Source organism: Stenotrophomonas sp. Steno-C18 (assembly GCF_056393195.1).
On record NZ_JBWJOX010000002.1, the window covers coordinates 451,825 to 508,348 of the forward strand.

Annotated in this window: 55 protein-coding genes (2 of these 55 running past the window's edge); 27 read left to right on the forward strand and 28 right to left on the reverse strand. The window is 67.3% G+C overall.

Features of this window, described 5'->3' with window-relative positions; all coding sequences use genetic code 11:
* Together hmpA and AC06FE_RS06640 are read left to right on the forward strand one after the other, a co-directional pair.
* On the forward strand, nt 1-1,049 hold the 3' portion of the coding sequence (gene hmpA, locus AC06FE_RS06635) for an NO-inducible flavohemoprotein (protein WP_132863720.1). It extends 133 nt beyond the left edge of the window; only the last 1,049 of its 1,182 coding nucleotides appear in the window; its start codon lies off the left edge, out of view; it ends in the stop codon at nt 1,047-1,049.
* Between the two features lie 136 nt (nt 1,050-1,185).
* Nucleotides 1,186-1,566, forward strand: a complete 381-nt coding sequence (locus AC06FE_RS06640; protein WP_446540865.1) for a DUF1761 domain-containing protein — start codon at nt 1,186-1,188, stop codon at nt 1,564-1,566.
* Between the two features lie 82 nt (nt 1,567-1,648).
* On the opposite strand, the gene AC06FE_RS06645 is transcribed toward AC06FE_RS06640, so the two are convergent.
* The 4 genes from AC06FE_RS06645 to aroE all read right to left on the reverse strand — a co-directional run bounded on the left by AC06FE_RS06645 (nt 1,649) and on the right by aroE (nt 5,540).
* Complete coding sequence (locus AC06FE_RS06645) at nt 1,649-2,062, reverse strand: hypothetical protein (protein WP_478072580.1); 414 nt, start codon at nt 2,060-2,062, stop codon at nt 1,649-1,651.
* 89 nt (nt 2,063-2,151) lie between these two features.
* On the reverse strand, nt 2,152-4,251 hold the full coding sequence (gene dinG, locus AC06FE_RS06650; RefSeq protein WP_478072581.1) for an ATP-dependent DNA helicase DinG: 2,100 nt from the start codon (nt 4,249-4,251) through the stop codon (nt 2,152-2,154).
* A gap of 75 nt (nt 4,252-4,326) precedes the next feature.
* Nucleotides 4,327-4,683: a hypothetical protein gene (locus AC06FE_RS06655; protein ID WP_192287015.1), complete on the reverse strand. Its 357-nt coding sequence runs from the start codon at nt 4,681-4,683 to the stop codon at nt 4,327-4,329.
* A gap of 8 nt (nt 4,684-4,691) precedes the next feature.
* Nucleotides 4,692-5,540, reverse strand: a complete 849-nt coding sequence (gene aroE, locus AC06FE_RS06660; RefSeq protein WP_478072582.1) for a shikimate dehydrogenase — start codon at nt 5,538-5,540, stop codon at nt 4,692-4,694.
* A 53-nt stretch (nt 5,541-5,593) separates the two neighbouring features.
* Between aroE and AC06FE_RS06665 the strand changes: the two genes are divergently transcribed.
* Complete coding sequence (locus AC06FE_RS06665) at nt 5,594-6,472, forward strand: TolB family protein (protein ID WP_478072583.1); 879 nt, start codon at nt 5,594-5,596, stop codon at nt 6,470-6,472.
* Between the two features lie 189 nt (nt 6,473-6,661).
* Here the strand turns inward: AC06FE_RS06665 and AC06FE_RS06670 are convergent, their stop codons facing one another.
* From AC06FE_RS06670 to AC06FE_RS06685, 4 genes are all read right to left on the reverse strand, one after another.
* Entirely contained in the window at nt 6,662-6,937 is a 276-nt protein-coding gene (locus tag AC06FE_RS06670) for an SHOCT domain-containing protein (RefSeq protein ID WP_478072584.1), read from the reverse strand.
* 1 nt (nt 6,938) lies between these two features.
* Entirely contained in the window at nt 6,939-7,928 is a 990-nt protein-coding gene (hemB, locus tag AC06FE_RS06675) for a porphobilinogen synthase (RefSeq protein WP_192287018.1), read from the reverse strand.
* 31 nt (nt 7,929-7,959) lie between these two features.
* Nucleotides 7,960-8,874 (reverse strand): bestrophin family protein, encoded by a 915-nt coding sequence (locus AC06FE_RS06680; RefSeq protein ID WP_478072585.1) that lies wholly within the window; start codon nt 8,872-8,874, stop codon nt 7,960-7,962.
* 108 nt (nt 8,875-8,982) lie between these two features.
* Nucleotides 8,983-9,231 (reverse strand): hypothetical protein, encoded by a 249-nt coding sequence (locus AC06FE_RS06685; protein WP_132863745.1) that lies wholly within the window; start codon nt 9,229-9,231, stop codon nt 8,983-8,985.
* Between the two features lie 143 nt (nt 9,232-9,374).
* Between AC06FE_RS06685 and AC06FE_RS06690 the strand changes: the two genes are divergently transcribed.
* On the forward strand, nt 9,375-9,797 hold the full coding sequence (locus tag AC06FE_RS06690) for a hypothetical protein (protein ID WP_478072586.1): 423 nt from the start codon (nt 9,375-9,377) through the stop codon (nt 9,795-9,797).
* A gap of 137 nt (nt 9,798-9,934) precedes the next feature.
* Here the strand turns inward: AC06FE_RS06690 and AC06FE_RS06695 are convergent, their stop codons facing one another.
* The 3 genes from AC06FE_RS06695 to AC06FE_RS06705 all read right to left on the reverse strand — a co-directional run bounded on the left by AC06FE_RS06695 (nt 9,935) and on the right by AC06FE_RS06705 (nt 14,625).
* Nucleotides 9,935-11,725 (reverse strand): DUF885 domain-containing protein, encoded by a 1,791-nt coding sequence (locus AC06FE_RS06695; RefSeq protein ID WP_478072587.1) that lies wholly within the window; start codon nt 11,723-11,725, stop codon nt 9,935-9,937.
* A 163-nt stretch (nt 11,726-11,888) separates the two neighbouring features.
* On the reverse strand, nt 11,889-12,377 hold the full coding sequence (locus AC06FE_RS06700) for a cytochrome c oxidase assembly factor Coa1 family protein (protein WP_192287022.1): 489 nt from the start codon (nt 12,375-12,377) through the stop codon (nt 11,889-11,891).
* Between the two features lie 19 nt (nt 12,378-12,396).
* Nucleotides 12,397-14,625 (reverse strand): S9 family peptidase, encoded by a 2,229-nt coding sequence (locus AC06FE_RS06705; protein ID WP_478072589.1) that lies wholly within the window; start codon nt 14,623-14,625, stop codon nt 12,397-12,399.
* 102 nt (nt 14,626-14,727) lie between these two features.
* Between AC06FE_RS06705 and AC06FE_RS06710 the strand changes: the two genes are divergently transcribed.
* Nucleotides 14,728-16,035 carry a WD40 repeat domain-containing protein gene (locus AC06FE_RS06710; protein WP_192287024.1) on the forward strand — a complete coding sequence of 436 codons (1,308 nt, stop codon included), beginning with the start codon at nt 14,728-14,730 and terminating at the stop codon, nt 16,033-16,035.
* 49 nt (nt 16,036-16,084) lie between these two features.
* Here the strand turns inward: AC06FE_RS06710 and AC06FE_RS06715 are convergent, their stop codons facing one another.
* Nucleotides 16,085-16,774: a glutathione binding-like protein gene (locus tag AC06FE_RS06715; RefSeq protein WP_132863753.1), complete on the reverse strand. Its 690-nt coding sequence runs from the start codon at nt 16,772-16,774 to the stop codon at nt 16,085-16,087.
* Nucleotides 16,775-16,882: 108 nt separating this feature from the next.
* Here AC06FE_RS06715 and AC06FE_RS06720 point away from each other — a divergent pair, with 108 nt between their 5' ends.
* Nucleotides 16,883-17,467: a TIGR00645 family protein gene (locus AC06FE_RS06720; protein WP_478072590.1), complete on the forward strand. Its 585-nt coding sequence runs from the start codon at nt 16,883-16,885 to the stop codon at nt 17,465-17,467.
* A gap of 189 nt (nt 17,468-17,656) precedes the next feature.
* On the forward strand, nt 17,657-18,676 hold the full coding sequence (locus AC06FE_RS06725) for an energy transducer TonB (RefSeq protein WP_192287026.1): 1,020 nt from the start codon (nt 17,657-17,659) through the stop codon (nt 18,674-18,676).
* Nucleotides 18,677-18,931: 255 nt separating this feature from the next.
* Here AC06FE_RS06725 and AC06FE_RS06730 read toward each other — a convergent pair whose 3' ends face one another.
* The 11 genes from AC06FE_RS06730 to AC06FE_RS06780 all read right to left on the reverse strand — a co-directional run bounded on the left by AC06FE_RS06730 (nt 18,932) and on the right by AC06FE_RS06780 (nt 31,167).
* On the reverse strand, nt 18,932-20,125 hold the full coding sequence (locus AC06FE_RS06730) for an ABC transporter permease (RefSeq protein WP_478072591.1): 1,194 nt from the start codon (nt 20,123-20,125) through the stop codon (nt 18,932-18,934).
* On the reverse strand, nt 20,122-20,877 hold the full coding sequence (locus AC06FE_RS06735; RefSeq protein ID WP_478072592.1) for an ABC transporter ATP-binding protein: 756 nt from the start codon (nt 20,875-20,877) through the stop codon (nt 20,122-20,124). The genes AC06FE_RS06730 and AC06FE_RS06735 overlap by 4 nt, the downstream gene beginning before the upstream one ends.
* Before the next feature lie 30 nt (nt 20,878-20,907).
* Entirely contained in the window at nt 20,908-22,398 is a 1,491-nt protein-coding gene (locus tag AC06FE_RS06740; RefSeq protein WP_478072674.1) for an alpha/beta hydrolase, read from the reverse strand.
* A gap of 71 nt (nt 22,399-22,469) precedes the next feature.
* Entirely contained in the window at nt 22,470-22,667 is a 198-nt protein-coding gene (locus tag AC06FE_RS06745) for a helix-turn-helix transcriptional regulator (protein WP_132863762.1), read from the reverse strand.
* A gap of 7 nt (nt 22,668-22,674) precedes the next feature.
* Nucleotides 22,675-23,259, reverse strand: a complete 585-nt coding sequence (locus AC06FE_RS06750; protein ID WP_192287029.1) for a hypothetical protein — start codon at nt 23,257-23,259, stop codon at nt 22,675-22,677.
* Nucleotides 23,260-23,413: 154 nt separating this feature from the next.
* The gene (locus AC06FE_RS06755; protein WP_192287030.1) at nt 23,414-24,091 is read right to left on the reverse strand and encodes a response regulator; all 678 of its coding nucleotides are present in this window, start codon (nt 24,089-24,091) and stop codon (nt 23,414-23,416) included.
* Between the two features lie 304 nt (nt 24,092-24,395).
* Nucleotides 24,396-25,085, reverse strand: coding sequence for a LuxR C-terminal-related transcriptional regulator (locus tag AC06FE_RS06760; RefSeq protein ID WP_207911791.1), 690 nt, complete (start codon nt 25,083-25,085; stop codon nt 24,396-24,398).
* A gap of 178 nt (nt 25,086-25,263) precedes the next feature.
* Nucleotides 25,264-27,888 (reverse strand): fimbria/pilus outer membrane usher protein, encoded by a 2,625-nt coding sequence (locus AC06FE_RS06765; protein WP_478072593.1) that lies wholly within the window; start codon nt 27,886-27,888, stop codon nt 25,264-25,266.
* A 146-nt stretch (nt 27,889-28,034) separates the two neighbouring features.
* Entirely contained in the window at nt 28,035-28,784 is a 750-nt protein-coding gene (locus AC06FE_RS06770) for a fimbrial biogenesis chaperone (RefSeq protein ID WP_478072594.1), read from the reverse strand.
* A 108-nt stretch (nt 28,785-28,892) separates the two neighbouring features.
* Nucleotides 28,893-29,429 (reverse strand): fimbrial protein, encoded by a 537-nt coding sequence (locus AC06FE_RS06775; protein WP_478072595.1) that lies wholly within the window; start codon nt 29,427-29,429, stop codon nt 28,893-28,895.
* A 502-nt stretch (nt 29,430-29,931) separates the two neighbouring features.
* Complete coding sequence (locus AC06FE_RS06780; protein WP_478072596.1) at nt 29,932-31,167, reverse strand: EAL domain-containing response regulator; 1,236 nt, start codon at nt 31,165-31,167, stop codon at nt 29,932-29,934.
* 177 nt (nt 31,168-31,344) lie between these two features.
* On the opposite strand from AC06FE_RS06780, the gene AC06FE_RS06785 reads away from it, so the two are divergent.
* Nucleotides 31,345-34,341: a hybrid sensor histidine kinase/response regulator gene (locus AC06FE_RS06785; RefSeq protein WP_478072597.1), complete on the forward strand. Its 2,997-nt coding sequence runs from the start codon at nt 31,345-31,347 to the stop codon at nt 34,339-34,341.
* A 26-nt stretch (nt 34,342-34,367) separates the two neighbouring features.
* On the opposite strand, the gene AC06FE_RS06790 is transcribed toward AC06FE_RS06785, so the two are convergent.
* The 4 genes from AC06FE_RS06790 to AC06FE_RS06805 all read right to left on the reverse strand — a co-directional run bounded on the left by AC06FE_RS06790 (nt 34,368) and on the right by AC06FE_RS06805 (nt 38,859).
* Complete coding sequence (locus AC06FE_RS06790) at nt 34,368-35,366, reverse strand: fimbrial protein (RefSeq protein ID WP_478072598.1); 999 nt, start codon at nt 35,364-35,366, stop codon at nt 34,368-34,370.
* A 672-nt stretch (nt 35,367-36,038) separates the two neighbouring features.
* Nucleotides 36,039-36,341, reverse strand: coding sequence for a monooxygenase (locus AC06FE_RS06795; protein ID WP_478072599.1), 303 nt, complete (start codon nt 36,339-36,341; stop codon nt 36,039-36,041).
* Nucleotides 36,342-36,436: 95 nt separating this feature from the next.
* Entirely contained in the window at nt 36,437-37,456 is a 1,020-nt protein-coding gene (locus AC06FE_RS06800) for a fimbrial protein (protein ID WP_478072600.1), read from the reverse strand.
* Between the two features lie 653 nt (nt 37,457-38,109).
* Nucleotides 38,110-38,859, reverse strand: a complete 750-nt coding sequence (locus tag AC06FE_RS06805) for a ferredoxin--NADP reductase (RefSeq protein ID WP_132863781.1) — start codon at nt 38,857-38,859, stop codon at nt 38,110-38,112.
* A gap of 98 nt (nt 38,860-38,957) precedes the next feature.
* On the opposite strand from AC06FE_RS06805, the gene AC06FE_RS06810 reads away from it, so the two are divergent.
* The 18 genes from AC06FE_RS06810 (at nt 38,958) to panE (ending at nt 55,141) form a co-directional block, all read left to right on the forward strand.
* Nucleotides 38,958-39,908 (forward strand): ABC transporter ATP-binding protein, encoded by a 951-nt coding sequence (locus tag AC06FE_RS06810; protein WP_478072601.1) that lies wholly within the window; start codon nt 38,958-38,960, stop codon nt 39,906-39,908.
* Entirely contained in the window at nt 39,905-40,711 is an 807-nt protein-coding gene (locus AC06FE_RS06815) for an ABC transporter permease (RefSeq protein ID WP_313253548.1), read from the forward strand. The genes AC06FE_RS06810 and AC06FE_RS06815 overlap by 4 nt, the downstream gene beginning before the upstream one ends.
* A gap of 392 nt (nt 40,712-41,103) precedes the next feature.
* A complete protein-coding gene (locus AC06FE_RS06820; RefSeq protein ID WP_478072602.1) occupies nt 41,104-42,132 on the forward strand; it encodes an OmpA family protein in 1,029 nt (342 codons plus the stop codon).
* Between the two features lie 242 nt (nt 42,133-42,374).
* A complete protein-coding gene (locus tag AC06FE_RS06825; RefSeq protein ID WP_263863699.1) occupies nt 42,375-42,593 on the forward strand; it encodes a pilus assembly protein in 219 nt (72 codons plus the stop codon).
* Nucleotides 42,594-42,763: 170 nt separating this feature from the next.
* Nucleotides 42,764-44,269 carry a pilus assembly protein TadG-related protein gene (locus AC06FE_RS06830; protein ID WP_478072603.1) on the forward strand — a complete coding sequence of 502 codons (1,506 nt, stop codon included), beginning with the start codon at nt 42,764-42,766 and terminating at the stop codon, nt 44,267-44,269.
* The gene (locus AC06FE_RS06835) at nt 44,266-45,054 is read left to right on the forward strand and encodes a hypothetical protein (RefSeq protein ID WP_478072604.1); all 789 of its coding nucleotides are present in this window, start codon (nt 44,266-44,268) and stop codon (nt 45,052-45,054) included. Before AC06FE_RS06830 ends, AC06FE_RS06835 begins: the two co-directional genes overlap by 4 nt.
* Nucleotides 45,051-45,848: a TadE/TadG family type IV pilus assembly protein gene (locus AC06FE_RS06840; protein ID WP_323437768.1), complete on the forward strand. Its 798-nt coding sequence runs from the start codon at nt 45,051-45,053 to the stop codon at nt 45,846-45,848. The genes AC06FE_RS06835 and AC06FE_RS06840 overlap by 4 nt, the downstream gene beginning before the upstream one ends.
* A complete protein-coding gene (locus AC06FE_RS06845) occupies nt 45,832-46,500 on the forward strand; it encodes a hypothetical protein (protein ID WP_478072605.1) in 669 nt (222 codons plus the stop codon). The genes AC06FE_RS06840 and AC06FE_RS06845 overlap by 17 nt, the downstream gene beginning before the upstream one ends.
* A gap of 7 nt (nt 46,501-46,507) precedes the next feature.
* Nucleotides 46,508-46,693 carry a hypothetical protein gene (locus AC06FE_RS06850; RefSeq protein ID WP_192287046.1) on the forward strand — a complete coding sequence of 62 codons (186 nt, stop codon included), beginning with the start codon at nt 46,508-46,510 and terminating at the stop codon, nt 46,691-46,693.
* Nucleotides 46,690-47,478: a Flp pilus assembly protein CpaB gene (gene cpaB / locus AC06FE_RS06855; RefSeq protein WP_192287047.1), complete on the forward strand. Its 789-nt coding sequence runs from the start codon at nt 46,690-46,692 to the stop codon at nt 47,476-47,478. Before AC06FE_RS06850 ends, cpaB begins: the two co-directional genes overlap by 4 nt.
* A gap of 93 nt (nt 47,479-47,571) precedes the next feature.
* The gene (locus tag AC06FE_RS06860; RefSeq protein WP_478072606.1) at nt 47,572-49,002 is read left to right on the forward strand and encodes a type II and III secretion system protein family protein; all 1,431 of its coding nucleotides are present in this window, start codon (nt 47,572-47,574) and stop codon (nt 49,000-49,002) included.
* Nucleotides 49,003-49,010: 8 nt separating this feature from the next.
* A complete protein-coding gene (locus AC06FE_RS06865; protein WP_478072607.1) occupies nt 49,011-50,714 on the forward strand; it encodes an ATPase, T2SS/T4P/T4SS family in 1,704 nt (567 codons plus the stop codon).
* Nucleotides 50,711-51,562 carry a type II secretion system F family protein gene (locus AC06FE_RS06870; RefSeq protein WP_192287050.1) on the forward strand — a complete coding sequence of 284 codons (852 nt, stop codon included), beginning with the start codon at nt 50,711-50,713 and terminating at the stop codon, nt 51,560-51,562. The genes AC06FE_RS06865 and AC06FE_RS06870 overlap by 4 nt, the downstream gene beginning before the upstream one ends.
* 5 nt (nt 51,563-51,567) lie before the next feature.
* Nucleotides 51,568-52,449: a type II secretion system F family protein gene (locus tag AC06FE_RS06875; protein ID WP_478072608.1), complete on the forward strand. Its 882-nt coding sequence runs from the start codon at nt 51,568-51,570 to the stop codon at nt 52,447-52,449.
* On the forward strand, nt 52,446-52,835 hold the full coding sequence (locus tag AC06FE_RS06880; protein WP_478072609.1) for a DUF192 domain-containing protein: 390 nt from the start codon (nt 52,446-52,448) through the stop codon (nt 52,833-52,835). Before AC06FE_RS06875 ends, AC06FE_RS06880 begins: the two co-directional genes overlap by 4 nt.
* Nucleotides 52,832-53,509, forward strand: a complete 678-nt coding sequence (locus tag AC06FE_RS06885) for a TadE/TadG family type IV pilus assembly protein (protein ID WP_192287053.1) — start codon at nt 52,832-52,834, stop codon at nt 53,507-53,509. Before AC06FE_RS06880 ends, AC06FE_RS06885 begins: the two co-directional genes overlap by 4 nt.
* A complete protein-coding gene (locus AC06FE_RS06890; protein ID WP_478072611.1) occupies nt 53,499-54,125 on the forward strand; it encodes a hypothetical protein in 627 nt (208 codons plus the stop codon). The genes AC06FE_RS06885 and AC06FE_RS06890 overlap by 11 nt, the downstream gene beginning before the upstream one ends.
* Before the next feature lie 77 nt (nt 54,126-54,202).
* On the forward strand, nt 54,203-55,141 hold the full coding sequence (gene panE, locus AC06FE_RS06895; RefSeq protein WP_478072612.1) for a 2-dehydropantoate 2-reductase: 939 nt from the start codon (nt 54,203-54,205) through the stop codon (nt 55,139-55,141).
* Between the two features lie 9 nt (nt 55,142-55,150).
* Here the strand turns inward: panE and AC06FE_RS06900 are convergent, their stop codons facing one another.
* Nucleotides 55,151-55,942: a TatD family hydrolase gene (locus AC06FE_RS06900; protein ID WP_192287056.1), complete on the reverse strand. Its 792-nt coding sequence runs from the start codon at nt 55,940-55,942 to the stop codon at nt 55,151-55,153.
* Nucleotides 55,943-56,198: 256 nt separating this feature from the next.
* Here AC06FE_RS06900 and hrpB point away from each other — a divergent pair, with 256 nt between their 5' ends.
* Nucleotides 56,199-56,524, forward strand: partial view of an ATP-dependent helicase HrpB gene (gene hrpB, locus AC06FE_RS06905; protein WP_478072613.1) — the beginning only. 2,191 nt of this gene lie beyond the right edge of the window; 326 of the gene's 2,517 nt are visible here — the first part of the coding sequence; it begins with the start codon at nt 56,199-56,201; its stop codon lies beyond the right edge, outside the window.

A 56,524-nucleotide genomic window follows, 5' to 3' on the forward strand; every position in this document is an offset into this window, starting at 1 on the left:
AGGCCCACCAGTCCAGCGGCGACCAGCCGCGTGCGCTGGCCAACTCGGTGCTGATGTACGCCAAGCACATCGACCGGCTGGAGGCGCTGGGCCCGCTGGTCGGCCAGATCGTGGCCAAGCATGTCGCCCTGCAGGTGCTGCCCGAGCACTACCCGATCGTCGGCCACTACCTGCTGCGTTCGATCCGCGAGGTGCTGGGGCCGGAGATCGCCACCGACGAGATCATCGATGCCTGGGGCACCGCCTACCAGATGCTGGCCGACCTGCTGATCGGCGCCGAGGAGTCGGTGTACGCGGCCAACGAGCAGGCACCGGGCGGCTGGCGCGGCGGGCGCATGTTCCAGGTGGTCGACAAGGTCCGCGAAAGCGCCGAGATCACTTCCTTCCACCTGCAGCCGGTCGACGGCGGCGCGGTGGTGGACTTCCAGCCCGGCCAGTACATCGGCATGCGCCTGCAGATCGATGGCCAGGAAGTGCGCCGCAACTACTCGCTGTCGGCCGTGCCCAATGGCCGCAGCTACCGCATCAGCGTCAAGCGCGAGGACGGCGGCAAGGTGTCCAACCACCTGCACGACAACGTGCAGCTCGGCGACGCGCTGGAGCTGTTCGCCCCGGCCGGCGACTTCACGCTGGTGGCCGGTGACCGCCCGATCGCCCTGATCAGCGGTGGCGTGGGCATCACCCCGACCCTGCCGATGCTGGAGCAGGCGCTGGCCAGCGGCCGCCCGGTGCACTTCATCCATTGCGCGCGCAACGGCCAGGTGCATGCATTCCGCCAGTTCATCGCCGACATGCAGAAGCAGCACCCGCAGCTGCGCAGCTACACCTGCTACAGCGAGGCGCTGCCGGGCGATGCCGCCGATGCCGAAGGCCTGCTCAGCCGCGAACTGCTGCAGCAGTGGCTGCCGGCCGAAGGCAACGTGGACGCGTACTTCCTGGGCCCGAAGCCGTTCATGGCCCAGGTGAAGAAGCTGCTGCGCGACGTGGGCGTGCCGGACGCACAGAGCCGCTACGAGTTCTTCGGGCCGGCGGCGGCGTTGGAGGCCTGATCCCGGCCACCGCCAGGAGACAGGAAAGGCCGGTGGCATGCCACCGGCCTTTTTTTTCCCGCGGACCGCCTGCAGCCCCGCTGTTGGCGCGCGCATGCGGATACGATGCGGGCATCGTCCGGGGAGGGGGAATCGCATGAACGTTTACGCCGTAGTGTTGGCCGCCGTGTCCAGCTTCGTGCTGGGAGGCTTGTGGTACTCACCGGCGCTGTTCGGCCGTGCATGGAACCGGGAGAACGGTGGCGACGTGCCGCAAGGACACCCGGCCAAGGTGTTCGGCGTGAGCTTCGTGTTCTCGCTGGTGGCCGCGTTCGCATTCGCGTGGTGGCTGGGCCCGGCACCGCCGCTGCCGCACGCCGTGCTGAGCGGCCTGGTGGTGGGCTTCGGGATGGTCGCGGCGAGTTTCGGCATCAACTACCAGTTCGCCCAGCGCAGTACCGCGCTGTGGCTGATCGACGGCGGCTACCACACGGTGCAGTTCGTGCTGTTCGGCCTGGTCCTGGGCCTGTGGCACTGAGCAGGGCCAAGGTTGTTGCGGTTGCGCCCGTCTGCTCGCCTTGGCCACGCCGTGGCAGCGGCGTGTCCAAGCAGGAAACCGATCAGCCCAGTCGCGCCTGCAGCCAACGCTCGACCACGACTACCGTCCCCAGCTTCGCCGGCACCTGCAGCGCCAGCACGCGTGCCAGCGCATCGGCATGACGGATGAAGGCCTGCCTGGCCACGCGCTGCGCCTGCTGCACCGTCGATTGCTGCCGACGCAACTGCACGATCTGCAGTGACGGGCGTCCGGGCGGTGCGAACTTCTGGTAGCGACGCAGCTCGTCGGCGACCAGGCCCACGTCCACGCCGCACTTGGCCAGTGCCTGTCCGGCCTGCAGCACCTGCTCCAGCGCACGACCGGATTCGGTCAGCCCCTCGGCGTCGAACAGCGCCAATGACGCCAGCGCAGGGGCGTGTTGCTGGAGGCGTTGCAGCTGGGTTTCCCAGGGGAAGGTCGCGGTGAAGTCGGGCATGGGATGGACAGGGATGGAGAAGGAGCGTACGAGGCGGGTGTGCCAACCCTCTCCCGCTTGCGGGAGAGGGGCTTTTCATCTTTCGGCGGCTAGCCGATCACCCGCTTGAACGGCGGCAGCGCGTCGATGATGCGCTTGCCATAACGCCGCGTCAGCAGCCGCGAGTCGAGGATGACCACCCGCCCGGTGTCGGTCGAGGTGCGGATCAGGCGGCCGGCGAACTGCGTCAGCGTGCGCAGCGCGTGCGGGATAGCGATCAGGTTGAACGAGTTCAGGCCACGGCTTTCGAACCACTCGCTCAGGGTCGAGGTCTGCGGATCGGTCGGCACCGCGAACGGCACCTGGGTGATCACCACCGTGGTGCAGGCCTCGCCCGGCAGGTCCAGGCCTTCGCCGAACGAGTTCAGGCCGAACAGCACCGACCCCTCGCCCGCGGCCGTGCGCCGGAGGTGCTCGTCGATCATCTTCTGCTTGGCGCTCTCGCCCTGCACCAGCACCTTCCTGCGCAACGACGCCGGCATCAGCTCGGCCACCTTTTCCATCTTCCAGCGCGAGGTGAACAGCACGATGCTGCCCTTGTCCCAATCCAGTTCGGCGGCCAGGTACCTGGCCACTTCCTTGGGATGGCGCTCGCGGTCGTCCGGCGTCACCGGGAACTTCGGCACGACCAGCTCGGCCTGGTTGGGCAGGTCGAACGGCGAAGCCAGCGACACCATCTCCGCGTCCTCGGGAATGCCGTTGTCGATGGCCAGCGACTGGAAATCACCGCCACCGGTGAGCGTGGCCGAGGTCATCACCACCGAATCCACTTCGTCCCACAGCAGCTTGCGCAGCACCATCGCCGCCGACACCGGCGAGCAATGCAACTGGTAGTCGCCCTCGCGCGACAGGGTCACCCAGCGCGCGATCGGCGGCTGGCCTTCCTTGTCCTCGCGGCGCCAGCCTGCCCACAGGTTGTACTGCTGCTCGATCATCTCCAGCGCCATGCCGAGGTTGCGCTGCAGGCGTTCATGGCCGGCATCGTCGGGCTTGCCCTTGGCCACCAGCGCGGTGGCGGCGGTGGCCCAGTTGAGCAGGGTGCGGGTTTCGTCGGCCAGTTCCTCGATGGGCTGCTTCCACGCCTCCGGCAGGCGGCCGTTGGCGGCGCGCCACATCGGCTCGCGCTCATCGGGCTGCGGGATCCAGACATGGGCGATCTCGTCGCGGAAGCCCTTGAGCAGCTTGCTGACCCGGGTGGCGGTCTCGATGGCCTCGTTGGGCAGCAGGTTGCCGATCTTGTCCTTGTCCACCGCGCGGTAGGCGCCGGCGATCAGGATCTGCAGGCGGCCGGTGCGCTTGGCCATGTCGTCCAGCGGCAGGAACGCCGCGCCCTGGTCGATGGCAACGTTGCCGATGTGGTGGCCTTCGTCCAGCACCAGCAGCATGTCAGCGGGCGGGGCGATCAACGGCTGGCCGCTGTCGCTCTCGCCGATGGACAGCGCCGACAGCAGCAAGGCGTGGTTGGTCACCACGATCTGCGCGTCGCGCACCTCGTTGCGTGCGCGCAGCACCGGGCATTGCGCCGAATAGGCACAGCGCCGGCCGGCGCAGGCCGAGGCCGGCGTGGTGATGCGCATGCGCAAGGTGGGGGTGACGGTTTCCGGCGCGTTGTCCAGGTCGCCGTTCCAGCGGCCCTCGATGAAGGCCTTGGTCAGCTTCTCGGCCACGTCCATCTCGATCGGCGCCAGCGGCCGGTCGTAGAGCGGCACGTCGTCGCCGAACATGCCTTCCTGCACGCCCTCGCCCTGCGCCTCGGCGGCATTGCGGGTGCACAGGTAACGGGTGCGGCCCTTGGCCAGCGCCACCGTGGCCTGCAGGCCGGTGGCCTTGAGGAAACTGGGGATGTCGCGCTCGACCAGCTGCGACTGCAGCGCCACCGTGCCGGTGCTGATGACCAGCTTCTTCCTGCTGGCCAGCGCGATCGGCACGCCGGCGGTGAGATAGCCCAGGCTCTTGCCGACGCCGGTGGGCGCTTCGACCACGCCGACGTTGCCGGTGGCCAGCGCGCGCGAGACCACGCCGATCATCTGGCTCTGCGAGCGGCGCGTGCTGAAGCCGGGGGTATTGGCCTGCAGCTTGGCGTAGGCGTCGCGGATGCCGGCTTTCAGGTCTTCGGTCAGCGTCCGGGGTGCTTCTACTTTTTCCGTCACGCCAACCTGCCACCTGCTCCGTTCAAGGCAGGCATTTTCCCATACCCGCCCGCATTCACCGAATGCGCCGCCGGCTCAGGGTTTGCCGCCCGCGGCAGGACGCCGCAACGCCTGCGCCACGCCCCATGCCAGCAGGATGAAGCCGGCCGCCTCCAGCAGCGAAAGCCCGATGTGGACGACGCTGAGCAGCGTATTCAGCCCGCTCAGCGCGCCGTAGTTGCCCTGCGCCAGGAACAGCAATGGCAGCACCGCCAACCCACCGCCCACCAGGGTGCACAGCAGCAGCACCGACAAGCCCCACAGCGCCATCTGGCGTGGCCGGCTCGACGGGGTATCGAACACCATCATCACCGCCACGCCCAGCGCGATGATGATCGGCAGCCGGTAACCAATGGAAACCAGCAGCGTGGACAACAGCTCGGTACTGTTCATCGCGCCACTCAGTCCGCGGTGACCAGCAGCGCGTCGCCCGCGCGCAGCTCGGCGTAGATCGCATCGGTCTCCGGACGCATGCCGTGCCATTGCTGGAAGCTCTCGGCGGCCTGCTCGACCAGCATGCCCAGGCCATCGAAGCTGTTGCGGCAACCGGCCGCACGCGCCCAGGCCAGGAACGGAATGGAGGCCTCGCCGTAGTTCAGGTCGACCGCGGTGGTCATGCTGTTGACCAGCGACAGCGGCAGGCTGAAGCCACTCTCGTTGCCGCGCGCGGCCGAGGTGGCGTTGATGATCAGTTCGAAGTCGCCCTGTTCGCGCAACTGCTCCCAGTAGGCGGAGATGGCGCGGCCGGGTTCGCTCATCGCATCGACCAGCGCATCGGCACGCTCCGGCGAGCGGTTGACCACGATCAGCTCGAGGATGCCGGCATCCAGCAGCGCCGGCGCCACGCCGCGCGCGGCGCCACCGGCACCGAGCAGCAGCACGCGGCGACCACGCAGGTCCAGGCCGTGGCGGCCGGTGAGGTCACGCACCAGGCCGATGCCGTCGGTGTTGTCACCGTGCCAGCGCTCGCCCTTGCGCAACAGCGTGTTGACCGCGCCGGCGCGCTGCGCGCGCGAAGTGGTGGTGGTGCACAGGGCGAAGGCGGCTTCCTTGTGCGGCAGGGTCACGTTGGCGCCCACGCCACCGTCGGCGGCAAAGGCTTCCAACGCGGCCGGGAACTGTTCCGGCGCGGCCTCGATGGCGCGGTAGTCCACCGCGATGCCATGGGCCTTGCCGAACGCGGTCTGGATGCGCGGTGATTGCGAGTGGGCGATGGGCTGACCAAATACGGCGTAGCGGGGCGCGCTCATGGGTTTCCTCTGCATGACCTAGACTGGACGCGACCTTCACCTGCGGAACCCGGATGCGGACCCGACCACTGCTGCTCGCGCTGACTGCGAGTCTACTCTGTACCCCGGCAGCCTCGGCGCTTTCCGAGTTCGGCATCGAGGGCATGGGGATGGTCTCCACCCGCGCCGACGAATTGCGCGCCACGCTCAGCGCCGACGGGCAGCGCATCGTCTGGGCCAGCAACCGCGACGGCGGCGCCGGCGGCTGGGACCTGTGGCAGGCCACGCTGCAGGACAAGCGCTGGGTGGACCCACGGCCACTGTCGCTCAACAGCGCGGCCGACGAAGTGGATCCGTTCCTCAGCACGGACGGCCGCTGGCTGTACTTCGCCTCCAACCGCACCGGTGGCCAGGGCGGGTTCGACCTGTACCGTGCGCCGCTCGCGGCCGACGGCCACATCGGTGCACCACAACGGCTGGACGGGCCGGTCAACGGCCGCCAGGACGAACGCTCCCCCGCCCTGGCCGACGACGGGCGGTTGCTGTTCGCCAGCAACCGTACCGGCGGTGTGGGCGGCTGGGACCTGTGGACGGCGGCCCGCGCCGGCGACGGCTTCGCCGCACCGACCCCGATGGCCGGCATCAACAGCGCCGCCGATGAAGTCGATGGCAGCTGGCTGGGCGGTGGCCGCGCGGTGGTGTTCGCCCGTGCCACGGCGGGCGGCGGCGCGCAGACCTGGGTCGCGCAGTGCCAACAGGCGGCCTGGGGCACGGCCACGCTGCTGGGGCTGTCGTTCAACAGCCAGGACGGCGATACCCGCGGGGCCGTGCTTGATGCCAACAAGCCCGCCGAGCTGGTGCTCAGCGGCAAGGCGCGGGCACCGCGGGCCGGCGGGCTGGATCTCTACCGGATGAAGGCGCCGGTGGTGGATGGCAGCGACGACTGCCGCTAGCCAAGCGCGAAGAGCACCCCTCCCCGGCCCTCCCCTTGGCTGCGCCAAAGGGAGGGGGTGATTCACGCAGGTCGGTCAGGTCATCGCGAAACCGTGCTCCTGCCCCCTCCCTTTGGCGCAGCCAAGGGGAGGGCTGGGGAGGGGTGCCTGACACCACGCGCGGGAAGGAAGCTTCCGCGCGAAAACCGCTCAGCCCTTCAGCAACTCGGCGCGCCGCTTCTCGTACTCGGCCTCGCCGATCTGGCCACGCTCCTTGAGCTGGCTCAACGCGCGCAGGCGGGCATCGGCCTCGGGCTGCAATGCGGCTTCACGCTGCAGCCGCTCGGCGGCCGAGTGCAGCTCGGCCGGGCGACGGCGCGCACGCACGATCGCCACGATCACCGCCAGGGTCACCGCCGCGAATAGGCCCACCCCGGCCAGCCACACCACCCAGTGGTACACCTGCACGCCTGCACTCGGTTCCATCTCAATCCTCCTTCAACCAGCGCGCGATCTGCGGCGCGTAGTAGGTCAACACGCCATCGGCACCGGCGCGCTTGAAGCCGATCATCGTCTCCATCACGCACGCGCGCTCGTCCAGCCAGCCGTTGAGCGCGGCGGCCTTGAGCATCGCGTACTCACCGCTGACGTGGTACGCGAAGGTCGGCACGCCGAACTCCTGCTTCACCCGGCGCACGATATCCAGGTACGGCATGCCCGGCTTGACCATGACCATGTCCGCGCCTTCCTCCAGGTCCAGCGCGATCTCGCGCATGGCCTCGTCGCTGTTGGCCGGGTCCATCTGGTAGGTCTTCTTGTCGGCCTTGCCCAGGTTGCCGGAGCTGCCCACCGCATCGCGGAACGGGCCATAGAAGGCCGAGGCGTACTTGGCCGAATAGGCCATGATCCGGCAGTTGATGTGGCCGGCGGCGTCCAGCGCGCGGCGGATGGCGCCGATGCGGCCGTCCATCATGTCCGACGGCGAGACGATGTCCACGCCCGCCTGCGCATGCGAGACCGATTGCTTCACCAGCGCCTCGACGGTGATGTCGTTGAGCACGTAGCCGCGCTCGTCGATGATGCCGTCCTGGCCGTGGGTGGTGTACGGGTCCAGCGCCACGTCGGTCATCACCCCCAGCTCGGGGAAGCGCTGCTTCAGCGCGCGCACGGCGCGCTGGGCCAGGCCGTCCTCGTTCCAGGCCTCGGCCGCGTCCAGCGACTTGCGCGAGGGGTCGATCACCGGGAACAGGTCGATCACCGGCACGCCCAGCTCCAGCGCCTGCTCGGCCTCGCGCAGCAACTCGTCGATGGACATGCGGTCCACGCCCGGCATCGAGCCGACCGGCGCGCGGCCGTCCAGCTCGTGCACGAACACCGGCCAGATCAGGTCGTCGGTGGTCAGCGTGTGCTCGCGCATCAGGCGGCGCGAAAACGCGTCATGGCGCATGCGGCGCGGACGGTAGAGGGGGTGGCCCATCGCGGTACTCCTTGGTTCCAATGGCAATGATTCAGTGCAGCAGGTAGCCCTGCGGCTGCAGGGGCTCGGGCAACGGCCGATGGCCGAGCGCGTCCAGCACGTCGATCTCGATGGTACGCACCATCGCATCGAGCGGCAGGTCGTTGGGCTCCAGGCCGAACGGCTCTTCCATTTCCTCGCCCAGCTGGTCCAGGCCGAAAAAGGCATAGGCCAGCAGCATCGACACCACCGGCGTGGCCCAGCCCAGCGCACCGGCTAGGCCGAACGGCAGCAGCACGCAGAACAGCCACGCGCAGCGGTGCAGCAGCAGGGTGTAGGCAAACGGCAACGGGGTGCCGGCGATGCGCTCGCAGGCGGCCTGGACGCTGGACATGGCATGCAGGCGTGTTTCGAACTGCGCGTACAGGTACGGGTCCAGCTGGCCGGCGTGCAGCGGCACCGCCAGTTCGCGCCCCAACTGCGCCAGCACGCCGTCGGGGAGGTTGCGGCGTTCCAGCACCGGGGCCTGGTCCGGGGCCAGCCACGGTGCGGTCGCCGCGGCCTCGTCGCCGCCGCGCAGGCGGGCGGCCAGGGCATGGGCGAAACCGATCAGCAGGTGCGAGGCGCGCGCCTGCAGCGCCGGCTGGTGGGCCAGCAGCGCGGCCGCCTCGCGCGCGAAGCTGCGCGACTCGATGACCAGCTGGCCCCATTGCTTGCGGCCCTCCCACCAGCGCTCGTGGCAGGCGCTGTTGCGGAAACTCAGGAAGATCGACAGCACCAGGCCAAGCAGGGTGAACGGCACCACGGTGACGCCGTCACGGCCGAATGGGTGCCAGTACCGCTCGAATGCCGCCACGGCCACCGCCAAAGCGCCGATGGCCAGCACCTTGGGCGCGATGGCCGGCACGATCGAGCCGCGCAGGATGTACAGCAGCTGCCAGCCGTGGGGGCGGGGTCGGATGATCATCGGGGGATTACGCCTGTCGCTGGCCCTGACGGCCGGGAAACACCCCGGCCAACCCCGTTATTTTACGCCCCCCGCCCGGCCATGGCCGTTCCCCCGGTCGGCGGGGCTTCAGATGATGCCGCCGCCGATGCTCAGCCGGATCACGCCGACGATGATGACGATGGCGTTGAGCACCAGGCCGGTCTTGGCGCGGCCACGCTTGGTGGCGTGGGTGAACAGCAGGCCGATGGCGGCGATGATCGCGCCCACCGCGGCGAACGGGATCAGGAACCAGTTCCCCCAGCCCAGCAGCGGGATGAAGGCCAGCACCATCCACAGCAATGCCGCGATACCCCAGATAAGGCTGATCAGTCCCATGTCCTTTCCTCCATCAGAAACTCACTGCAAGATAGCCCGGAAATGCCCGTGTTCAAGTGGCCGCCGTCGCGGCAACCAGTTCGCGGCCGATTCAGTCACGGCCGTGGATCATCCGCAAACACCGATCACCGGGGAGTGAAGCCATGAAATTCCCGCTCGCCATCGCATTGGGCCTGGCCCTGGCCACCGGCGGCTGCGCCAGCACGTCCAAGGTCATGCTCGGCCAGGCACGCGCGCCGGTGGATCCGGCCACGGTACAGATCTATTCAACCCCCCCAGCCGGCGCGGTCGAGATCGCCCAGCTGGAGTCCTCCAGCGCGGTCGGCTTCGGCACCCAGGGCCAGACCGACGCGGCCATCGCCCGCCTCAAGCGCGAGGCCGCCGCGCTGGGCGCCAACGGCGTGATCCTGATGGGCGTGGGCGCCGGCGGCTCGCCGGTGGGCATGTCGGTCGGCGCCGGCAGCTACGGCCGGCACAGCGCCGGTGGCCTGAGCGTGGGCATCCCCACCCAGCAGAAGCGCGCTGCCGGCGTGGCGATCTGGGTGCCGCCGGGCGCCGGCAAGTAAGCCAGCGCCGGTAGGAGCGCCTTCAGGCGCGAAGCCGGGGAACGTCGAGCACACGCGATACCTGCAATTGCACACGGCATCAGCTTCGCGGTCCAGGCCGCTCCTACAAAAAAAGGGCGCCTTGCGGCGCCCTTTTTTCACTTCCGGCGCTGGGCCGGAATGAAGACCTCGTTGACCGCCGTGGCCAGCTGGTCCGGCGGCAACAGGCCCTGGTCGAGCAGGAAGTTGTTGAACGCCAGCCGGTCGAACTTGTCGCCCAACGCCAGCTCGGTCTGCATGCGCAGCTCCAGGATGCGGGTATAGCCATAGAAGTAGCTGCAGGCCTGGCCCGGCGAACGCACGGTGTAGCGGTCCAGTTCCTGGGTGGCCATCGCCTCGGACAGGCCCACGCCCTCGACCAGCACCCGGCGGGCCTGTTCGCGGTCGGTCTGGCCGAGGTTGAGCATCGGGTCGAGCATGGCGCGGGCCGCACGCAGCAGGCGGAACTGCAGCGCGATCATCTGCCCGTCCAGCGGTTCGAACGGCACCATCTCCGCTTCGGCGTACAACGCCCAGCCCTCGACGTTGACCGAGTTGAACGCGAACAACGTGCGCGCCAGCGAGATGCCCCGCTCGACCATCGCCGCGAACTGCAGGTCGTGGCCGGGGCGGCCTTCATGCGCGCTCAGCGTCCACGCCGCCGAGCCGAAGTTGAAGTCGTCGTACTGCGCCTTCGCGCCGGTGGCCGGGTTGCCCAGCGGCAACACGAAGGTGCCCTGCTGCCCGGTGTTGCCGACCAGCGGCGCCGGCAGGTAATGCGGGGCAGGCGAGGCTGCGCTCTCCGCTTCGCTGCCCAGCCGCATCTGCAGCGGGCGCCGTGGCACGTCGACGATGCCCTGCTTGCGGATGATCGGGTCGATCGCATCGATGACGCCACGGTAGTGCGATTCGAGCTGGTCGTTGCCGATGGTGTCCTGCTTCAGCGCGCGGATCACCGCCGCATAGTCGTTCGGGTCGGCGACCTTCAGGCCCTTATCCTTGGCCACCAGCGGTGCCAGCTGGCGCATCGCCGCACGGGTCTCCATGTATTCCAGCTGGGCACGGCGCACCAGCAGCGCCGGGTCGATGTCCACGCCCACTTCCTTGAGCTGGAAGGCATACAGCTCGGCCGGCAGGCGGTTGTCGGTGCGTGCCTGCGGCAGCACGTCCTTCTGCGTCCAGGCGATGTAGTCCTTCATCTGCGTGGACAGTTCGGCCAGCGCCGCATCGGCGCCTTCGATCTTGTACTTGGCGAACAGCTTGCCGATGCCGTCGATGTAGGTATCGACGTTGGCGATGGCCTGCTCGACCTCGATCTTCGTCGGTTGCAGCAGGTTCGGCGTACCGCTCTTCTCGGCGTAGCGCTGGCGCGCCAGGGTGGCCAGCGGCTGCGTGCCCGGTGCCTGCCCGACGTAGGCCTTCAGGCGGTCCAGTGCCTTGGCGCGACGCTCGGCCGGCACCTGGTCGGAGAGCAGCCCGTTGAGGCCGCTGAAGACGGCCTGCGGCACGTCCGCCCACGGCATCAGGTGCTGCTCGTTGAGCGTGCTGCCCTGGATGTTGCGCTCGGCCGTGGCGATCATGATCTCCAGGTCCTGGCGCACGTTGGGGTCACGCTCGAGCTGGAGCTTCTCGCGCAGCTGCTCGCGTGCACTGCCCAGTGCCTGGCGGTAGCGCGCGGCATTGTCCGGCCCCAGGTCCACCGCCTTGTCGTCGTAACCCGGCACGCCGAAGAAGCTGGCCATTTCCGGCTGAAACGGCGCCTGTGCCTGCAGCAGGATCTGCGCCAATTCGTTGCTGTGGGTGACCCAGGCCGGGGCGGCCGGGGCGGCCTTGGCGGCAGGCGCCGGGGCGGCGGTGGCAGTCAGCGGCGCGGCGAGCGCCAGGGCAACGGCAAGAACGAGCGGCTTCATCGGGCGACTCCGGAAAGGATGCCGGTGACGCTACGCAGTCAGGGCGCGAGCGGCAAGGGTGGGAAGTCAGGCCCGTCCCGGCCCTCCCCTTGCCCGAGGCAACGGGAAGCAGCGATTCACGCGCTTGCAGCAGGTCCACACGCCGTGGGCCTGCGCGCGCCGATCACAGGCAATGCGACATCAGTGCACAAGCTTTCTCGTCCTCGGTACGCAGGTCCAGCGGTACATGCTGGCCGGGCAGGTGCACCTGCAGCTTGTCGAAGGTCCAATGCTGGCGACGATACGCATCCACGTTGATCCGCCCCTTGCCGTGCGGACCGGAGATGCGGATCACCATCGACGCATTGGTCATTCCACCAGACCCGCCGATGCTGCCGAACGGGAACGGCTCGGCCTTGATCGGCTCCCCCAGCGCCTGTTGTACCTGCCGGTGCTGTGCGGCGCGGGCAATGGCCTGCCTGTAGGGCTCGCTGGCCTCCAGCGGTGCGGCCATCTGGCGCAGGCCCAACCAGTTGAGCAACAACCAGCTCGCCACGATCAGCACCGCCGCCAGCGGCAGCGCCCATTTCAGGTTGCGCTGCAGCCAGTTGCGCGGCGGCTTGCCGGGTGCACGTGATGCACCTGGCAAGGGGGGCGGGGACAAGGTCGGCATGCCCGCCTCTCGCCGCCGCTCAGGGCTTGAGGCAGCGTGCCAGGAAGCCCTCGGCGATGCGGTAGCGGTGCAGTGCGTTGGCACCGGACAGGCCATGCTTGGCACCCGGGTAGGTCATCAGTTCGAACGGCTGGCCACGCTTCTGCAGCGCGCTCATCAGGCTGGTCGAATTGGTGAACAGCACGTTGTCGTCGGCCATGCCGTGGATCAGCAGCAGCGGCGAGGTCAACCCGTCGATGTGGGTGAGCACGCGGCCCTCGGTATAGCCGGCCGGGTTGGCGGCCGGCAGGTTCATGTAACGCTCGGTGTAGTGCGTGTCATACAGGCCCCAGTCGGTGACCGGCGCACCGGCCACGCCGCAGGCGTACTGGTCCGATGCCTTGGCCAGCAGCATCAGGGTCATGTAGCCACCGTTGGACCAGCCCTGCACGCCGATCCGGCTGCCGTCCACCCACGGTTGCGCCTTCAGCCACTCCACGCCCTTGAGCTGGTCGGCCACCTCCACCGTGCCCTGCACGCCGTACAGCGCACCGCCGAAATCACGGCCACGGCGCGGCGTGCCGCGGTTGTCCAGCGAGAACACCACGTAGCCGTGCTGGGCCAGGTACTGGTTGAACAGGTGGTCGCCACGGCCCGGCCAGCTGTCGGTCACGGTCTGCGAGGCGGGGCCGCCGTACACGTACACCGCCACCGGGTACCGCTTGGACGGGTCGAAGCCTTCCGGCTTGATCAGGCTGTAGTGCAGCGGGGTCTTGCCGTCGGCGGCGGTCAGCGTGCCGTACTCGACCGGGCGCTGCGCTTCCACGTACCGGGCGTAGGGGTGCTTGGGGTCGGCCAGGTCATTGTCCAGCAGCGTGGCGATCTTTTCGCCATTGGCGCGGTACAGCTCGATCTGCGGCGGCGTGGTGCTGTTGGACCAGCTGTCCACGTACACGCTGGCATTGTTGGCGAACGCGGCGCTGTGCATGCCCGGCGCGTGCGAGAGCTTGACCGGCGTGCCGCCGGCCAGCGGCACGGCGTAGATCTCGCTGCGCAGCGACGATTCGACGCCGGCGCGGAAGTAGGCCTTGCCGGCGTCCTCGTCCACGGCCAGCAGTTCGTCCACCGGCCAGTTGCCCGAGGTCAGCGCGGTCAGCTGCTTGCCGTCGGCGCTGGCCAGGTACAGGTGCTGGAAGCCGCTGCGCTCGGACGACCACAGGAAGCGACCATCCTTGAGGAAGCGCAGGCTGTTGGTCAGCGGCACCCAGGTCCTGCTGGTCTCGGTGGCCAGCGTGCGCTGCCTGCCATCGGCCAGGTTGGCCTCGATCAGTTCCAGCGTCTTCTGGTCACGGCTCTGGCGCTGGAAGGTGAGGTGCTGCGGATCGCGCCAGTTGACGCGCGCCAGGTAGATGTCCTGCTCCTTGCCCAGGTCGACCCAGGCCGCTGCCGCGCCATCACGCGGCGCGACCACACCCAGCTTCACCAGTACGTTTTTGTCGCCGGCGGCCGGGTAACGCTGCTCGATCATCTCCACGCGGTCGGCGTACATCTCGTACCGCTTCTGCACCGGCACCGGCGATTCGTCGATGCGGGCGAAGGCGATGGCCGAATCATCCGGTGCCCACCAGTAGCCGGTGTGGCGGTCCATTTCCTCGTCGGCGACGAACTCGGCCACGCCGTTGCCGATGGTCGCGCTGCCATCGCGCGTCAGCTGCATCTGCTTGCCGCTGGCCAGGTCGATCACCCACAGGTTGCGCTCGCGCACGAAGCTGACGAAGCCACCCTTGGGCGAGAGCTTGGCGTCGGTGGTGAAGCCTTCGCCATGGGTGAGCTGGCGCACCGCCTCGCGGCCCTGCTTGCCCAGGTCGTACAGGTACAGCTCGCCGCCCAGCGGGAACAGCAGGCTCTTCGCGTCCGGCGACCACTGGTAGTCGACGATGCCGCTCAGCGCGGCGATGCGCTGGCGCTCGCGGCGCGCCTTCTCGGCATCACTGAGGGTTTCCTCGCCGGGCAGCACCACCTTCGAATCCACCAGCAACCGGGTCTGGCCGCTGGCGATGTCGTATTCCCACAGGTCCAGCTGGTTGCGGTCGCTGTCCTTGCCGCGCAGGAAGGTCACCCGCGAACCATCGGGGGCCACCTTGGGCTTCATCAGCGTCGGGCCGGTCAGCGGCGCATTGCCGGTGATGGCCTCCAGGGTGAGTTTTTCGGCTTGGGCGACTGCAGGCATGGCACACATCATGGCAAGGGCAAGGAACAAGGGACGCATGGGATTCCTGTCGAAGGCATCACGGATCGCGCCATCCTAACGGAGCTGCCCCTACAGTGCCGGGGCCAAAAGTCCTGCATTCACATGGAGCTTCCCACGGTCATGGCCGACGCAACCCCGCAACAACAATGGCACGACGCCGTACATTCCTACGCCCACCATCTCAACGCCTATATCGCCAAGGGCGACGCCTGCGGCTGGGAGGGCATGGGCGAACCCGATGACCCGCCGGCGCTGTCGGCACTGCTGCCGGAACTGCGCCAGCAGCTGCGTGCCGCCAATGCCGAAGGCAGCGAGGCGGCCATTGCCCGCCTGCGCAGCCAGTGGCCACCCCTGCACGAGGCCACCAGCCCCTTGCTGGAAGACAACGGCCAAGGCTTCGGCGCGCTGGCCTGGCGTGCCGACGGCAGCCTGCTGATCCGCACCGGCACCTGGTATGAACCCGGCCAGGTGCTGCGCCTGCAGGGCCTGGAAGTCACCCCGGAGCCGGACCTGCAGATGTTCGGCAGCAGCCCGGATGGCCGGGTGCTGGCCCTGCTCCGCGAGGGCCGGATCGCACTGGTCCGCGGCGCCGACGACACCCCGGTCGCGGTGCTGCCGCTGCCCACCGGCCAGGAAGGGCTGCCGTCCGTCCTGGCCGCGCTGGCCGAAGACGACGCCACCGTGCAGCAGCTGGTGCCGTTCAACGATGCCCAGCGCGTGGTGGTGGTGCAGGCCGGCGGCGTGTTCCTGTGCAGTGCCACCGGCATCCAGCGCCTGCTGCCTGCCGCCCGTGAACTGGAAGAGGCCGCCGGCGAAGACGACCCCTACGGCGTGCGCCTGGACATGGTGCATGCGGCGGTGTCGCCCGACGGCAACTGGATCGCCTGCGGCCACCAGGACGGCCGCCATCGCATCTTCGACGGTCACGGCACGCCGGTCAGCGAGGTCGGCCCGCATGGCGAGTACCCGCACCATGCGGCGTTCTTCGCCGATGGCCGGCACGTCGCGCTCAATGCCTGCCACTTCTACAACGGCGCCACCATCGGCGTGGAGGTCGCGGCGCTGGCCCAGATCGACACGGACTTCTATGAAGACCACCCGGCGGTGCGGGTGATCGAACCCGGTGCCCGCGTCTATGCCAGCGCACCGCTGCCGGAAGGGCTGGTGCTCGGCGACGCCTATGGCTACCTGCGTGCGGTGGACAGCGCGGGAACCGTGCTGTGGAAGCAGCACGTCGGCAGCACCATCAGCGCCATGGCCACCTCACCGGACGGCCGCACGCTGGCGGTGGGCAGCCATTCGGGCACGCTGCACCTGCTCGACCTGGCCTCGACCGACGCCCACCCCGAGCAGGTCGGCACCCAGCCGCGCCGCGAACTGCGCCGCTGGCTGTTCTGGAAGCAGGAAGCACGGCCGCTGGCCTGGTGAGCATGGCCCCGCGGCGGCGGGGCCATGCCACGGGCAACGCTGGCCGGGCTCAGCGTTGCCCGAACAGGTGCCGCTTCTCTTCCTCGCTCAGTGGCTGCCCGGCCTGCGGGTTCACGGTCGGCCCGATCGCATAGGCGCGCTGGGTGGCCGGGCGCGCGGCGATGGCCTGGTGCCAGCGGCGCAGGTGCGGGAAAGCGTCGAAATCCACCGGCAGCTTGGCGTAGGCACCGATCCACGGGTAGCTGGCCATGTCAGCGATGCCGTAGTCGTCGCCGGCCAGGTAGGCCGACTGCTCCAACCGCTTGTCCATCACCCGGTGCAGGCGGCGCACCTCGCTGTCATAGCGCTCGATGGCGTAGGGAATGCGCTCGGGCGCATACACGTTGAAGTGCCCCATCTGCCCGCTCATCGGGCCCAGCCCGCCCATCTGCCAGAACAGCCATTCCAGCGTCGCGGCTCGGCCGCGCAGGTCGGTGGGCAGGAAACGGCCGGTCTTCTCGGCCAGGTACAGCAGGATCGCGCCGGACTCGAACACGCTCAGCGGTGCCCCGCCGTCGGCCGGGGCATGGTCGACGATGGCCGGCATCTTGTTGTTCGGCGAGATGGCCAGGAACTCGGCCTGGAACTGGTCGCCCTTGCCGATGTTGACCGGGTGGATGCGGTATTCCAGGCCCGCCTCCTCCAGGAACAGGGTGATCTTGTGGCCATTGGGGGTGGGCCAGTAGTGCAGGTCGATCATGAACACGCCTCCATCGGGACTGACACCGAGTGTACCGAGGCACACCGCTTGGCAGCGTGTGGGGGCGCCCGTTAACCTGCGCGCTTTCCGCAACGCAGCATCCCTTTCATGTCCGACCGCAAATCGTTGAGCCCGCTCTCGTCCCTGATCTTCGCCTCGCGTTGGCTGCAGTTGCCGCTGTATCTGGGCCTGATCGTCGCGCAGTGCGTCTACGTGTTCCTGTTCGGCAAGGAGCTGTGGCACCTGATCACCCACGCGCAGACCTGGAGCGAGCAGCAGATCATGCTGATCGTGCTGGGCCTGATCGACGTGGTGATGATCTCCAACCTGCTGGTGATGGTGATCGTCGGCGGCTATGAAACCTTCGTCTCGCGGCTGCGCCTGGACGGCCACCCGGACCAGCCGGAGTGGCTGAGCCACGTCAACGCCTCGGTGCTGAAGGTCAAGCTGGCCATGGCGATCATCGGCATCTCCTCCATCCACCTGCTCAAGACCTTCATCGAGTCCAGCCAGATCGGTGCGCCGCTGTGCACCAAGGCGCTGACCGAGGCCGGCGAGCTGTGCTCCAAGTTCACCGCCGACGGCGTGATGTGGCAGACCATCATCCACTGCGTGTTCATCCTGTCGGCGATCGGCATTGCCTGGACCGACAAGCTGATGAGCAACGGCCACGCCAAGCCGGCCGCGCACTGAGTACCCCGATGGGCGCCACAATGTGACGCCCATCACTTTTTCACCCTGTCACAATTTTCTGGCACCGCAGCCCGGTTCGGCGATGCTAGATTCGCGCTTCACTGTCGGCCGCCGCGGCTTTGGGAAACGCCGCGCCTTCTCGCCCATCAGGCACGGCCGTCCACGTTCGTCGATTCAAGGGGATGTTTGATGTCGTACGTCACGAAGCAAGGCAGGCTGCGCCTGTTGGCACCCGTCGTTCTGCTGGCCTCGCTGGCCGCCTGTTCCGGACCGGATGAAACCGCGCCTGCCGCCGCCAATACCGCCGCGGCTCCGGCCGCCGCCGCGCAGGCGGCCGCGGCCGACAAGGCCGCCTCGGAGAAGGTGCAGGGCATGGACACCGGCGCGTTGCGCGATGCCGCCAGTGCCGCGCTGCGCGAGAACCGCATGTACGCCCCGGCCGGTGACAACGCGATGGAGTACTACCTGGCCCTGCGCGACAAGCTGCCCGACGATGCCTCGATCAAGAGCGCACTGACCGACCTGCAGCCCTACACCCTGATCGCCGCCGAGCAGGCGCTGGGCCGCGAGGACTTCACCGAAGCCCAGCGCCTGATCGCGCTGGTGGAAAAGGTCGACCCCAGCGCCCCGGCGTTGCCTCGCCTGAAGCAGGGCGTGACCAGCGGCGTCCAGGTCGCCGAGCGCCGCACCACCGACGAAGCCGACAAGGCCAAGCGTGACGCCGAGAACCGCGCCAAGCAGCAGGTCGAGCAGCAGCGCCTGGCCCAGCAGCAGGCCGCCGAAGCCTCGGCCGCCCAGCAGCTGGCCGCCCGCCAGGAAGCCGCGCGCAAGGACAGCGAGCGACTGGAGGCCGAGCGCCAGGCCGCCGCCCGCCGCGAGGCCGAGCAGCGCAGCGCCGCCCAGGCAGCCGCCGCCGCTGCCGCCGCGCCGAAGCCGGCCGCGGCCCCCGCCGCCCCGACCCTGCGCGCGGTCAGCACCCCGGCCCCGCGCTACCCGGCCGATGCGCTGCGTTCGGGCACCTCCGGCGAAGTGCTGGTGGAACTGACCATCGGCACCGACGGCTCGGTCACCGACGCCCGCATCCTGCGTGCCACCCCGGCGCGCGTGTTCGACCGCGAAGCACTGGCCGCGGTCAGGCGCTGGAAGTTCGAACCGATGGGCAGCCCGGTCACCACCCGCCGCACCCTGGCCTTCGCACCGAACAAGTAAGCCCGCAGGTGCGTGATGGTGACGAAGGCCCGGAGCGATCCGGGCCTTCTGCGTTTTTCCCCGTGCAGTGATCGTGCCGGCTAGACGCGGATGCAGTGCCGGCAGGGCTGCAGCCGCACCGGTGGTCCGGAAGCGACGGGGCCTGCCCTGCCGGCATCGCGCCACACCACGTCCCGCGCAATGCCGTGCCGACCGCTGCCCACCAAACAGAAGGCCCGGCATTCGCCGGGCCTTCTGCATCGCACTGCGGGTCGATCAACCCGAGATCGCCAGGCGCTCCTGGCGGTAACGCCACACCGCGATCCCCCACAACACCAGCGCCAGGCCCAGCGAGGCCAGCAGGTACACCCCCCACTGCGTGGCCGACGGCATCTCGCCACGGGTCACCTTCACCAGCATCTGGTTCTGCGACAGGAACGGCACCGCGTACTGCCACAGCTGGGTGTCCTTCAGCGGATAGGCCATCAGCGCGTAGCCCGGCAGCATCGGCAGCATCATCAGCCAGGCGATGTGGCTCTGTGCTTCCTTCATGCTCTTGGCGCTGGCCGCCAGGCAGGTCAGCAGCGCGGTGCCGATCACCACCAGCGGCAGCAGGATGGTCAGCAGCTTGCCCATCGCGGCGAAGCTCACGTCCAGCGACGTGGCCGCGCCGGTGCCCATGCTGGCACTGAGCTTGAAGGAGAGCAGGATCAGCAGCATCGACGCCAGCCCGACCGTGACCGCTGCCAGCATCTTGCCGCTGACCAGCGCGCCACGCGCCGCCGGCGTCGCCAGCAGGGGCTCCAGCGACTGCCGCTCGCGTTCGCCGGCGGTGGTGTCCATCGCCAGGTGCGAGCCACCGATGAAGGCCGACAGCATCAGCACCAGCGGCAACACGATCGACAGGAAGATGCCACGCTTGGCCTCGGCCGTGGCCAGGTCACGCGTGCCGACGTTGACCGGCGCGGCCACCTTCGGATCCACGCCGCGCGCCAACAGCCGCAACGCACCCACCGACTGGCTGTACTCGCCCAGCGTGGCCTTCAGCCGCATCACCTGCACGTCGCTGGTACGGCGCGTGGTGTCGGCTAGCACGTCGACCTTGGCCGGCTTGCCGGCATGCCAGTCCTCGGCGAAGTCCGGATCGATGATCAGCGCCACATCGTCCTTCTGCGCGCGGATGCGGGCCTCGATGTCCTTCGGCGCCTCGGTGGCGTTGATGCCGCGGCTGGCCAGGAAGGCCACCAGGTTCGGCGCCTGCGCCATGCCGACCACCGGCAGGGCCAGGTCCTTGTCCAGCTGGTTCTCGGTGCGCAGGCTAGTCAGCTTGCTCATGCCCAGGAACATCAGCGGGTACAGCAGCGGTGCGGTCAGCAGGGTGAGCAGGAAGGTGCGGCGGTCACGGGCGAAGTCGCGCAGCTCCTTGCGCATCACCGTGATCATGCAGCCCAGGAATCCGGTCCGGTTCATGCGTGCAGGCCCTCCTCGCTGCCGATCAGCTTGACGAAGGCATCCTCCAGGTTGGACTCGTGCGCATGCTCGCGCAGCTCGTCCGGGGTGCCCTGCGCCACCACCCGGCCATGGGCGATGACGACGATGCGGTCACACAACGCCGCCACCTCCTGCATGATGTGGCTGGAGAAGATCACGCAGCGCCCCTCTTCGCGCAGCTCCTTGAGAAAACCGCGCAGGCCGCGGGTGGTCATCACGTCCAGGCCGTTGGTCGGCTCGTCGAGGATCACGTTGCGCGGGTCGTGGATCAGCGCGCGGGCAATGGCGGTCTTGGTTCGCTGGCCCTGGCTGAAGCCCTCGGTGGCGCGGTCCAGGAAGTCCTCCATCTGCAGCGCGGCGGCCAGCCGCGCGGTGCGCGCGGCGATGTCGGTGGCGGTCATACCATGCAGCTCGCCGAAATAGTCGATGTTCTCGCGTGCGGTCAGGCGCTTGTACACGCCGCGCGCATCGGGCAGCACGCCCAGGTTGCGGCGCACGGTGTTCGGGTCGACGGCCGGGTCGATGCCATCGACCAGCACGCGGCCGCTCTCCGGCGTCATCAGGGTGTAGAGCATGCGCAGCGTGGTGGTCTTGCCGGCACCGTTGGGGCCGAGCAGGCCGGTGATCTCACCATCGCGCGCGGTGAAGCCCACCTCGTCCACGGCGATCACCGGGCTCTTGTCCTTGCCCCTGCCGGGGAAGGTCTTGCGGAGTCGTTCTGCAACGATCATGTAAGCGGATTCCTCAGTGATGCGTCGAGATCACGGTTCCCAGCCATTGAAGCTGGTGAACGGTGGCACGTAGTTGATCTTGTCCAGGCAGCTCGCATCCAGCGCGCGCGCATCGGCCTTGTCCATGAACTCGGTGAACAGCTTGGGCATGCAGCCGGCACCGATCACGTTGTGGCCCTGCCCGCGCAGCACGAACAGGCGGCCATTGGGCAGGTGCTTGACCACTTCCTCGCCATAGCGCGGCGGCGTGACCGGGTCGAACTCGCCTTCCAGCACCAGCGCCGGCACCTGCGTGGCCAGCGGTGCGTGGAAGTCCGCCGGGGCCTTGCCCTTGGGCCACACCGCGCACATCGCGGCCAGGCCTTCGGCCATGCGGTTGCCGAGCACGGTGTGCTCGTCGCCGGCGGTGGCGACCATGCTGTCGGCGTCCTCGCTGCAGACCACCGACAGCTGCATGCCCATGGCCATGCTCTGGCTCATGTCCGACTGCAGCATCTGTGCCAATGCCATCAGGTTCTCGTAACGGCCGGCGCTGGCTTCGTGGATCAGCTTGGGCAGCAGCGCGCCGGCGGCGGGCATGTAGGCGTACATGCGTACCAGCCCGGCGACCAGATCGGCGTTCAACTCACCCTGTTTCTGCTCACCGGTGGCCGCATCGCGGTAGGTGACGCTGACCGGTTGCGCGCGCAGGCGTGCCAGCAGCGCGTCCAGCTCGGCGCGCGGGTCGCCCAGCGCATCCTTGCACGAGGGCGTGAGAGTGCACTGGGCGAACTGCTTGGCCAGCGCATCGTCCAGGTTGCGCGCGAAGATGTTGCCCAGCGGCTGGCTGTTGGGCACCACCGAGTCGAGCACGATGCTGCGCGTCTGCTGCGGGTGGCGCATGGCGTACTGCTGGGCCACGCGGGTGCCGTAGCTGACGCCGATCAGGTTGATCTGCTCGGCGCCGATGGCCTTGCGCACGTCCTCCAGGTCGGCGACCGCGTCGGTGGTGGTGTAGTGGCGCAGGTCGGCCTTCTGCGAGAGCGTGCGCGCACAGGCGGCCGCATGCGCGCCCATGGCCGCGGCCGACACGTCGGCGCCTTCGCTGTCGGTGCAGGCCAGCAGGTTGGAGTCACCGGTGCCGCGCTGGTCGACCAGGATCACGTTGCGCTGCTCGCGCACCTTGGTGAAGGCCGGGTCCAGCATCGGGTAGCTGTCCACCGCCGACTGGCCGGGGCCGCCGGCCAGGAACAACACCGGGTCGGGCTTGAAGTTGCCTTCCTTCTCCGGTGCTAGCCAGGCGATGTTGAGGGCGATCCGGCGGCCCTGCGGGTTGGCCCGGTCCTCCGGGACCTGCAACGTGGCGCATTGCGCCTCCAGGCTGGCGCGGCCGAACGTCGAGTCCAGGCTGCACGGCTTGAACGCCAGTGACCCCAGCACCATGCCCTTGGCGGGAGCGGCATCGGGTGGGGAGGCACTGCATCCCAGCAGGCCGCCGGCGACGGCCATGCCCAGGACAGTGGTACGGATGGTGCGGGACATCATCGGAACAGCCCCTCTCGGTTGAAAGCGTGGATTTGGACCTGCTGCATCACCAGACGCAGCATGGCCGGCTATGTGACATCAGGGAAGAAGATCCCCTCGATCTTCTGCTCGAACACGCGGGCGATGCGGAACGCCAGGGGCAGGCTGGGGTCGTACTTGCCGGTCTCCAGCGCATTGACCGTCTGCCGCGACACCTCCAGGCGTTCGGCCAGTTCCCCCTGCGACCAGCCCCTGGCTTCGCGCAGTTCGCGCAGACGGTTCTCCATCCCCGCCTCAGTGGTAGCGCCGTGCGACCACGGCCTTGGCCAGGCCGTAGGACAGGCAGACCAGCGGGAACACCCAGATCATCGCCACGTTGGACGGCACGTCGATGACCTTGGCCGACTGCAGGAAGCCCCCGGTCAGGTAGACCAGCGACACGAACGCGGTGGCGGCGCTGACCGCTTCCAGTTCGATGCGCTGCTGCATTTCATCGACGTCGCGGATGTAGCGGACCATCGCGCGCAGCACCAGCACGATCGGCGGTACCGGCAGCAGTGCGATCAATGCGCGCAGCCCGGCGCCTTCGGCGCCACGCAGCAGGTACATCGACAGGCACAGCAGCACCACGTAGCCGAGCATGGCCACGACCACTTCACGGGTGTAGCGGCGGCGCAGGGTCGGGGTGGCGGCATCGCAGCCGGCCGGCATCAACCGGCGCAGCACGCCGGCGATCAACAGGCCCAGGCCGATCCCGGCCAGCACCCCGGCCGCGCGTGCGTTGACCAGCGCCGCCAGCACCTGCTGCAGCAGCACGCCGCCCAGCAGCAGGACCGCGCCACTGCCCAGCAGCCACCATGACAACGCATGGCGGCTCATGGCCGCTGCCCCACGCGCGGGTTGGCACGGGAACGCATGGAAGTGCGTGTCTGGCGCATGATCCTGCCCTGTAAAGGATGCTTGACACATCCTGCAGCGCGGGTCCGGCCTCTGTCAAGCGTCCTTTACAAGCCCGCCGGATGCGATGCGGGCCTCAGTGGGCCCGCTGTACCGCCATGCGCGCATCGCCGCCGACCAGGCCCGACTCCAGCCCGTAACGCAGCAGGTCCAGGTCGCGCTTGAGGCCGAGCTTGAGCATGGCCGCACCCTTCTGGCTGCTGATGGTCTTCTTGCTGCGGTTGAGCCGCTCGGCGATCTCGTTGACGGTCATGCCCGATACGTACAGCCGGATCACTTCCAGCTCGCGTCCGCTCAATGCATGGATCTGCGCGCGACTGGTGGTGATCGAATCGGCCACCTCGGCGATGGTCGGCGACAGGTAGCGGCCATCGGCGTAGGCCACGTGCACGGCCGGCATCAGGTGGCTCATCGAGTCGGACTTGCTGAGGATGCAGGTGATGCCCAGCTTCAGCAGCGAATGCACGATGCCCGGGTTGTCCAGCATGGTCAGCACCACGATGCGCAGTTCGGGGAAGCGCTGGCGGATCAGCCGGAACAGGAACATGCCATCACCGTGCCGGCCACCGGGCATCGCGTAGCCGGTGATCAACACATCGCATTCCACCCGGCCAAGCAGTTCCAGCAGTTCGCTGGAATTGCGCGCGGTACCCATGATCGATGCGCCACCGGACGCTTCGATCACGTGGTGGATGCCGGCGCGGACGGCGGAATGATCGTCCGCGATGACGACCCGGAGGCTGAGTGGTTTCATGATGGCCAGAGTGGTGAAGGTAGGCGGGCCGATGCACCGTGCAGGCACGCGCGGGCATCGTCGTGTGCCAGGTCCGACCCGTTGGTTTTTCCGGCACAATTTGTTAATTAAATGTATGTGCGGGCGCACAACGATGTAAGCGCCCAGGTCCGAAACCGGCCAGGCGGCCGATAGGACAGGTCTGAATTGATGCACGCAAGGCATCATCCGCCGTTCAAAGCGTGATCTTCATGCGTGCATCCTTGCAAAAGAAACTGCTTGTGCCGCGTCGTCGTGGCTCACGCCATGAACATGCGGGCCGCGCTCATTCCACGGCCGGGTCGACGCCGCCCGACGATGCCGGTGCGACCAGACCATTCTCCATCGCGTAACGGAACAGGTCCACGTCACGCTCCACGCCCAGCTTCTCCATCGCCTTGGCCTTCTGCGTGCTGATGGTCTTCTTGCTGCGATGCAGGCGCTCGGCGATCTCGTTGACGGTCAGCCCCGACGCGAACAACCGCACCACTTCCGCTTCGCGCTGGCTCAGCACGCCGTCCGGGTTGCGGCTGCGGCGGTTCCAGTCGACGCCGCTCACCACCCGTTCGATGCTCGGCGAGAAGTACCGGCCCTGCGTGCGCGCGGCATGGATGGCCGGCACCAGGTGGGTGATCGCATCGGACTTGCTGACGATGCATTGCACGCCCTGGGTCACCAGCGTGTGCAGCACCGCCGGGTTGTCCAGCATGGTCAGCACCACCAGCTTCACGTCCGGGAAGCGACGCCGCATCAGGCCGAACAGCGCCACGCCGTCGCCCACCTCGCCGCCAGGCATGGCGTAGTCGGAAACCACGACGTCGCACGGCACCTCGGCCAGCAGGGCCATCAGCGCCGTCGAATCACCGGCCGTCCCCACCAGTTCGATGGTCGATACCGAAGACAGTTCATGCCGCACGCCGGCGATCATCCCGGGATGATCGTCGGCCAGTACCACCCGGATCCTGAAACTGTCCACGCCACCCCCTCCAACGACCACCGCCCGCCGGCCGGTTCCGCCCTTGAAGGGTGCACCCATCGGCACACATGGGGACCATGTGCTGGGGCGATTCTATGTCAGTGGCCAGCCCGCCGCGCAAGCGCGTGCAAGCATCGACGGGCCTGCTGCGATGTGCCGGCGCAATCCGTGGCGCGGCTCATTCGCCGCTGACGAAGTTCCACACTGGCGCGGCGTCGGCCTCGCGCAGATCGGCCACCTGCGTGACGCACTGGCCCGGCACCACCTGGATGCCCTCGTCCTTGCCGCGCGCCGGCAGGTGATAGTCGATGCGGCACAGCGCGCGCGCATCATCGGCCCAGCGCACGGTCAACGTGCCAGTCTCGCGCAGGCCACGCACGAAGATGCGACCGCCCTGCCCGACCACGCCAACTTCGCGGTCATCCTCGTCGATGACATTGGCGCCGAACGGCAGCACCGAACCGTCCTGGCGGCGTACTTCCAGCACCGCCGAGCGCCCGGACTCGGTGGCGAAGCGCACCTTCGCCACGGCACCGGCGCGCGGGGTGACCTGCTGGCTGTTGAGCTTCAGTTCCACGTCCGTGGACAGGCCCTTCGGGTCGATGCTGATCGTGTTCGTGCGGTACGGGGTCAGGTACGGGATGACCGCGTAGCCGCGCCCGTCCACCTTGACGCCGGCGGCGTTGAGCAGGCGCGCGCCCTTCGCATCGGCCACCTCGACGATGCCGAAGGTTTCCGACAGCGGCTGGGACAGCGTCCAGCCATCGGCATGGATCACCACCGCGCCGCGCGCGCCCACCGATGCCTGCGAGTGGTGGCTGCCGACCGCCATGCTGGCCTGCAGGTCGGCCTTGCCAGCGCGGTACATCAGGTTGGCATTGAGGTCGGAGGTGCTGTCGATGTCGCCGCCGCGTGCATGTGCCAGCGACAGGCCGTAGGACAGCTGGTTCTCCTCGCCCACGGTGCCGGACAGGGTGCTCTGCGCACGCGAGCGACCGCCATCGTTGTAGGACAGGTTGTTGCTCAGGGTCCGTGACCGGCCTGCGCTGCCCAGCGGCACCGTCAGGCTGGCGTAGTACTGGGTATCGGCGCGGCCATCGGCACTGTGCTGGCGATTGGCCGAGATGCCGTAGTTCATCCGCCCCAGCGAACCGCTGTAGCCGAAGGAGTAGTTCACGTCGGAGCCGGGCCGGTTCCAGTAGTCGGACAGCGACGCGGTTGCATGCAGGCGGCCATGGCGCTCGCCCAGGCGCTGTCCCATGCTCAGCGAGGCGCGGTTGCGCTGGCGCTGCGGCGCCCAGACATCGCTGTGGCGCTCGGCCTCACGTGCCTGCATCGCTTCGCCCAGGCCATAGAAGCCGCCGGTCGAGTAGCGGTACGCCGCGATCGCGACGTGGGTACCGGTGGCGGCGATGTCGCGTGCATAGCTCAGCCGGTAGCTGGCCCCACGCACCGCGTTGCCATCGGCCAGGACGGTGGAGGACTGGGTGACGTCGGCGCCTACCGCGCCGAGGCGGGTGTTCAGGGCCACGCCCACCATGCCGGCGGCATAGTCCGGCGCGGCGGTGACGCCGGCATAGCCGGTCACGCGGTTGGACAGGCCACGCTGCCAGGTGCCCTGCGCGAACAGCGGCTCATCGCGGCCCTGGTGCTGGCGCAGCGTGCCCAGCGTGGCACTGAAACGGCTCACGCCCGGGCGCAGCGACAGCGGCACCGCGGCGAACGGCACCGAAAACACGCGCTGGCTGCCGTCGGCTTCCTGGATGGTGACCTCCAGGTCACCGCCATAACCGGTGGCGTAGAGATCATCGATCTCGAACGCACCCGGCGCCACCGTGGTCTCGTGGATCAGCGAGCCGCCCTGGCGGATCGTGATCCTGGCATTGCTGTTGGCCACGCCACGCACGGTCGGCGCGTAACCGCGACGTGATTCGGGCAGCATGCGGTCGTCGGTTTCCAGGCGCACGCCACGGAAGCCGACCGAATCGAACAGGTCACCGCTGGTGAAGGCCTCGCCGAGAGTCAGTTCGGCCGACAAGGCCGCCACCTCGCGCTTGGCATAGGTGGCCATGGCCTGGTAGTCGCGCTGGCCCCGGGTGTCGAAGCTGTAGGAGCCGTCATGACGCAGGCGCCAGCCCCCCACGTTCAGGCCGGCATTCAGGCCAAGGTAGCCGCGGGTGACGGCGGCGTTGCCGCGCATCTTCTGCTGGTAGACATTGAAGCTGTAACCCAGCGAGGCGGCGTTGATGCCGGCATCCCAGTTGGAGGGATCCACGTAGCCACGTGCACGGCGCAACATGGCAACCTGCGGGATGCTCACCTCCAGGCGCTGTGCGGCGAAGTCGAAGTGCACGCGCGCATCGGCGATGACGTCCTCGATGCGCTCGCAGGCGGCCGCCACGGCCAGGCGGTCGCGGATGGCCGGGTCCAGCAGCGACATGTCCGCGCCGAACCGGGCCAGCAGCGATTCATCGATGCAGGCCACCGCGTCGGCGCCCGCCTCGAGGCTGCGGAACGTGACGTCCGCACGTGCGACGTAATCGCCGTTGACCTGCAGGTCGGCGCGATAGACACCGGGCAGCACCACGCTGCCCCGCTCGAAGCGGGAGATGTCCACGTTGCGGCCGCCACCGGCGACCAGGAACTCGGTATCGAACTGGACCACGGCCGCGGCCGACATCGCCGTTTCCTGCCCCATCGCTTCCAGGCACTGCGTCGCGAGGATGGCAACGATCAGCGCCGGCAGGTGGCGGCGCACCGGGGTTGCGACGGGGCGGTAGCGGGCGGCGGCAGGCAGGTTCACGGCAATCTTCCAGGTACGCACCAGGCGTCCCCATGCCGGGGCACCTGCTGATCGATTCGGGATCCGCCCAGCGGCCGTTCCGTGCCGGAAGCCGCTGGTGCGGGAAGGTGGGTGTCAGCGCGGTGCCGCCACTGGCGGCACCTGGCTCAACGCGTGGGCGCGCTGACCGGCTGCGCGCCTTGGGACGTGCCACCCCAGTCATTGATCGCGCTGTACTGCACTTCGGTGCGGGTAAGGACGGCGGCGTCCGAAGCGGCCAGCGGGAACAGCTTGCTGCTGCCCGGCGCGACGTGGCCTCCGCCGGCATCCAGGGTGCCGTTGCCGGTGCCCAGGCTGATGCTGCCGTAGTTGACGTAGTACGGCGTCGGGTTGCTGGCCTTGAGCGCGTAACCGGTGCCGTCTTCCTGCCGGCGCAGCTCCCAGCGAACTGCGGCGGGGGCATCGGCGGCCTTGCCGGGCAGGCCGGCGGGGCGATACATCACTTTGATACGGGTGCGCACCGCCAGCTGCAGGCGGTTGGCATCGTCATTCACCTTCGGCGGCACTTCCAGCACATTGAGCCAGTACAGGCTTTCCCTGTCCTTGGGCAGGGCCGCCCCGGTGTGCAGCAGGCGCAATGCCTGGCCGTTGCCCGGATCCAGCCGGAACATCGCCGGGGTGAGGGTGAACGGCACGTTGATCGCTTCCGGCGATGCGGCGGCATCCCCCTCATCCAGCCAGGCCTGCACCAACGCCGGCAGCTGCCCCGCATTGTTCAGTTGAACCGTTGCTTCCTTGTCCTGGCCCGGAAAGATCACGCGGGTTCCTGCAATCACCACGCTTGCATCGGCCTGCGAGGCAAACATGGCCAGTGCGACACTGGTGGACATCATCAATGTACGGATACCGTTGTTCATGGTCGTTTCTCCTGGGGGCCGTGGGACCCGGTTGCCGCGCCGTCGTCCCGAAGGAGACGGCGCAGCGGAAATCCGTGCGTGGCGGCAGTGCCGCCACGCGGCTTTGGCTTACTCGTAGGACATGGTGTAACGGACGCGGGTCTTCACTTCACCGGCTTCGGCAACGCCGGTGGCTTCGTACTGCGCGTAGTAGTTCAGGGTGGCGTTGCCGGAGCTCAGGTCGACCGTCTGCGAGTTCTGCTTGTCTGCCGAGGCACCCACCAGGATCTTCTCGTGACGGTCATTGAGCAGGGCCACTTCCACCTGCTTGGCACCCAAGCCACCGTTCGCATCAACGAACAGGCGGCTGGTGGCCAGGTTCACGCTCTCGTCGGCTTCGAAGAAGGCCGAAACGGTGTTGGCCTGGCCCTGGCAATCGCTCACTTCGATCTTGAACGGAGTACGACCAGCGACCTGACCTTCGGCGGACAGCGCAGAGGTGGAAACGGTCGGCAGGGTGACGCTGAAGTCATTCTGGCCGGCGTTGATCTTGCAGGTGATGGCGGTCACGGCGCCGGTGAACTCGATGGTGCCGTCGGCGGCCTGGGCGGCCGGGGCGGCGAACAGGGCGATGGCGAGGGCCGAAGCAAGGGAGAACTTGTTCATTTCAGTAGTCCTGGATTGAGGGATTGGATTGCAACAAGGGCCTGACTTCCGTCCGGCGGGTCGTGCCGTGCACCGTCTTGTCAGGGCAGGGGAAGTCTAGGGAGCAGGCTGCGGCGAGATAATCAGCGACGTCCGAATCCATGCAGCCTTCAGATAGGACTTATCTGAAACAAATGAAATCGGTTCGTTGAAGGGGTGCGCGATGCAATCGTGACGGGAATTACGCTATCGCCCGGGAGGAATCCCGATGCGCCTGCAAGCGACTCATTTCCGCAAAAAAAGCCTTCCTCGCGAACCCGAAAATTCCTACGCCATCGTCTGCACTTGGCCTACCCGCTCCGGTCAGCGACGTTGCACGGATGTGATGGCGTCACGACGCCTTCTGCTGCGCGTGCACGATGCAGTGCGCTTCCGTCCGCAGGGCGCCCGCCATCGGCACACCGTTGCCGGAAACAAAAAGGGCCAGCGCAAGGCCGGCCCTTTCCAACGTGCACAGTTGACGTCAGGCGTTGTCGCTACGCAGCACGTAACGCATGTAGGCGGCACGCGACATCGGCCGCGCATGCAGGTAGCCCTGGGTGACATGGCAGCCCAGGTTGCGCACCATCGCCAGGTCTTCCTGGTCCTCGATGCCTTCGGCCACCACGGTGGCCACCAGCTGCCGGCCCATGGCGATGATGCTGGCCAGCACACTGCGCGCATGCACATGTTCGCGTGCCTGCATGATCATCCCGCGGTTGATCTTGATCTCGTTGAACGGCGCACGCATCAGCCGGTCCAGCGACGAATCGCCGGTGCCGAAGTCATCGATGGCGCACTGGAAACCACGCAACCGCAACTGCGCGACCACGCCGGACAGGGCCGCATTGCAGGCCGCGCCACCGTCCTCGGTGATCTCGATGATCAGCTGCGACGGATCCACCCCGGCCACCTGGGCAAGGTCGGCCACGCTCTGGGCCCATTGCACCGAACAGGCGACGCTGGCCGGGACGTTCACTGCCACCACCCGGCCGGCACCGTGCCCGTCCATGGCCATGACCTCGAAGGCACTGGAGAGCATGTACTGGGTCAGGCAATCCATCATCCCGGCCCGCTCGAAAGCCGGCAGGAAGGCATGCGGCCCCAGCACCCGACCGCTCGGGTGATGCCAGCGGGCCAGGACCTCGGCGCCGCGCAGCGCGCCGGTCAGCACGTCGTGCTGTGGCTGGAAGTACGGCTTGATCTGGTGCGACAACAGCGCCCGGCGCAGTTCCTCGGCGCTGAAGCCATGCATCGACGGCTCCTCCGGCCGGGCCGCCTGCGGTGCCTGCGCGGCGCGGATGGCCTGTTCCTCCAGCAGGTCCTGCACCAGCATCGCGTCCAGCGGCTTGCGCAGCGCGGCGACCACGTTGAGGCCACGCGCAGTGGCATGGCAGGACGCGGCATGCAGGATGCGGCACGGATGGTTGCTCATGATCACCACCGCGGCCTTGCTGCCACGGTCGGCCAGCAGGTCGATCAGCTGCATACCGGTGACGTCGGGCAGGTCCAGGTCCACGAACACCACGCCCCAGTCCTCGCCGCGCAGCGCGTCGATACCGACGGCGCCGGCATGCACACCCTTGACCCGGTCGGCACCGGCGCGTGCCAGCATCTTCATCACCGACGCCAGATGGAGCTCGTTGGCATCCACGACCAGCGCACTGGGGACCGGCAGGGCAACGGTGGCAGGAAGGACATTGCGGATCTGGGCGTTCATGAAGGCGTCTCCGGGCAGTGGGCGGGGTACCGTCTGTTGCGTCGGGGGACATTGTTCCAACCGCTCGTACCCGCCCATATCGGCCCAGTCTTATTCTTCTCCCCAGCAGGTAGGACATCCGCTCAGGCGTGCCCGGTTGACCCTATGATGGAGCGCCGTTCAGCCAAGGGGCACGGGATGACAACACCGCCGGAACGCGTGGGCCGGGGCCGCGATGCCCTGAGCCTGCTCAGCCGCCACCAGCGGCTGCTGCTGTTCGTGGGCGGGCTGGTGACCTCGCTGGTGCTGGCCACCGTCACCGCGGTGATGCTGTACGCGCAGGTCAACGACTACGTCGGCGAACGCCAGGCCGAGTTCGTCATGCGCCGCACCGCATTGCGTTCGCTGTTCGCCGTGCACGAAGGCGCCATGCGCATCAATGTCCGGCAGGAGGAGTACGCCTGGGCCAACCGGCAGGCCCCGGACCCCGCGCTGCTGGCCGCCTTCAGCGCCCACCACGGGCGGATGGTGCTGCAGCGCAACCGCAGCTTCCCGGCGGTGCTGGTGCGTGGCGACATCGACGCGGCGCACCCGCTGCAGGCGCATGCGCCTTACCTGCGCCTGGCCGACGAAGTGAGCTACCAGGCCGGCGCCTATTCGCATGCGCTGCTGGCCTCGGGCTACTTCTACAACCCCGACGGCAGCTTCATCGGGCTGGGCCCGCTGCAACCGGGCGACACCGCCACGCGTTTGAACACTGCCGGTGCCGCCGAGCTGATCGGCCAGGTGGCGCCAGACCTGGGCAACCTGCAGGACCCGCACGTGGTCGCGCGCCTGCTCGACCCTGCCCTGCCGTTGTGGCTGCCGCCGTCCACCGATCCGCTGAGCGGACAGCCCTCGGTGCGCCTGGTGCAGGGCGCGGCACAGGACGGGAAGCTGTTCGCGGTGTTCGTCGCCGCGTACCCTTCCGCGTCGTTCGCTTCGCGGCTGGCGACCGCACGCCCGCACGAGGCGCTGCTGATCGCCGACCACGACGGCCGCATGCTGATGGGCCCCAACCCGGGCACGTTGCCGCCAGCACTGCTGCGCACCGCGCTGGCGCAGCCGCCGGCGGACGAGGCGTTCAGCTACCAGGACGGCCAGTTCATCGCCAGCGACGTGCTCTCGGTCAGCGGCTGGAAGCTGGTCCATGTGTTCACCTGGCGCACCGTCCTGGCCGATCTGTGGCCACGGCTGGCGGCCTACGCCGGTGCGATGCTGCTGGTGATCGGCTTCGTCTGGACGGTGCTGCTGTTGATCGACCGCAAGGTCTTCAAGCCCGGCTACGCCCGCTCGCTGCGCATCATCGAGAGCGAGGACCTCAACCGCACGATGGTGACGACTGCTCCATTCGGCCTGTCGCTGCTGGCGCCGGACACCGGCCAGGTGCTGCTGCAGAACGCGGTGATGGATTCCTATGCCGGGCAGGCACGCGCCGGCGATGCCCCGCTGCACCAGCAACTGCTGCGGTGGTTCGGCCCGGTCGGTGCGACGTCACCTGCCCGCGAAGCCGAGTTCACCCTGGCCATGGCCGATGGGTCGCACCGCGACCTGCTGGTGGTGGCCGTGCCCACCCGCTACCAGGGACGGCAGGCGCTGCTGTGCAACTTCAAGGACATCACGCTGCGTAAGAAGGTCCAGCAGGAACTGGAACAGGCGCGCCGCGCCGCCGACGCGGCCAACCAGGCCAAGTCGGCGTTCCTGGCCACGATGAGCCACGAGATCCGCACACCGCTCAACGCCATCCTCGGCAACCTCGAGCTGCTGGAACGCTCGCCGTTGTCCGGCAGCCAGCTGCAGCAGGTACGCACCGTCACCTCGTCCTCGTCCGCGCTGCTGGGCATCATCAACGACATCCTGGATTTCTCGCGGGTGGAATCCGGGCAGATGCAGCTGGAATCCATCGCCTTCGACCTCAGGGCCCTTGCCGTCGAAACGGCGGCGTTCTTCACGCCCATGGCACAGGCCAAGGGCCTGGTGCTGGACACCAGCCTGGACAATGGACTGGCCCCGGCGTACCGCGGCGACCCCACCCGCATCCGCCAGGTCCTCTACAACCTGCTGGGCAACGCGCTCAAGTTCACCCATGAAGGCGATGTGCTGCTGGAGCTGTACCTGCAGGACGAGGACCGGCCGGATTCACCCTTGGTCATCGGTGTCAGCGATACCGGCATCGGCATGAGCACCGAGCAGCAGGCCGGGCTGTTCCAGCGCTTCTCGCAGGCGGACAGCTCCATCGCCCGCCGCTTCGGTGGCAGCGGCCTGGGCCTGGCCTTGTGCCGGGCGCTGGTCCAGCTGATGCAGGGCGGCATCCAGGTACACAGCGTCCTCGGCCAGGGCAGTACCTTCCTGGTCACGCTGCCGCTGGAACCGCTGCAGGCGGCTCCCACTCCGGGACCGACGCTGGCTGTTGAACCGCCGCATAGCCAGCGACGGGTGCTGGTGGTCGACGACCATCCCGCCAACCGCGAGCTGATGCGGATGCAGCTCGACGCACTCGGCCAGCAGGCCGACATCGTCGCCAGCGCGGTCGACGCCTTGGCCCTGCAGGAACGGCAGGCCTACGACGTGGTGTTCACCGACCTCAACATGCCCGGGATGGACGGCTGCATGCTCGCCCACGCCCTGCGCGCGCGTGGCTTCGTGCAGCCGATCATCGCCATTACCGCGCATGCCTCCGCACATGACCGGCAACGCTGCGCGGAGGCCGGCATCAGCGAGGTGCTGGTCAAGCCGATCCTGCTGGACAGCATCGGCCGCATCCTTGCGCAGGACCACCCAGCGGCACCGGCGTCCGCCGCAAATGCCGCGGCCTCCGACCTCGCCACGGGCCCGCTGCCCGCCGCCGTGCACGCGGCCCTGGACAGTGCGTTCGAGCAGTCACTGGCGACACTGGATCAGCTGCTGGATCACGCAGGCCAAGCCAATGCGACGAACGCGACCGTGCCCGGCGATGACCCCATCCACGCCATCGGCCAGCAGCTGCATTCGGTGCGCGGCGGCTTCGCGCTGGTCCATGAAACCGAGCTGGTGGCGCGCTGCGCCCGGATGGAAGCGTTGCTGCAGCAGCGTGACCTGGGCGCAGTGCGCGCCGAGCTGGTCTACCTGCGTGAGCAGGGCCGCCGGGCCTTGCAGCAGCGCAAGCCAGGGGCCTGAGCCGGCAGCTGGCGGTGCCGGGGGCATCACTCGTAGCTCAGCACGAAGGTGGCTTTGGCATTCGCGCTCCCCGGTGTGATTTCTGTCCGTGTCTGCACGTACCGGGCCATCAACGGGATCTCGAAGCGGCCGTTGTGGGTGCGTCCGGCAAACCAGCGTGCATCGGCGGCCGGCTCGCCGGCGTTGCCGCCATAGGACAGCAACTTGCCGCCGTGGAGCACCTGCAGCCCCACGCCCACTGCGGTCGAGCCAGGGGTGAGGGATAGCTGGGTGGAGCGGTTCGCCGGATCGTTCTGGTCCATCAGCACCCCGTACACCGCCGTGGAAATCTGCGGGCGGCCGCCGCCGCAGTCGACCGCGATGCTGAAGCCCTGCTCGCCCACCGTGGTGCCGATGCCGTTGAACTCTTTCAGCCGGGCCGAGCCCATCGGCACGGGCACCAGCGGCGTGGCGACCGTGCAGGTCGGCCGTCCCGCGTCTACATCCGTCCCGCCTTTGAAGCTGAAGACACGCCACTCATAGTTGCCGTTATCGGTCAGATAGGCCCCTCCTTTCAGGCCTGCCAGCGAACCCGACTGGCTGATGGAACCGGTCTTGACCAGCAACAGGCGCCCTGGCCAGCTGACCGTGTCCTTGTAGGGAAATGCAAATGGGGTTTCCAACGGAAAGGCATGGCCATTGGCGAAGAAGCGGACGCCTACTCCGGGGATGCCGCTCTCGTAGGTGTCGTTGCCTACGTAGGCACCGCTGGTCAGCATGTATTTGTTTGGAACCGGCCCGACGAGCGTCGGACATTGGATCTCCGTTGACCTCTGCAAGACCAGGGGCCCGTTGATGTCCGCCAGCACAGCGCCATCAGCCACATCCGGGTTGATGCTGATCTTCGAAGGAAGTGTCATCACGAAGGTACTCGCCTCCCCAGTGCTGGTCGTACAGACCTCAGCCATGGCAGTACCACCGGTACCCAGCAGTACGAACAGAACGGGCCGCCACGCGTTCGCGCATGCATTGCTTTTCATCGACATGGGTGTGCCTGGATCGAAATGGAATGAAAGGAGCCGGTCCGCTTCCGCGGCCTCATGGCAAGGACCCGTCACCCGCATCGGCGGTGGCCTACGCGGCGGCCAAGCCTTGCGAGGGCCGCCATTCTTTCAACCATGGCCATCGGAAACGATCAGCGATTTCCGAATTCGAACATCGCATTTCCAGGGCAAACCTCGTGACGGCGCCTAACTGCCATCCGTACTTTCTCTCTTCGCTTACATTCCTTCCTGACCAGCGGAACGTGGCCGTATCCGCTCGACGCTGTGTCGAAAATGATTCCCCTGCCCTGACTGCCTCGATGAAGGCCGTGCGGATGAGAACGTTGGCGCTGCCGACGGAGGGGACGTCAACCGCCATGCGCTTCATCGACGAAGCAAGGTCCGACGCTGGAGACAGCGCGTCCCGACCGAAGCCAAAGCGCCCCGGCATTCAAGCAGGAGGCAAGGCACGCCCGTAGCGGCGGCCACCGTAGCAGGCGAGCGCATCGAAGCCTCGGGCTGCCCTGCTCGGACAGCAGCAGTCACCGGTGAAGGACAGTATGTCCACTGAAACCGCCGTGTCCCGATGGACCACAACAGGGGCGCACGGGCCCGGACCTCATGCGCCCGGGATCGCGCGGCATCATCGCAACCGGCGCCCTGCCCTGCAAAGACCTACAGCGGTGCCCGGTCGATGGCCGACAGCGGCTCGTTGACGACGAAGATCATGCCCCGCACGTCAGGGATGCCGAACGTCGCCAGGCGTGCGGCGTGCATGTCGAGGTAGGCCTGCGCCTCTTCCCGGCTTTGGAACAGATAGACGCCACCGGCACGGCCGCTTGCCGCATCCTCGGTCCAGATCTTCCAGATCAGCCCCTTCTCCGTGGCGATCGATGCCGCCAGGTCCTGCATGGCGTGCGTCATCTCCACGCCCCAGGGGCCGGCATAGGCGAAGTCAACCTGGAGCAGATACTTCACGGGAATTCCTTTGGGTTTCGCTTCAAGGGAAGAGAGGAGATCGCCAAGCCTTCCGGCGATCGGTCCTCTCACACCGACATCCATGTCCGAGCCGACTATTCGTAGCTCAGGGTGAACGTGGCGCGCGCGTTGGCGGTACCCGCCGAGACGACTGACCCGGTCCGAACATAGCGGGCCGACAGCGGGATGCTGTACTCACCGACGCCGGTCGATCCTGCCAACCAGCGATTCTCGGCATCGGAATGCTTGGAGTCAGGGCCGAAACGGATCACGTTGCCCTTGAAGAGTACCTGTACCCCCAGCCCCCTCGCCGTCGAGTCGGCACTGAGTTTCAACGCATCATCTCGATTCTCCGGATCGCTCTGGTCAGTGAGCACGGCATGCACGGCGACCTTCGACCCAGCTGCGCCCCCAGTGCACTTCACGCCAATGGCGAGATCGCTCGCTGCCGATACCGAACCCATCTCGGTGAACTGGCTGCTGTACACCGGCGCCATCGACACGCTCACCAGCGGTGTGGTCACGTGGCAGGTAGGGATGCTGATTTCCAGCTTTGGACCGTAAATGGTGAAGCGCGTGAAGACATTGAGATAGTTGGTGCCCACGCCCGCTTCGGCAATTTCGGTGCGGGCATAGATGGTCGGCAGGGTCCCAGGCGCCGGTATGGCGCCGATCTTGACCAGCTGGAGAGTTGCCTTGCCGGGAAACGGCACGTACGTCCCGGGATTCAAGGTGCCCTCATAGGGAAACCACCGTCCGATGGGGTGCGCAAAGCGTATGCCGATCCCCGGGACGCCTGTGTCATAGACATTGTCACCCAGATGGGTCAGGCCGGTGATCAACGTGACGGTGGGCGACGCGGTACCGGAGCATTTGACCGTCGCCCTCCAATTCAAGTACATCGCGGGTTCCAACTCTGCCAGGACCGCTCCGTCCGGTGCATTCGGATTGATCTTCACGGTCGTCCCCGACGCCTGCGCGACGAACTGAGGCGATCCAACATTGTTCGTGCTGTCGTTGGACGACGTGCAGTAGAGCGTTGCCTTGGCCGTTGCCGGCATCACCATGGCGGCTATCACGAGCAGCCACGCGGACGGGAATTTGCAGGCTTTCATTGGACTACTCCATAGGTTCCAGTGATGAGGAAGCGGGCGTATCGCAATGAGAGCGCCCAGGTTTCATCGCACTGGCCCAAAGCCATGCGCGCTGCAGGAAGCCACCGCCGAACAACGGGTTCGCAGGAGATTTCGTTGCCGTGCAATTGTTTCAATCGCACGGCGATACTTCGATCAGCCCGGTCCCAATATGGGGTGCGCGCCCTTAGGAAAAGTCCTATCTCAGACACTCCTGCAGTGATCGCGATACCGGTACCGGCCCGCATGCATGGTGCTACGTCCACACGTACGACTGACGCAGCACGTGTCGCCCGCCGGCAAGCGCGATGTCTCGCCAGGGGGATCCATTCATTTCACACGCAGGGTGCATCGTGGCGCTGGCCTGGCGGGGCCAAGGATGCGCATCCGGATCCGTGCGAGAAGTCATTCCCTTCGATGGGACCGAGCGGGAATGCCACGGCATCGTGTCCCTGTGCGGTCCACGGCCATCGTGGAGTTCATTCACGCCTGGCGCGCGATTGTCCCGTTCACGGGCAGCATTGTCCCAAGGATGAGATGTGCCAAAGCGGACTTGCGGTGATGGCACCTCGTCCCCGCACCCTGCCGTCGCATCCGGCGCGCTGCCGACGCGCAGCGCTCGATTCAGACCAGCCTTACTTGCTGCTGACGTACTTCTCGCGACGGATCTGCGGCGGTGGCAGGCCGGCGGCCTTCAGCAGCTCGGCGCAGGCATCGACCATGTCCGGGTTGCCGCACAGGTAGGTGATGTCGCGCGTCGGGTCCGGGCCGATCTCGGCCAGCTGCTGCTGCACGTAGCCCTTGCGCACGTCCGGGTGCGGGTCGGCCGGCAGCTCGCGCGACAGGCAGGGCATGTAGCGGAACCCCGGGGTGGCCTCGGCGAAGGCACGGAAGTCCTCGCTGTAGAGCAGTTCCTGCGGGGTGCGGGCGCCCTGCAGCAGCACCACTTCCACGCCGCGCTCGGCGATGGCCCGGCGCAGCAGCGGCAGCATCGAACGGTACGGGGTGACGCCGGTACCGGTGGCGATCAGCAGGTAGCGGCCGTTGTGGTCGCCGGGGTTCAGGCAGAAGCGCCCGAACGGGCCGCTGCCGGTCAGGTGGCCGCCCAGCTCCAGCCCCTCGAACAGGGCCGTGGCGGCGCCGCCGGGCACGAAGCTGACCGCGATTTCCACCGCCTCGCCCGGGCCCAGCGCGTGGTCGTGGATGGTGGCCAGCGAGTAGCTGCGCTTGGTCGCGGTGCCGTCGGCGTACTCGAAGTGAACCTGAATGAACTGGCCGGGCTGGAAATCCAGCGGTTGCCCATCGTCACGGACGAACTGGTAGTGGCCAACGGTGGGCGCCAGCATGCGGCGTCCGACCAGCTTGAGGGGGAATTGGGCAGGCACGAAGGGAAAGCTGTGTTTGACCGGGCAAAGCCGCGGGGCCTTCTATAATACCGCTTTGCATTCACGCGGCGCCGCAGACCCGGCGCGAAGGCCCGAGCTTGGACTCCCGAATCTCCCCCGCAGCCCCCGCGCTGCGCATCACTGATCTGCGCAAGACCTACGACAACGGCGTGCAGGCCCTGAAGGGCGTGTCGCTGGAAGTTGCCCCCGGCGACTTCTTTGCCCTGCTCGGCCCCAACGGGGCCGGCAAGTCGACCATGATCGGCATCATCTCCTCGCTGGTGAACCTCAGCGAAGGCACGGTGGAAGTGTTCGGCACCGACTTGGTCAGCCAGCGCAGCGCGACCATGCGCCTGATCGGCCTGGTGCCGCAGGAAATCAACTTCAACCTGTTCGAGAAGCCCTTCGACATCCTGGTCAACTACGCCGGCTTCTACGGCATCCCGCGTGCCGAGGCCGAAGCCCGTGCCGAGCAGGAGCTCAAGCGCGCGCATCTGTGGAACAAGGCGCAGATGATGAGCCGCACGCTGTCCGGCGGCATGAAGCGGCGGCTGATGATCGCCCGCGCGATGATGACCCGCCCGCGCCTGCTGATCCTGGACGAGCCCACCGCCGGCGTGGACATCGAGATCCGCCGCGACATGTGGAAGACGCTGCAGGAGATCAACGCCGCCGGCACCACCATCATCCTCACCACGCACTACCTGGAGGAAGCCGAGCAGCTGTGCCGCAACCTGGCCATCATCAACCACGGCCGCATCGTCGAGCAGGGCCCGATGCGCGGCCTGCTGGCCAAGCTGGACGTGGAAGGCTTCATCTTCGACATCGACGGTGAACTGCCGGCGCAGCTGCCGCACATCGAAGGCGCCACGCTGCTGGCCACCGACACGCACACGCTGGACCTGGACATGCCGCGGGCGATGGACCTCAACCGCGTGTTCGACACCTTCAACGCCGCCGGCATCCGCGTGCGCTCGATGCGCACCAAGAGCAACCGCCTGGAAGAGCTGTTCGTGCGCCTGACCGGCAACCTGGAGAACAACGCATGAACACCTCCGTCACGTCCTCTTCCGAGACCGCCACCGGTTCGCGCAACTGGGTGGCGCTTGGCACCATCGTCCGCCGCGAGATCAACCGCATCCTGCGCATCTGGGGCCAGACTCTGGTGCCGCCGGCGATCACCATGACCCTGTACTTCCTGATCTTCGGCGGCCTGATCGGCTCGCGCATCGGCGAGATGGGCGGCTACAGCTACATGCAGTTCATCGTGCCGGGCCTGGTGATGATGAGCGTGATCCAGAACAGCTACGGCAACATCAGCTCCTCGTTCTTCGGCGCCAAGTTCGGCCGCCACATCGAGGAGCTGCTGGTCAGCCCGATGCCGAACTGGGTGATCCTGGGCGGCTACGTGGCCGGTGCGGTGGTGCGCGGGTTGATGGTCGGCGTGATCGTGCTGATCATCGCGATGTTCTTCACCCCGGTGCGCATCCCACACCCGCTGGTGACGCTGAGCACGGTGCTGCTGGGCGCGACCATCTTCTCGCTGGCCGGCTTCATCAACGCCGTCTACGCCAAGAAGTTCGATGACGTGGCGATCGTGCCGACCTTCATCCTGACCCCGCTGACCTACCTGGGCGGCGTGTTCTATTCGGTCACGCTGCTGCCGGGCTGGGCGCAGGCCCTGACCCACGCCAACCCGATCTTCTACATGGTCAACGCGTTCCGCTTCGGCCTGCTGGGCAGCAGCGACGTGCCGCTGTGGGTCTCCTACACGCTGATGCTGGGCTTCGTGGCCGCACTCACCGCCTTGGCACTGTGGCTGCTCAAGCGCGGTGTTGGCCTGCGTAGCTGAGCCGCTGAACCAGGATCGACCGGCATGACAAGGGCGGGACCGCGAGGTCCCGCCCTTTTTCATATCCGTGCACCACGCCATCTTTTGATGGCGTGACGCTATTGCTATGCTGCGCGCACAGGGGGCTCTTGGACCACACGTCGACAGGGCACTGAATGACCGCAGCACAATGCCGTTCCACCTCGGCCCGTTCATCGGCCGTCATCCTGCCTGCCCCGTTTCGTCGCGCGCCCGCAGCCGACGCTACCGCGCTCCCTCATCGGCCGGATCCCCGTCGCATGCTCCGCTGCTGACACAGCGTTGATGCATCCATCGCGCACGCTTGCTTTCCTCGTCCCATCCCCGGTTGGCCCATCTCGCCATCCGGGGCGATTTCCTTGTCGGAGCATTCCATGAACGTACAACCCGTCACCAAGCGCACTGCCCTGGCCCTGTCGACCCTCGCCCTGTTGCTGGGAAGCGCGTGCAACCGCACGCCCGCACCGGCCGAGCCTGCCGCGCCCGCCACCGATGCAGCAGAGACCAACCCGCCAGCACCGGCTGCCGAGGCAACGACCACGAGCAACGCTTTCGACATCGAGAAGCTGCCCGTCTCCACGGCCACGCTGGGTGAATTCCCTTACATCGGCCTGCCGGAGGGCTATCAGGTGCAGCGCCCGGAGACCAACCCGTTCGAGCGTGTACCGTTCTGGACCGGTGACCGCCTGGAGTGGGTCGAGGGCCAGGTCTACGGCGCACGCCTCCAGGCCAAGGACGGGCACCCGTTCTCGCAGCTTGAGCTGACCCGCAACCTGCAGGCACTGGTCGAGAGCCTGGGTGGACGCCAGGTGTTCAACGGCAAGATCCCCGCCGCCGCCCTGGATGACATCCAGAAGTCTTCCGCTGCCGTTGAACGCGTGGATGCCCTGGGCGACATCTACAACGAAACTGCCGATGTCTACGTGATCCGCCAGCCGGACCGCAACATCTGGCTGCATGTCGCCAAGAGCGGCAACCAGGCCGGGCTGCTGATCGCCGAGACCAAGCCGGTGCAGATCACCGCCAAGGCACTGCCGGCCGACGCGCTGAAGAGATCGATCGACGACGCCGGCAAAGTGGCCATCCAGGTGCAGTTCGAAACCGACCAGGCCACCATCCTTCCCGCGTCGAAGCCGCAGCTGGAGCAGGTGACCGCACTGCTCAACGACAATCCCGAGCTGCGACTTTCGATCAATGGACATACCGACAACACGGGAAATGCGTCACACAATCTGTCGCTCTCGCAACGCCGTGCAGCCTCCGTTCGCGACTTCCTCGTCACTGCGGGAATCGATCAAAAAAGGCTTGAATCCAGCGGTTTTGGCGATTCACAACCGGTTGCCGACAACAACACCGAAGAGGGCAAGGCACAGAACCGTCGCGTGGAGTTGGTGAAGCTCTGAATTAACTTCATCGTCACGCAGATAAATGCCATTTGTCTTGAACATGCAATGGAGGCGTGTTTAGATCGTGCCCGCATCAGTTCAGGGGGCGTCATCAGCGACTGGTGTCATTGACTTGAATTCCGAAGTAACAGGACGGCGCAGCAGTGCATCCAATGCACTGCATTGCCAAAAAAAACTAGGAGAAAGCCATGCGTCACACGCCCCGTAAGTTTGGTTTCAAAAAGCAGCGCGGTCAGGGCATGACCGAGTACATCATCATCACCGCACTGGTGGCCATCGCCGCCATCGCCGCCTTCACCTACTTCGGTGGAACCGCGCGCAGCCAGGTTGCCGGTATGGCCAAGGAACTCTCCGGCCAGAGCGCAACGCAGTCGATCAATCGTGCCAAGAACGTCTCCAACCAGGCACAAGAGGAAGCCGACAAAGACAAGGGCATGGACGCTTACTCCAACAAGTAAGCCGAGCCTGTCCTGACGTCACGCGCAGCCCCCGCTGCGCGTGACGCTTTCCGTCGTTGTTACTCGCCTTGGTGCCCACGCGTGGGCGCCAACGGGCGAGCCATGCCCGGTGAAACCTCATGAGCCCTCGTGCCAGAGCACAAGCCTTCTGTACCCGCAGGATTCCCTCATTGAGCCAGCGACGCACCATGGCCGGGCAGGCAATGGTGCTCGGGCTGGTGATGCTGCTGGTGCTATGTGTCGGCGTGATCGTGCTGTTCGATACCGGACAGACGGTCAACAAGAAGGTCGAGCTGGTCAATGCCGCCGATGCGGCTGCCTACAGCGTTGCCGTGCAGCAGGCACGGGCACTGAACTTCGCCGCCTATTCCAACCGCGCGCGCGTGGCCAATGAAGTCGCCGTTGCGCAGGTGATCGGCCTGTACTCGTGGATGAACCAGTTCCACACCACGACCATCGTGCTGGAAAAGGTGATGAGCGTACTGGCCAAGATTCCCTATGTCGGGCCGATATTCCAGGCGCTTTCAAGCATATTCAAGGCCATCGGACAGACCCTCAAGGGCATCCGGCGCGCCTATCACGGCCTGGCCCAGGTCACGGTGACCGCACTGGATGCGCTCAACGGCACATTGGCCACCGCCTCACGTTCAATCCTGGAGGCCGTGGGCCGCGTCGATGGAATACTGGTCGCCCGCGACATCGTCAAACGAAATTCGCCCGATGCCGCGCTAAGCGCGGTGGGCGCTGGCGTGCTGACCTCGCAGCTGTTCACCGCCAACAACAACTTCCTGCAGAGCTACCGTATTCCGCGTTCGCGCGGCGGCGGCGCTGGCGGCTCGGCACAGGATCGCAGAGGGGCCGATCGCTTCCGCAACGTGGTGATGCAATCGCGCGACCCGTTCTCGTGGAGCCGCAGCGATCATGACCTGAACCTGTTCCTGATCAAGTTCAACCAGTCCGGCGGCACCGACATGGTCGACTACGACCGTTGGGTGGCCGCCGATGCCATGGGCCTGGAAGTGAACCTGCCGTGGCCGTTGAAGGACATCAACATTCCGCTGGGCTGGGGCGGCGCGCAAGCGGTCCAGCGTTACCAGCAGCAGCGCTTCATGCCCGGCTTCGCCAACGGCAGTGGCTGGGTATCGGAATTCAACAACAACCGACGCTATCGCCCTTACGGCAACATCCGCGGCGAAAACCGTGCTGCCAGCAGCATGATCGACAGTGACCCGAACGTCAGCCTGGACAATGGCAAGAAGCGTGATGCGTACTTCACCGGTTACCAGGGCCTGCGTGACTATGACGATGTGAAGTCCGGCCAGGGGCTGCGTCCCTATACCGAGCCGGGTAGCCGCGCCGACCCGGCCAAGAACACCGGCCCGATCTTCACCGTGCATGTGGAGACCGATGTCGCCAAGGCACGTACCAGCGCCGCGATCGATGGTATCGGTGGCCCGGCTGGTTCGCCGATGGCGATGGAAGACAAGGCCGCCGGCGGCAAGATCTCGGCCTATGCCTCCGGCCAGGTGTACTTCAACCGCCCGCCGAACTACGCGCTGTTCAAGCGCGGCGACAACCGCTTGGAAGTGGGCAACCTGTTCAGTCCGTACTGGCAGGCTCGCCTGATCGACACACCGGACTCGGTGGAAGTGCTGCTCGGAATCACCCGCCTATGATCCATACGTCCTCCCTGCAGCGCCTGCGCTGCCCCCTGCTGGTTGCCGCCGCTGCGCTGCTGGCTGCCTGCAACAGCAACGCCAGTGGCAGCGGCGAACCGGGCGCGGTCAAGAACATGCCGCCGATCCACCTCGACCAGACGGCCGAACTGCTCACCGATGGCCAGAACGGTCGACGCGCCGCCTACCTGGAAGCCGTGCGTGCCTGCGAGGCTGGTGGCATCCCCACCCGTCGTCTGAGCGACACCGAGGTGGCGCTGGTCGGCGTGACCCGCTACGAAATGTGGCTGGACGGCAAGAGCGAAACCCTGCAGACACGCAGTTGGGATGCCGGACAAGAGTCCCCCGACGCCCTGTGCCAGTTCAAGCTGGAACTGGAGGGCACGTTCTCCAGCAGCAGCGCCACCACATTCGTCGAACAGGACCTGGCCACCGGTGCACGCGAGGAGCAACCGGTGGAAAGCACCGACGCGCTGCAGCGCTTTGCGCTGGTCCCCGAGGATGATCGTGCACCGGCAGGTTTCCAGGGCCCTGCCGCCAGACAGGTGGCGGGCCAACCCTGCGACGAATGGACCACGCCGGACCAGGCGCGCCTGTGCGTGTGGTCCGGCGGCCGCGCCTGGGGTTTCGGCGCCTCGCGCGGCGATGACCACCGTTCCTCGCCCGACAACATCGTGCTGGAAGCCGAGCCAGGCAATGGCAACGGCTACCGGGTGACCACGCAGGTATTCACTGTCGGCCAGGCATTCCCCGCGCCCACCGCCGCCACGGAGAAGCGCCAATGAACACGCCCCGCCTGCAGCGCGGCCAGAGCATGGTTGAAATGGCAGTCCTGTGCCTGGTGCTGGTGCCGCTGTTCCTGCTGATTCCGACCCTGGGCAAGTACGTCCACATCCGCCAGCAGGCGCAGCAGGCCACGCGTGCGGCCGCCTGGGAGGCGACCGCCTCGCGCTCCTACGCGGTACCAAGCAACGCGCAGGTGCGCCCGCAGCTGATCGCGCGCCACTTCGGCGCCGCCGACAGCAGGATCATCAGCAACGTGCCGGCCAGCACCGCCGAGCGCCTGGACGACCCGCTGCTCAACACGTTCTCCAACCAGCCGCTGCTGCAGCGTAGCGACATCACGCTTGGCGCATACCGCAATGACCGCGAGCCCGGGATCATGGGCAGGCTGAGCGGCTTGATCTCCAAACTGCCGGGGCCGTTCCCGCCCAACGAGCGTGGCCTGATCACGGCCAGCATGGACATGCGCATCCGCGACCTGCGCACCGCCGACGGCAGTGCCGCCGCTTACCTGGAGCCGTTCGACACGATCGGCCTGCGCATGCAGACCACCAGCGCACTGCTGGCCGATCCGTGGAATGCCGCTGGAGCAGGGATCAGCGGCAACAATCCGCGCTCGGTGAAGGCACAGATCCGAAACATGGTGCCGACCAGCAACCTGGAGGACGGCGCGAAGATGCTGCAGGGCGTGTCGTCACTGCCCCTGTTCGGGGTGCTGGGTGACCTGAAGCCGGGCTACATCGAGCCGGATGTGGTGCCGATGGACAAGCTGGAGCGTTATGCGCCACGTCCGTGATGTCCTGTGCGTGCTTGCCCTGGGCCTGGCGGCCAGCATGCCGGCGATGGCGTCCAGCTGGCCGGAGCTGCCCCTGCCTGATGACAGCCAGGGCGAATGGGTCTCGCGGCACATGATCCACAACGGCGTACCGATGCGCGCGGCACGTTTCCAGAGCCAGCTGACCCCGGCGCAACTGGTGCGCTACTACGAGCAGCTGTGGCCCGGGCAGGTGACCGTCACCGATCTGGGCAGCAAGAAGATCGTCGCGCACGGCACCAACAAGCACTTCTTCACCATCGAGATCAGCGGCGGTGCGGCCGGCAGCGAAGGCCAGATCGGCATCGTCGAAGTGCTGAAGGAAACGCCCCGGGCCGAGCCCGGCGCCGACTTCCTCAAGCCCTCCGGCACCCAGGTGGTGACCGATACCGTCTACCTCGACAACCCCGGACGCACGCTGACCATGAACGTGCGCATGTCGCCGTTCCAGGCAGACGGGTTCTACAAGTCACGCCTGCCCGAACGCGGCTGGCGCAGCCAGGACGCAAAGCCCTGCCCGATGATGGCGTTGAGCTGCACCGCCAGTTACAGCAACGGCAAGGAGCAGATGACCCTCACCTTCAATCGCAACGGCGAAACCACCGACATGGTGGTCAACCAGATATCGAGATAGCGCGGCCATGAGACAGCCAACACCGCCAAGCCGGCGCGCCCAACGCGGGGCCGCCCTCATTGAGTACACCATCGTCACCGTGCTCGGGATCATCGTCCTGGTCGCCGAGCCCAACATCATCCTCGAACTCGTCCAGGCCCTGCGCAAGGCCTACTCGAGCTTCGTCTACGCACTATCGCTCGGATGGGTATGAAGAAGATCAACATCAAGCCGAACCGCAACCTCGTCTTCATCCTGGTCGCACTGGTACTGGGCGGCCTGGCCGCGCTGCTGGCGGTGAACTACGTGCAGAAGACCGTCGCCGAGCGGACCCGCGACGATGGCGAGACGGTTGTCGTCGCGGTCCCCAAGCAGAACCTCGAGCAGGGCATGCAGATCACCTCCGATGACCTCGCCGCGCGGCCGGTCCCGGTTGATCTGGTACCCGCCGACGCGATCACGCCGGACAACTATGACCAGTATGTCGGTCGTGTGCTGCGCTCGCCGCTTGCCAAGGGCGCACCGGTCCCGGGGGCTGCCCTGGTGCCGCTGTACGACCAGTTCTCCTCGGTCATCAAGAGCGGCAACGTGGCTTACACGATGTCGGTGGACGAAACCAATTCCATCTCCGGCATGGTCGCCCCCGGTGACCATGTCGACATCCTGTTGACCGTGGACGAGGAAGGCGGCGGCGCGCGCGTGCTGCCGCTGCTGGAGAACATCAACGTGCTGGCCACCGGTACCCGCATCGGCGAGCAACCCGTGGATGAGGAAAATCCCGGCTACTCCAACATCACCCTGGAACTGGCCCCCCGCGAAGCCGAGCGCCTGACCGTGGCGGGCAAGGCCGGCGGCTTGCGGGTGATGCTGCGCCACAACGAGGACTCCGAGTCATTCGGCCTCGGTGGCCTGACCCAGAAACAACTGTTGCAGAAAGGCAAAGAGTCCAGCGGTTCGCAGGGCAGCGGCGTTCATTTCATCATCGGAGGCAAGGGCTGAAGCATGCGTACTCGCATCTCACGTTTTTCAATGCTGGGCGCATTCATCGCCATATCCCTGCCCGGCGCCGTCGGCGCGCAGCAGGTGGACATGATGTCCGGATCCACCCCCACCGCACCGCAGGCACCGCAGCAGATGCCGATCCTGGTGCAACCCGCCGCGGCCACGCCGGCGGCACCGGCATCCAATGCAGGCGCCGGCTCGCTGGTTCCGGGCCATCAGTTCCCGGCACCGGTGGCCAATGCCGCTTACAGCCGTCCCGCCGGCAGCCGCCAGACGGTGCCGCTGCCCGAGCGTGCCCGCCTGTACGTCGGCCAAGCTGCGGTGTACCGCCTGCCGCGCGCGCTCAAGCGTGTGGCGGTGGGCAACGGTGAAATGCTGCAGGTCACCAACATCGGCCGCAATGAGCTGGTGGTGATCGGCAACAAGACCGGCGACAGCACCATCCACCTGTGGATGCAGGACGGCAGCCAGATCGAGGTGCCGGTCACCGTCGGCGAGAGCGACGCCGAAGGCCTGGCCGACACCGTGCGCACCTTGCTTGCCGATGCCGGCAACATCACCGTGCATACCATCTCCGACCGCGTCGTGGTCACCGGCCAGGACGTGCATCCGGGCATCGCCGCGCGCATCGCCAGCCTGAAGGAGATCTACCCGCAGCTGCTGGACTTCACCTCCTCCGACCCGGTCGGCATGCGACCGATGGTGTTGATGGACGTGAAGATCATGGAGTTCGACTCCAACGCATTGGAGGAGCTGGGCATCAAGTGGGACAACGTCATCCGTGGCCCATCCGGCGGGCTGCTGAAGGATTTCACCACCAACGACTACTACCGCGTGCTGCCGGACGGTTCGCCGTTCGAGAACCTGCAGCCGGCGCTGCCCACCGCCGTGCGCGGTACCCAGGCGTTCTTCGGCATCGCCACCACCATCGGTTCCAGCATCAACCTGCTGATGAACAAGGGCAAGGCGTTCATGCTGGCCTCGCCACAGCTGAGCGCCCGCAGCGGCGGCTCGGCCAAGTTCCTGGTCGGCGGCGAGGTACCGATTCCGATTCCGCAGGGCTTCGGCCAGGTGACGGTGGACTTCAAGGAGTACGGCATCAAGCTGGACATCGAGCCGGTGGTCAACTCCAACGACGAGATCTCCACCACCTTCATGGCCGAGGTCAGCCGCATCGATCCCAGCGTGATGGTGCAGGGCGTCCCGGGCTTCACCACCCGCCGTACCTCCTCGGAGATCAACGTGCGCGCCGGTGAAACCATCGTCGTGTCCGGGCTGGTGGACAGCAGCGCTGCCAAGAGCGCGGAGAAGTTCCCGATCCTGGGTGACATCCCGATCCTGGGCAAGCTGTTCCGCTCCGACGGCTTCCGCGGCAACCGCACCGAGCTGGTGATGTTCGTCACCCCGCGCGTGATCAGCCCGGAATCGCAGGAGAACATCGACGCACTGGAACGTGGCAACAGCATCCAGGAGCGCGGCAAGGAAGCCATGTCCCGCCGCAACAAAGAGTTCGTGCAGTAGGAATCAGCATGTTCAACGTATTGATCACCACCTCCAACCGCGAAGAACGCCGTGTCCGCTGCATGCACCGCGAGTGCAGCATCGGCCGTGGCGACGGCAACCTGATCATCCTGCAGGGCTGGAGCATCGCCCAGCAGCACGCCGCCCTGAAGCGCGAGGAGGCCGGCATCTTCATCCAGTCGCTGGGCGCACGCGCGGCGATCCGCGTCAACGGACAGGACGTGAAGGACTCGCACGGCCCGCTGAGCAGCAACGACAGCGTGGAGATCGGCGACTACCGCCTGCAGGTGATCGACGAGGACCCGCCGGAAGCCAGGCCGGTCGAACCGGTGGCGGTGGTGCAGGCCACTTCGGCGCCGGCGCCGGCCAATGACCCCAACGATGCGCCCCGGGAACCCTCGCAATCCCTGGCAAAGCCTTCCGAACTTGCCGTGGAGAACACGGTGTGGCGTGCGCGCGTGCATGCCGCGCTGGTCAAGCAGATGGACCTGCGCCGCGTCGACGTGCGCGGCATGACCGATGACGTGCTGCGCTCGACCACCATCAAGCTGATCGAGAGTGTCATGGAGAAGGAGTTCAGCGACCTTCCCAAGACCGTCAACCGACGCCGCCTGGCCAAGGAAGTGCTGGACGAGGCGATTGGCCTGGGTCCGCTGGAAGACCTGCTGGACGACAACAGCGTCACCGAAATCATGGTCAATGCACACGACCAGATCTTCATCGAGCGCGCCGGCCGGATCGAGCAGTCCACGGTCAATTTCACCAACGACCGCGCGGTCCTGTCGGCGATCGAACGCATCGTCACCCCGCTGGGCCGCCGCATCGACGAAAGCTCGCCGCTGGTGGACGCACGCCTGAAGGACGGTTCGCGCGTCAACGCGGTGATCCCGCCGGTCGCGCTGCGCGGCCCCAGCATCAGCATCCGAAAGTTCTCCAAGCGCAAGCTGCACGGCGAGGACCTGCTCAAGTTCGGCTCGCTGAACCCGCAGATGCTCGAGTTCCTGATCATGGCGGTGAAGGAACGCCGCAACATCGTGGTCAGTGGCGGTACCGGCTCGGGCAAGACCACGCTGCTCAACATCCTGTCCAACTTCATCCCCGACGATGACCGCGTGGTCACCATCGAGGACGCCGCCGAACTCAAGCTCTCCCAACCCAACCTGGTGGCGCTGGAAGCGCGCCCGCCGAACATGGAAGGCAAGGGCCAGATCACCATCCGCGACCTGGTCAAGAACGCACTGCGCATGCGCCCGGACCGCATCGTGGTCGGCGAGTGCCGTGGCGGTGAGGCGCTGGACATGCTGCAGGCGATGAACACCGGCCACGAAGGCTCGCTGACCACCGCCCACGCCAACAACCCGCGCGAGACGCTGTCGCGCCTGGAAGTGATGGTGATGATGTCCGGCATGGAATTGCCGATGACGGTGGTGCGCGAGCAGATCGCCTCGGCGGTGGACCTGATCGTCCACCAGAAGCGCTACCCCTGCGGCTCGCGCAAGGTCAGCCACATCTCCGAGGTCACCGGCATCGAGAGTGGCACCATCCAGCTGCAGGACATCTTCCTGTTCAGCCCGCGCTCCTACCACGGCCGTGATGGCAAGGTGGTCGGCGAGTTCCGAGCGACCGGCGCGGTGCCGGAGTTCTACGAGACCCTGGCCGAGCGCGGCGTCAACATCGACCTGGGCATCTTCCGCACGGGAGCGCCGGGATGAGCGAGATCTGGCTGATCGCGCTGCTTGCCTTCGGCAGCTTCGCGCTGGCCGGCATGTACCTGGCCAGCAGCAGCGCCGGGTTCATGGAGCGCTATCGCGAGAACTTCATGAACCAGGCCAGGCTCAACCTGGCCGACATGTTCCTGTTCGTCGACCCGAAGGCATTGTTCGCCGGCAACGCGTTGTTGCTGGCGATCCTGCCGTTGCTGCTGTGGCTGGTCACCGGCAACCTGCTGCTGCCGATCGTGGTGCTGCTGTTGCTGGCCATCCTGCCGCGCAAGATCTACCTGTGGCTCAAGCAGCGCCGGCTGGACCGCATCCAGGCACAGCTGCCCGATGGCCTGCTGATGCTGGCCAGCAGCCTGCGCGCCGGCGTGGGCTTCAACCCCGCGCTGGAAACCCTCGCCCAGGACGGGCAACCGCCACTGGCACAGGAGCTGTCGCTGATCCTGCGCGAGCAGCACATGGGCGTGCGCACCGAGGAGGCGCTGGAGCACTTCGCCGAGCGCGTGCCGATCGATGACGCCAAGCTGTTCGTCGCCGCGGTGACCATCTCGCGCGAGGTTGGCGGCAACCTGGCCGAGACGCTGGCCACGCTGGCCGAGACGCTGCGCCGCAAGTTGATGATGGAAGGCAAGGTCAAGGCGCTCACCGCGCAGGGCCGCCTGCAGGGCATCGTGATGGCGATGCTGCCGGCCGGCCTGGTGGGCTTTCTGGTGCTGTTCTATCCGGAAACGATGAACCCGATGTTCCACACCTGGCAGGGCTGGTGCGTGATCGCCCTGATCTGCGTGCTGGAGTACCTGGGGTATCGCATGTGCCGGAAAATCATGACGATCGACATATGAGTTGGATGATCATCCTTGTTGCGGTGATGGCCATCGGTGCAGTGGTGCTGGTGATGTTCGCCGTGCGCGGCATGCTGCAGCAGGTGCCGCAGAGCGACCGTGACTACCAGGATCCATTGCCACGCATGCTGCAGCTGTTGTGGCCGGTGGTGGTCGCCGCCACCCATGCGGTCGGCCCGCGGCTGAAGGCCGCCCAGCTCGAACGCGCGCACCGCGCCCTGACCTCCGCCGGCCAGGACTTCGTGCTCACGCCCGAAGAGCTGTATGGCACGCGCATCGTCTCGGCCGGCGCGGTGGCGCTGTTCCTCGGGCTGGTGGTGGTGCTGCTGGGCAAGGCCAGCGTTGGCGCACTGTTCTTCTGCCTGCTGTTCGGCCTGCCGCTGGGCTGGATGTATCCCACGCTGTGGCTGGGCGAGCGCCGCAAGGTCCGTACCAAGTACGTGGTGCGCGACCTGCCGGTGTTCCTGGACTTCATCACCATGGGCGTGGAGGCCGGCCTGAACATCTCCGGCTCGATCGAGCAGTCGGTGCAGCGTGGTCCGCCCGGCCCGCTGTCGCAGGAATTCTCGCGCATGCTGCGCGACATGCGTGCCGGTCTGCCGCGTGCCGAGTCGCTGCGGCGCATGGCCGACCGCATGGACATCTCGCAGGTCACCAGCTTCACCAGCTCGCTGATCCAGGCCGACAAGGTCGGCGCCAACCTCAGCGACACCCTGCGCGCACAGGCCAACCAGCGCCGCGAAGAGCGCTTCCTGCGCGCCGAGAAGCTCGCGCTGGAAGCACCGGTGAAGATGATGCTGCCCCTGGTGATGTTCTTCTTCCCGCTGATCTTCGTGGTGCTGGCGTACTTCATCTACCTGCAGATGAAACAGCAGGGGATCCTGTGAAGACCCTGGCCCTGTATCGCGGCACGGATTGCCTGGTACCGCAGGTGCTGCACGCGCGTGTCTGGTACCGGCGCCTGTTCGGCCTGCTGGTGCTGCCGCGCCTGCGCAAGGGCCAAGGCCTGTTGATCGAACCCTGTGCCAGCGTGCACACGCTGGGCATGCGCTACCCGCTGGACCTGCTGTTCCTGTCCCGTGACGGCCACGTGCTGGGTTGGCGCGAGTCCGTGGCGCCCTGGCGCGCGGCCTCGCAACGCGGCGCGCGCAGCACACTGGAACTGCCCGCCGGTACGCTTGCCGCGTTCTCGCTGCGCGTGGGCGAGCAACTGCATTGGCACCCCGTTCCCGACGCTGCCCCGGTCCCCGCGGCCGATGGAGGCCTGCAATGAAACCCCTGCGCACCCCACCCCGCCGCCAGTCCGGGCAATCGCTGGTCGAGTTCTGCATCGTCGTGCCGGCATTCCTGTTCCTGATCCTGGTGACCTTCCAGCTGGTGCTGATCTACCGCGCCAAGACCACCCTGGATTACGCCGCCTTCCAGGCCGCGCGTGCCGGAGCCGTGAACGGCGTGGACCATGCCAAGATGCGCAACGCCCTGGCCTTCGGCCTGACCCCGCTGCTGGCCACCTCACCGGACGCAGCGGGTGTCGCCCGCGCCCGCGCCAGCGCCGAGCTGGAGACCCGCCTGTTCGCCGACATCGAGGTCATCGCGCCGACCCGCGCGGCCTTCAACGAATTCCGCGAGCGACAGTACGACGGCCGCTACGCGCTACCCAACGACAGCCTGGCGTTCCGCGACAACCGCGTGGGCGGCAGCCAGGTCAACGTGCAGGATGCCAACCTGCTCAAGATCAGGGTGACCTACAAGCTGCCACTGATCGTGCCGTTCGCCGACCGCGTCATCGCCGGCCTCTCCTCGCTGCTGACCGAAGGCGAGAGTTACCATCCGGCCTCGATGCTGATCGAGGAACCGGTCAGCGGCCACCGCCGCCTGCCGATCGAGTCCTACGCCGTGGTCCGCATGCAGACGCCCATCTATGACAGCAGCCGCCTTGCGCGTTGATCGTCGCGCCGTGTGGATGGCACTGCTGGCCGTGTCCGCGGCCGGTGTCGCGCAGGCACAGCCGCAAGGCATGCAGGCACGCATCGAGGCGACCGTCGAGGGCTACGGCAACCTGGCGCCCCGCGGCACCGACAAGCCGATCCGGCTGACCCTGCGCACCGCTGCCGAAGGCATGCGCGCCGACTTCCATTTCGATACCGGCAGCTCGGACGTCTACCTGCTCAAGCGCAACGACGAACCGCGTGCATGGTGGATCAGCGTGCAGGGGCGTTACATGATCCCGGCCAATGACGCCAGCGGCCCGTACTGGTATGACGTGCAACGGCCCTGCGACAACGTGCAGGGCCGTTGCACACCGGCACAGGGCCAGTTCATCGCCGGGCGCCTGGCCAAGGGCGTGAACTATGACCACGCCCGCCATGGGCCCGACGGCACCACCCGTGGCACCTTGTGGATAGACAGCGAGACCGGGCTGCTGCTGGCCTACCGCGGCACCCACGGAAGCCGTCAGGACAGCCGCAGCTTCCGTGCCTCGCGGGTGGATTACGAACCGCTCGACGCAGCGGCGTTCGCCATGCCCACGACATTGCACGTCCCCAAGGGCATGACCGACTGAGGCCACCACCGGCCCACGCGCCTGCCGACTCACTATGATGGGGCCCACTCCCCTGGTTCGAACGGTGTTTCCCGCAGATGCGTATCCTGATCCTTGGCGCCGGTGGCACCGGCGGTTACTTCGGCGGCCGCCTGGCGCAGGCCGCCGTTGATGTCACCTTCCTGGTGCGGGCCAACCGCGCCGCGCAGCTCGACCGCGATGGCCTGGTGATCCGCAGCCCGTTGGGCGATGCGGCGTTCCCGGTCGCGCACGTCACCGCCGAGGCGCTGCCGGAACTGGCGCGGCAGCGCCCCTTCGACCTGGTCATCCTGAGCTGCAAGGCCTATGACCTGGACAGCTCGATCGATGCCATCGCGCCGGCGGTGGGCCCGGCGACCACGGTGCTGCCGATCCTCAATGGCCTGCGCCACTACGCGGCGCTGGACGCGCGCTTCGGCCGCGACCAGGTGCTGGGCGGGTTGTGCTTCATCAGCGCGACCAAGGCCGGGGACGGCGCAGTGCTGCACCTGGACAAGCCGGCCAAGCTGACCTTCGGCGAGCGTGATGGCGGTGCCGCCAGCGCACGCGTCGCGGCATTGGCCGCGGCCTGCGCCCAGGCCGGCATCGACCATGTCGCCTCCGAGGACATCGCACGCGAGCAATGGGTGAAGTACACCTTCCTGGCCACGCTGGCGGCCGGCACCTGCCTGATGCGTGGGGACGTCGGTAGCATCGTCGCCACCGACCACGGCACCGCATTGATGCAGGCGCTGTACGCCGAATGCCTGGCGGTGGCCGCGCACGCCGACCAGCCAATCCCGTCGGTCGCCCAGCAGATCGCGCTGGGGGCGGTGACCAAGGCCGGCTCGCCGATCAAGGCCTCGATGCTGCGCGACCTGGAAGCCGGCCAGCGCGTGGAAGCGGCGCACATCGTCGGCGACATGCTCGACCGCGCGTGCGCCGCCGGGCAGGCCGCCCCGCTGCTGCAGGCCGCCTACTGCCACCTGCAGGTCTACCAGGCGCAGCGCGGCGATTGAGCCGCGTGCTCAGCCCGGCAGGCGGAAGAACGCGCGCGTGGCGGCGGTGGCGTTGGCGGCGGTGACGGCCACGTCCTCGCCACGGTCGCGCGCCAGCTCCTGGACGATGTGCGACAGGAACGCCGGCTCGTTGCGGCGGTCCTTGGGCATCGGCTTGAGCGTGCGCGGCAGCAGGTAGGGCGCGTCGGTCTCGATCATCAGCCGCTCGGCCGGGATGTGCTTGACCAGCTCGCGCAGGTGCGCGCCGCGACGCTCATCGCACAGCCAACCGGTGATGCCGATGTAGTAGTCGCGGTCCAGGTAATCGAACAGCTCGCCGCGCTCGGCGGTGAAACAGTGCACCACCGCCGGACCAAGCTGGCCGTCGAAGTTCTTCATCATCGCGATGAAGTCATCGTGAGCGTCACGCTGGTGCAGGAACAGCGGCTTGGCGGTGTCCACGGCGATCTGCAGCTGGCGTTCGAAGGCCTTGCGCTGCGCCGGGCGCGGCGAGAAATCGCGGTTGTAGTCCAGCCCGCATTCGCCCACCGCCACCACTTCCGGGTGCACGTGCAGCGCACGCATCTCCGCATCGCACTCATCGGTGTATTCACTGGCATGGTGCGGGTGCACGCCGGCGGTGGCGTACAGGAAGCCGGGGTGGCGTCGCGCCAGTTCCAGTGCCTGCGGTGAATGCTCGCGGCTGGCGCCGGTGACCACCATCTGCACCACGCCGGCGGCGCGGGCGCGCTCCAGCACCGCGTCCAGGTCGCGTTCGAAGGAATCGTGGGTGAGGTTGGCACCGATGTCGATCAGTTGCATGGAGCGGGAACCGGAAAGCAGTGAAGGCGGCAATTGTAGTCGTTGTACCGGGAGCGCTAGCGGCGTGCGACTTACCCCTCCCCAGCGCTCCCCTTCGCTACGCGAAAGGGAGGGGGCCAAGCGCTGCCTGCGGCGATCTGTCCGGGTGCGAAAGACCGCGCCCTCCCTTGCGTAGCAGGGGAGGGCTGGGGAGGGGTAAGTCTTCCGGCACCGCTGGCCGCATGGTCCCGCACCACCAGCCTTCTACAATGCACGCATGGCATCCGAATTCCCCATTTCCCCCCTGCTTCCGCAGATCCTCCAGCAGCTGGCCACCCAGCCGCGGCTGGTGCTGGAAGCCCCGCCCGGCGCCGGCAAGACCACCCAGGTGCCGCTGGCGCTGCTGGACGCGCCATGGCTGGCCGGCCGCAGGATCATCATGCTCGAACCTCGCCGCGTGGCCGCGCGCAGCGCCGCGCTGTTCATGGCGCGCCAGCTCGGTGAGCCGGTTGGCGAAACCGTGGGCTACCGCATCCGCTTCGAGAACAAGGTCTCCGCGCGCACCCGCATCGAGGTGGTCACCGAAGGCATCCTGACCCGCAT

Coding starts and splice junctions, on each gene's coding strand:
- AC06FE_RS06870 (WP_192287050.1), top strand. CDS start 50,711: ATGAGCGAGATCTGGCTGATCGCGCTGCTTGCCTTCGGCAGCTTCGCG.
- AC06FE_RS06820 (WP_478072602.1), top strand. CDS start 41,104: ATGAACGTACAACCCGTCACCAAGCGCACTGCCCTGGCCCTGTCGACC.
- AC06FE_RS06770 (WP_478072594.1), bottom strand. CDS start 28,784: ATGAACAACGGTATCCGTACATTGATGATGTCCACCAGTGTCGCACTG.
- AC06FE_RS06685 (WP_132863745.1), bottom strand. CDS start 9,231: ATGGGACTGATCAGCCTTATCTGGGGTATCGCGGCATTGCTGTGGATG.
- AC06FE_RS06860 (WP_478072606.1), top strand. CDS start 47,572: ATGTCCGGATCCACCCCCACCGCACCGCAGGCACCGCAGCAGATGCCG.
- AC06FE_RS06825 (WP_263863699.1), top strand. CDS start 42,375: ATGACCGAGTACATCATCATCACCGCACTGGTGGCCATCGCCGCCATC.
- AC06FE_RS06780 (WP_478072596.1), bottom strand. CDS start 31,167: ATGAACGCCCAGATCCGCAATGTCCTTCCTGCCACCGTTGCCCTGCCG.
- AC06FE_RS06745 (WP_132863762.1), bottom strand. CDS start 22,667: ATGGAGAACCGTCTGCGCGAACTGCGCGAAGCCAGGGGCTGGTCGCAG.
- AC06FE_RS06840 (WP_323437768.1), top strand. CDS start 45,051: ATGAACACGCCCCGCCTGCAGCGCGGCCAGAGCATGGTTGAAATGGCA.
- AC06FE_RS06775 (WP_478072595.1), bottom strand. CDS start 29,429: ATGAACAAGTTCTCCCTTGCTTCGGCCCTCGCCATCGCCCTGTTCGCC.
- AC06FE_RS06750 (WP_192287029.1), bottom strand. CDS start 23,259: ATGAGCCGCCATGCGTTGTCATGGTGGCTGCTGGGCAGTGGCGCGGTC.
- AC06FE_RS06850 (WP_192287046.1), top strand. CDS start 46,508: ATGAGACAGCCAACACCGCCAAGCCGGCGCGCCCAACGCGGGGCCGCC.
- AC06FE_RS06725 (WP_192287026.1), top strand. CDS start 17,657: ATGTCGTACGTCACGAAGCAAGGCAGGCTGCGCCTGTTGGCACCCGTC.
- AC06FE_RS06715 (WP_132863753.1), bottom strand. CDS start 16,774: ATGATCGACCTGCACTACTGGCCCACCCCCAATGGCCACAAGATCACC.
- AC06FE_RS06755 (WP_192287030.1), bottom strand. CDS start 24,091: ATGAAACCACTCAGCCTCCGGGTCGTCATCGCGGACGATCATTCCGCC.
- AC06FE_RS06670 (WP_478072584.1), bottom strand. CDS start 6,937: ATGGAACCGAGTGCAGGCGTGCAGGTGTACCACTGGGTGGTGTGGCTG.
- AC06FE_RS06815 (WP_313253548.1), top strand. CDS start 39,905: ATGAACACCTCCGTCACGTCCTCTTCCGAGACCGCCACCGGTTCGCGC.
- AC06FE_RS06700 (WP_192287022.1), bottom strand. CDS start 12,377: ATGCCGACCTTGTCCCCGCCCCCCTTGCCAGGTGCATCACGTGCACCC.
- AC06FE_RS06885 (WP_192287053.1), top strand. CDS start 52,832: ATGAAACCCCTGCGCACCCCACCCCGCCGCCAGTCCGGGCAATCGCTG.
- AC06FE_RS06690 (WP_478072586.1), top strand. CDS start 9,375: ATGAAATTCCCGCTCGCCATCGCATTGGGCCTGGCCCTGGCCACCGGC.
- cpaB (WP_192287047.1), top strand. CDS start 46,690: ATGAAGAAGATCAACATCAAGCCGAACCGCAACCTCGTCTTCATCCTG.
- AC06FE_RS06865 (WP_478072607.1), top strand. CDS start 49,011: ATGTTCAACGTATTGATCACCACCTCCAACCGCGAAGAACGCCGTGTC.
- AC06FE_RS06695 (WP_478072587.1), bottom strand. CDS start 11,725: ATGAAGCCGCTCGTTCTTGCCGTTGCCCTGGCGCTCGCCGCGCCGCTG.
- AC06FE_RS06720 (WP_478072590.1), top strand. CDS start 16,883: ATGTCCGACCGCAAATCGTTGAGCCCGCTCTCGTCCCTGATCTTCGCC.
- AC06FE_RS06645 (WP_478072580.1), bottom strand. CDS start 2,062: ATGCCCGACTTCACCGCGACCTTCCCCTGGGAAACCCAGCTGCAACGC.
- AC06FE_RS06735 (WP_478072592.1), bottom strand. CDS start 20,877: ATGATCGTTGCAGAACGACTCCGCAAGACCTTCCCCGGCAGGGGCAAG.
- AC06FE_RS06790 (WP_478072598.1), bottom strand. CDS start 35,366: ATGTCGATGAAAAGCAATGCATGCGCGAACGCGTGGCGGCCCGTTCTG.
- AC06FE_RS06680 (WP_478072585.1), bottom strand. CDS start 8,874: ATGATCATCCGACCCCGCCCCCACGGCTGGCAGCTGCTGTACATCCTG.
- AC06FE_RS06835 (WP_478072604.1), top strand. CDS start 44,266: ATGATCCATACGTCCTCCCTGCAGCGCCTGCGCTGCCCCCTGCTGGTT.
- AC06FE_RS06785 (WP_478072597.1), top strand. CDS start 31,345: ATGACAACACCGCCGGAACGCGTGGGCCGGGGCCGCGATGCCCTGAGC.
- AC06FE_RS06800 (WP_478072600.1), bottom strand. CDS start 37,456: ATGAAAGCCTGCAAATTCCCGTCCGCGTGGCTGCTCGTGATAGCCGCC.
- hemB (WP_192287018.1), bottom strand. CDS start 7,928: ATGGGCCACCCCCTCTACCGTCCGCGCCGCATGCGCCATGACGCGTTT.
- aroE (WP_478072582.1), bottom strand. CDS start 5,540: ATGAGCGCGCCCCGCTACGCCGTATTTGGTCAGCCCATCGCCCACTCG.
- AC06FE_RS06640 (WP_446540865.1), top strand. CDS start 1,186: ATGAACGTTTACGCCGTAGTGTTGGCCGCCGTGTCCAGCTTCGTGCTG.
- AC06FE_RS06655 (WP_192287015.1), bottom strand. CDS start 4,683: ATGAACAGTACCGAGCTGTTGTCCACGCTGCTGGTTTCCATTGGTTAC.
- AC06FE_RS06900 (WP_192287056.1), bottom strand. CDS start 55,942: ATGCAACTGATCGACATCGGTGCCAACCTCACCCACGATTCCTTCGAA.
- AC06FE_RS06665 (WP_478072583.1), top strand. CDS start 5,594: ATGCGGACCCGACCACTGCTGCTCGCGCTGACTGCGAGTCTACTCTGT.
- AC06FE_RS06740 (WP_478072674.1), bottom strand. CDS start 22,398: ATGTCCCGCACCATCCGTACCACTGTCCTGGGCATGGCCGTCGCCGGC.
- AC06FE_RS06875 (WP_478072608.1), top strand. CDS start 51,568: ATGATCATCCTTGTTGCGGTGATGGCCATCGGTGCAGTGGTGCTGGTG.
- AC06FE_RS06730 (WP_478072591.1), bottom strand. CDS start 20,125: ATGAACCGGACCGGATTCCTGGGCTGCATGATCACGGTGATGCGCAAG.
- AC06FE_RS06710 (WP_192287024.1), top strand. CDS start 14,728: ATGGCCGACGCAACCCCGCAACAACAATGGCACGACGCCGTACATTCC.
- AC06FE_RS06705 (WP_478072589.1), bottom strand. CDS start 14,625: ATGCGTCCCTTGTTCCTTGCCCTTGCCATGATGTGTGCCATGCCTGCA.
- panE (WP_478072612.1), top strand. CDS start 54,203: ATGCGTATCCTGATCCTTGGCGCCGGTGGCACCGGCGGTTACTTCGGC.
- AC06FE_RS06845 (WP_478072605.1), top strand. CDS start 45,832: ATGCGCCACGTCCGTGATGTCCTGTGCGTGCTTGCCCTGGGCCTGGCG.